The 45,149-nt window shown below is 71.6% G+C and carries 43 protein-coding genes and 2 tRNA genes; 13 read left to right on the forward strand and 32 right to left on the reverse strand.

Features of this window, described 5'->3' with window-relative positions; genetic code table 11:
- Nucleotides 1-154: 154 nt before the first annotated feature.
- From ACE3O1_RS02750 to pabB, 3 genes are all read right to left on the reverse strand, one after another.
- Entirely contained in the window at nucleotides 155-769 is a 615-nt protein-coding gene (locus ACE3O1_RS02750) for a helix-hairpin-helix domain-containing protein (RefSeq protein WP_374312183.1), read from the reverse strand.
- Between the two features lie 95 nt (nucleotides 770-864).
- Nucleotides 865-3,456, reverse strand: a complete 2,592-nt coding sequence (leuS, locus tag ACE3O1_RS02755) for a leucine--tRNA ligase (protein ID WP_374312185.1) — start codon at nucleotides 3,454-3,456, stop codon at nucleotides 865-867.
- 70 nt (nucleotides 3,457-3,526) lie between these two features.
- A complete protein-coding gene (pabB, locus tag ACE3O1_RS02760) occupies nucleotides 3,527-4,831 on the reverse strand; it encodes an aminodeoxychorismate synthase component I (RefSeq protein ID WP_374312187.1) in 1,305 nt (434 codons plus the stop codon).
- A 42-nt stretch (nucleotides 4,832-4,873) separates the two neighbouring features.
- Here pabB and ACE3O1_RS02765 point away from each other — a divergent pair, with 42 nt between their 5' ends.
- Genes ACE3O1_RS02765 through ACE3O1_RS02780 form a run of 4 tightly spaced genes read left to right on the forward strand, consistent with a single transcriptional unit; the run spans nucleotide 4,874 to nucleotide 8,267 of the window.
- Nucleotides 4,874-5,572, forward strand: coding sequence for a DedA family protein (locus ACE3O1_RS02765; RefSeq protein ID WP_374312189.1), 699 nt, complete (start codon nucleotides 4,874-4,876; stop codon nucleotides 5,570-5,572).
- Between the two features lie 4 nt (nucleotides 5,573-5,576).
- On the forward strand, nucleotides 5,577-6,614 hold the full coding sequence (locus ACE3O1_RS02770; RefSeq protein ID WP_374312191.1) for an App1 family protein: 1,038 nt from the start codon (nucleotides 5,577-5,579) through the stop codon (nucleotides 6,612-6,614).
- A gap of 28 nt (nucleotides 6,615-6,642) precedes the next feature.
- The gene (locus tag ACE3O1_RS02775) at nucleotides 6,643-7,356 is read left to right on the forward strand and encodes an SOS response-associated peptidase (protein WP_374312193.1); all 714 of its coding nucleotides are present in this window, start codon (nucleotides 6,643-6,645) and stop codon (nucleotides 7,354-7,356) included.
- Nucleotides 7,357-7,391: 35 nt separating this feature from the next.
- The gene (locus ACE3O1_RS02780) at nucleotides 7,392-8,267 is read left to right on the forward strand and encodes a 3-methyladenine DNA glycosylase (protein WP_374312195.1); all 876 of its coding nucleotides are present in this window, start codon (nucleotides 7,392-7,394) and stop codon (nucleotides 8,265-8,267) included.
- A 1-nt stretch (nucleotide 8,268) separates the two neighbouring features.
- On the opposite strand, the gene ACE3O1_RS02785 is transcribed toward ACE3O1_RS02780, so the two are convergent.
- The 15 genes from ACE3O1_RS02785 to rplU all read right to left on the reverse strand — a co-directional run bounded on the left by ACE3O1_RS02785 (nucleotide 8,269) and on the right by rplU (nucleotide 20,938).
- Nucleotides 8,269-9,477, reverse strand: a complete 1,209-nt coding sequence (locus ACE3O1_RS02785; protein ID WP_374312197.1) for a glycoside hydrolase family 3 N-terminal domain-containing protein — start codon at nucleotides 9,475-9,477, stop codon at nucleotides 8,269-8,271.
- A gap of 34 nt (nucleotides 9,478-9,511) precedes the next feature.
- Nucleotides 9,512-11,191 (reverse strand): acyl-CoA dehydrogenase family protein, encoded by a 1,680-nt coding sequence (locus tag ACE3O1_RS02790; protein WP_374312199.1) that lies wholly within the window; start codon nucleotides 11,189-11,191, stop codon nucleotides 9,512-9,514.
- Nucleotides 11,188-12,273, reverse strand: a complete 1,086-nt coding sequence (locus ACE3O1_RS02795; protein ID WP_374312201.1) for a putative zinc-binding metallopeptidase — start codon at nucleotides 12,271-12,273, stop codon at nucleotides 11,188-11,190. Before ACE3O1_RS02795 ends, ACE3O1_RS02790 begins: the two co-directional genes overlap by 4 nt.
- Before the next feature lie 46 nt (nucleotides 12,274-12,319).
- On the reverse strand, nucleotides 12,320-13,465 hold the full coding sequence (locus ACE3O1_RS02800) for a sorbosone dehydrogenase family protein (RefSeq protein WP_374312203.1): 1,146 nt from the start codon (nucleotides 13,463-13,465) through the stop codon (nucleotides 12,320-12,322).
- The gene (locus tag ACE3O1_RS02805) at nucleotides 13,462-13,938 is read right to left on the reverse strand and encodes a VOC family protein (protein ID WP_374312205.1); all 477 of its coding nucleotides are present in this window, start codon (nucleotides 13,936-13,938) and stop codon (nucleotides 13,462-13,464) included. The genes ACE3O1_RS02800 and ACE3O1_RS02805 overlap by 4 nt, the downstream gene beginning before the upstream one ends.
- Before the next feature lie 99 nt (nucleotides 13,939-14,037).
- A tRNA-Ala gene (locus ACE3O1_RS02810) sits at nucleotides 14,038-14,113 on the reverse strand.
- Nucleotides 14,114-14,185: 72 nt separating this feature from the next.
- Nucleotides 14,186-14,563, reverse strand: a complete 378-nt coding sequence (gene rsfS / locus ACE3O1_RS02815) for a ribosome silencing factor (protein WP_374312207.1) — start codon at nucleotides 14,561-14,563, stop codon at nucleotides 14,186-14,188.
- Nucleotides 14,563-15,762, reverse strand: a complete 1,200-nt coding sequence (locus ACE3O1_RS02820) for a hypothetical protein (protein WP_374312209.1) — start codon at nucleotides 15,760-15,762, stop codon at nucleotides 14,563-14,565. The genes rsfS and ACE3O1_RS02820 overlap by 1 nt, the downstream gene beginning before the upstream one ends.
- Nucleotides 15,759-16,355, reverse strand: coding sequence for a nicotinate-nucleotide adenylyltransferase (gene nadD / locus ACE3O1_RS02825; protein ID WP_374312211.1), 597 nt, complete (start codon nucleotides 16,353-16,355; stop codon nucleotides 15,759-15,761). Before nadD ends, ACE3O1_RS02820 begins: the two co-directional genes overlap by 4 nt.
- 10 nt (nucleotides 16,356-16,365) lie before the next feature.
- Nucleotides 16,366-16,593, reverse strand: coding sequence for a hypothetical protein (locus tag ACE3O1_RS02830; protein WP_374312212.1), 228 nt, complete (start codon nucleotides 16,591-16,593; stop codon nucleotides 16,366-16,368).
- A gap of 54 nt (nucleotides 16,594-16,647) precedes the next feature.
- Entirely contained in the window at nucleotides 16,648-17,907 is a 1,260-nt protein-coding gene (locus ACE3O1_RS02835; protein ID WP_374312214.1) for a glutamate-5-semialdehyde dehydrogenase, read from the reverse strand.
- 9 nt (nucleotides 17,908-17,916) lie between these two features.
- Nucleotides 17,917-18,747, reverse strand: a complete 831-nt coding sequence (proB, locus tag ACE3O1_RS02840) for a glutamate 5-kinase (protein WP_374312216.1) — start codon at nucleotides 18,745-18,747, stop codon at nucleotides 17,917-17,919.
- Nucleotides 18,744-20,252 carry a GTPase ObgE gene (obgE, locus tag ACE3O1_RS02845; protein WP_374312217.1) on the reverse strand — a complete coding sequence of 503 codons (1,509 nt, stop codon included), beginning with the start codon at nucleotides 20,250-20,252 and terminating at the stop codon, nucleotides 18,744-18,746. Before obgE ends, proB begins: the two co-directional genes overlap by 4 nt.
- Nucleotides 20,253-20,351: 99 nt before the next feature.
- Nucleotides 20,352-20,609 (reverse strand): 50S ribosomal protein L27, encoded by a 258-nt coding sequence (rpmA, locus tag ACE3O1_RS02850; protein ID WP_056119621.1) that lies wholly within the window; start codon nucleotides 20,607-20,609, stop codon nucleotides 20,352-20,354.
- 20 nt (nucleotides 20,610-20,629) lie between these two features.
- Nucleotides 20,630-20,938: a 50S ribosomal protein L21 gene (gene rplU, locus ACE3O1_RS02855; protein ID WP_056119616.1), complete on the reverse strand. Its 309-nt coding sequence runs from the start codon at nucleotides 20,936-20,938 to the stop codon at nucleotides 20,630-20,632.
- A gap of 244 nt (nucleotides 20,939-21,182) precedes the next feature.
- Between rplU and ACE3O1_RS02860 the strand changes: the two genes are divergently transcribed.
- A complete protein-coding gene (locus ACE3O1_RS02860) occupies nucleotides 21,183-21,458 on the forward strand; it encodes a DUF4031 domain-containing protein (protein WP_374312220.1) in 276 nt (91 codons plus the stop codon).
- Nucleotides 21,459-21,476: 18 nt separating this feature from the next.
- On the opposite strand, the gene ACE3O1_RS02865 is transcribed toward ACE3O1_RS02860, so the two are convergent.
- Nucleotides 21,477-23,858, reverse strand: coding sequence for an Rne/Rng family ribonuclease (locus tag ACE3O1_RS02865; protein ID WP_374312222.1), 2,382 nt, complete (start codon nucleotides 23,856-23,858; stop codon nucleotides 21,477-21,479).
- 305 nt (nucleotides 23,859-24,163) lie between these two features.
- Here ACE3O1_RS02865 and ACE3O1_RS02870 point away from each other — a divergent pair, with 305 nt between their 5' ends.
- A complete protein-coding gene (locus tag ACE3O1_RS02870; protein ID WP_374312224.1) occupies nucleotides 24,164-24,766 on the forward strand; it encodes a vitamin K epoxide reductase family protein in 603 nt (200 codons plus the stop codon).
- 4 nt (nucleotides 24,767-24,770) lie between these two features.
- Here ACE3O1_RS02870 and ACE3O1_RS02875 read toward each other — a convergent pair whose 3' ends face one another.
- From ACE3O1_RS02875 to ACE3O1_RS02895, 5 genes are all read right to left on the reverse strand, one after another.
- Complete coding sequence (locus tag ACE3O1_RS02875; protein ID WP_374312226.1) at nucleotides 24,771-25,595, reverse strand: undecaprenyl-diphosphate phosphatase; 825 nt, start codon at nucleotides 25,593-25,595, stop codon at nucleotides 24,771-24,773.
- A gap of 45 nt (nucleotides 25,596-25,640) precedes the next feature.
- On the reverse strand, nucleotides 25,641-26,942 hold the full coding sequence (locus ACE3O1_RS02880) for a M20/M25/M40 family metallo-hydrolase (protein ID WP_374312228.1): 1,302 nt from the start codon (nucleotides 26,940-26,942) through the stop codon (nucleotides 25,641-25,643).
- 125 nt (nucleotides 26,943-27,067) lie between these two features.
- Nucleotides 27,068-27,152 (reverse strand) — tRNA-Leu (locus ACE3O1_RS02885).
- Nucleotides 27,153-27,234: 82 nt separating this feature from the next.
- Nucleotides 27,235-28,323: a VIT1/CCC1 family protein gene (locus ACE3O1_RS02890; RefSeq protein ID WP_374312230.1), complete on the reverse strand. Its 1,089-nt coding sequence runs from the start codon at nucleotides 28,321-28,323 to the stop codon at nucleotides 27,235-27,237.
- Nucleotides 28,324-28,444: 121 nt separating this feature from the next.
- A complete protein-coding gene (locus tag ACE3O1_RS02895) occupies nucleotides 28,445-30,331 on the reverse strand; it encodes a DEAD/DEAH box helicase (protein WP_374312232.1) in 1,887 nt (628 codons plus the stop codon).
- A 140-nt stretch (nucleotides 30,332-30,471) separates the two neighbouring features.
- Here ACE3O1_RS02895 and ACE3O1_RS02900 point away from each other — a divergent pair, with 140 nt between their 5' ends.
- Together ACE3O1_RS02900 and ACE3O1_RS02905 are read left to right on the forward strand one after the other, a co-directional pair.
- Complete coding sequence (locus ACE3O1_RS02900) at nucleotides 30,472-31,332, forward strand: SGNH/GDSL hydrolase family protein (RefSeq protein WP_374312234.1); 861 nt, start codon at nucleotides 30,472-30,474, stop codon at nucleotides 31,330-31,332.
- The gene (locus ACE3O1_RS02905) at nucleotides 31,325-32,023 is read left to right on the forward strand and encodes an SDR family oxidoreductase (protein WP_374312236.1); all 699 of its coding nucleotides are present in this window, start codon (nucleotides 31,325-31,327) and stop codon (nucleotides 32,021-32,023) included. Before ACE3O1_RS02900 ends, ACE3O1_RS02905 begins: the two co-directional genes overlap by 8 nt.
- 25 nt (nucleotides 32,024-32,048) lie before the next feature.
- On the opposite strand, the gene ACE3O1_RS02910 is transcribed toward ACE3O1_RS02905, so the two are convergent.
- Nucleotides 32,049-32,852 (reverse strand): TrmH family RNA methyltransferase, encoded by an 804-nt coding sequence (locus ACE3O1_RS02910; RefSeq protein WP_374312238.1) that lies wholly within the window; start codon nucleotides 32,850-32,852, stop codon nucleotides 32,049-32,051.
- 75 nt (nucleotides 32,853-32,927) lie between these two features.
- On the opposite strand from ACE3O1_RS02910, the gene ACE3O1_RS02915 reads away from it, so the two are divergent.
- The 3 genes from ACE3O1_RS02915 to ACE3O1_RS02925 are packed head-to-tail and all read left to right on the forward strand — an operon-like array spanning nucleotide 32,928 to nucleotide 34,793.
- A complete protein-coding gene (locus ACE3O1_RS02915) occupies nucleotides 32,928-33,779 on the forward strand; it encodes a Sir2 family NAD-dependent protein deacetylase (protein WP_374312240.1) in 852 nt (283 codons plus the stop codon).
- A gap of 26 nt (nucleotides 33,780-33,805) precedes the next feature.
- On the forward strand, nucleotides 33,806-34,408 hold the full coding sequence (locus tag ACE3O1_RS02920; RefSeq protein WP_374312242.1) for a histidine phosphatase family protein: 603 nt from the start codon (nucleotides 33,806-33,808) through the stop codon (nucleotides 34,406-34,408).
- Nucleotides 34,409-34,418: 10 nt separating this feature from the next.
- On the forward strand, nucleotides 34,419-34,793 hold the full coding sequence (locus ACE3O1_RS02925) for an iron chaperone (RefSeq protein WP_374312244.1): 375 nt from the start codon (nucleotides 34,419-34,421) through the stop codon (nucleotides 34,791-34,793).
- Nucleotides 34,794-34,797: 4 nt separating this feature from the next.
- Here the strand turns inward: ACE3O1_RS02925 and ACE3O1_RS02930 are convergent, their stop codons facing one another.
- The 5 genes from ACE3O1_RS02930 to ACE3O1_RS02950 are packed head-to-tail and all read right to left on the reverse strand — an operon-like array spanning nucleotide 34,798 to nucleotide 40,891.
- Complete coding sequence (locus ACE3O1_RS02930) at nucleotides 34,798-35,595, reverse strand: CoA ester lyase (RefSeq protein WP_374312262.1); 798 nt, start codon at nucleotides 35,593-35,595, stop codon at nucleotides 34,798-34,800.
- An 11-nt stretch (nucleotides 35,596-35,606) separates the two neighbouring features.
- Nucleotides 35,607-36,101: a MaoC family dehydratase gene (locus ACE3O1_RS02935; RefSeq protein WP_374312246.1), complete on the reverse strand. Its 495-nt coding sequence runs from the start codon at nucleotides 36,099-36,101 to the stop codon at nucleotides 35,607-35,609.
- Between the two features lie 5 nt (nucleotides 36,102-36,106).
- Entirely contained in the window at nucleotides 36,107-37,258 is a 1,152-nt protein-coding gene (locus ACE3O1_RS02940; protein WP_374312248.1) for an acyl-CoA dehydrogenase family protein, read from the reverse strand.
- Nucleotides 37,259-37,274: 16 nt separating this feature from the next.
- Nucleotides 37,275-39,281, reverse strand: a complete 2,007-nt coding sequence (locus ACE3O1_RS02945; RefSeq protein WP_374312250.1) for a biotin carboxylase N-terminal domain-containing protein — start codon at nucleotides 39,279-39,281, stop codon at nucleotides 37,275-37,277.
- A gap of 5 nt (nucleotides 39,282-39,286) precedes the next feature.
- Nucleotides 39,287-40,891 (reverse strand): carboxyl transferase domain-containing protein, encoded by a 1,605-nt coding sequence (locus tag ACE3O1_RS02950; RefSeq protein WP_374312252.1) that lies wholly within the window; start codon nucleotides 40,889-40,891, stop codon nucleotides 39,287-39,289.
- 104 nt (nucleotides 40,892-40,995) lie between these two features.
- Between ACE3O1_RS02950 and ACE3O1_RS02955 the strand changes: the two genes are divergently transcribed.
- Entirely contained in the window at nucleotides 40,996-41,592 is a 597-nt protein-coding gene (locus ACE3O1_RS02955; RefSeq protein ID WP_374312254.1) for a TetR/AcrR family transcriptional regulator, read from the forward strand.
- Nucleotides 41,593-41,630: 38 nt separating this feature from the next.
- A complete protein-coding gene (locus tag ACE3O1_RS02960; RefSeq protein WP_374312256.1) occupies nucleotides 41,631-43,457 on the forward strand; it encodes an alkaline phosphatase family protein in 1,827 nt (608 codons plus the stop codon).
- Nucleotides 43,458-43,481: 24 nt separating this feature from the next.
- Here the strand turns inward: ACE3O1_RS02960 and ACE3O1_RS02965 are convergent, their stop codons facing one another.
- Nucleotides 43,482-44,882 carry a dihydrolipoamide acetyltransferase family protein gene (locus ACE3O1_RS02965; protein ID WP_374312258.1) on the reverse strand — a complete coding sequence of 467 codons (1,401 nt, stop codon included), beginning with the start codon at nucleotides 44,880-44,882 and terminating at the stop codon, nucleotides 43,482-43,484.
- The coding region (locus ACE3O1_RS02970; protein WP_374312260.1) for a transketolase C-terminal domain-containing protein at nucleotides 44,879-45,149 on the reverse strand (271 nt) is incomplete at its 5' end. The genes ACE3O1_RS02965 and ACE3O1_RS02970, both read right to left, overlap by 4 nt.

The raw sequence follows: 45,149 nt of genomic DNA on the forward strand, positions 1-45,149 counted from the left end.
GACCAGAGGCACCAGCCCAGCGCGGCGAGCGTCGCCGCCCAGAGACCGGCGGCCGCCGCCGCGGCCACCGCCGGCCACAGCGTGGTCGCCAGCGCCGCCGCCCACGCCACGGCGGCGACCGGGACCAGGCGGAGCGCCAGGCGCAGCGGCACCCTCACAGCGTCACCAGGTCGCGGAGCGACTCCAGCATCTTGTCGCCGATGCCCGGCACCGCGAGCAGGTCCTCGACGGCGGTGAAACCTCCGTTCGCCTCCCGCCAGTCGATGATCCGCTGCGCCAGCGCCGGCCCGATCCGCGGCAGCGTGTCGAGAGCGGCCAGGTCGGCGCTGTTGAGATCGACGAGATCGTCGCCGGAGCCTGCGTCCGCCGCCGCCCCCGCGCCGCCCCCCTCCTGCGGCGCCTCGCCGACCACAGGCACGTGCAGCTGCTCGCCGTCGGACAGCGGCCGCGCGAGATTCACCGCGCCGCCCTCGGCGTCCTTCGCGAACCCGCCCGCCGCGGCGATCGCGTCCACCACGCGCGCGCCGCTGCCGAGGACGTACAGTCCGGGCGCGGCGACGGCGCCCGACACATGGACGTACAGAGCGGCCGGGGTCGCGGCATCCGTCTGCTGCTCGTCGATGCTCACGTGCTCGACGGGAGCGGAGGCTCCGCGGAAGATGCCGATCGCGACCGTGACCGCGAGCGCGGCGATCACGAGCACCACCGCGGCGCCCAGCCCGAGGCGGCGCCGGGGGGCGGCGCGGTCGGGTTCGGCATCCGCGGTCACCCACCCACGGTAGGGACGCGCGGACCGAGGTCCGGCGGGTCAACGCGCCGCTGGGGAGGGATCCCCGAGTCGCCGGCTCGGTGGAGGAGCCGGCGTCAGTGGGTGCTGAAGCTGACCACCTTCGGCGGGCGCACGACCGCGCGGGTGATCTCGCGTCCGGCGAGCGAGCGCACCACGCGCTCGTCCGCGCGCGCGAGGCGCTCCAGCTCGGCGGCGTCGATACGGGCCGGGACCTGCAGCGTCGCGCGCACCTTGCCGTCGATCTGCACGACCGAGGTCACGGTCTCCTCGACGAGCAGGGTCGGGTCGGCGCTGCGCCACGGCACGAGGCCGACGAAGCCGTCGTAGCCGAGGATCTCCCACATCTCCTCCGCGGTGTGCGGAGCGAACAGGTCGAGCACCATCGCGGTGACCTCGGCGGCCTCGCGGACAGCGGGGTCGGCGGGGCCGGCACCGATGTCGATGGCCTTGCGGGTGGCGTTCACGAGCTCCATCAGCCGTGCGACGACGACGTTGAACTTCGTCTGCTCGACGAGGCCCGGCGCGTCGGCCAGCAGGCGATGGGTGACGCGGCGCAGGGCCGGGTCGCCCTCGGCCCAGATCACGTCGGGATCGCTCGCGACATCCTTCGCGACGCGCCACGCGCGGGCGAGGAACTTCTGGGCGCCGGTCGTCGAGACGTCCTCCCAGTTGATGTCGTCCTCGACGGGGCCGGCGAACGCGATGGCGACGCGGACGACGTCGGCGCCGGGATCCACCATGCTGGCGGCGAACTCGACGAGGTTGCCCTTGCTCTTGGACATCTTCGAGCCGTCCAGCAGCACCATGCCCTGGTTGATGAGGCTCGTGAAGGGCTCGGTGAACTCGATGAGACCCATGTCGAAGAGGACCTTGGTGATGAAGCGCGCGTAGAGCAGGTGCAGGATCGCGTGCTCGACGCCGCCGATGTAGGAGTCGACCGGCGCCCACTTGTCCGCCTCCCGCGACGGGAAGGCCTGCGTCGGGTCGTCGGCCGCCAGGAAGCGGAGGAAGTACCACGAGCTGTCGACGAACGTGTCCATCGTGTCGGCGTCGCGGAGCGCGGGCTCCCCCGTCTCGGGGTCGGTCGTCGCCATCCACTCGGCCGCGCCGCCCAGCGGAGAGGTGCCCTTCGGGGCGAGATCGAGGCCCTTCGCGTCGGGCAGGCGCAGCGGGAGCTGCTCGTCGGGCACCGGCACGATCCGGCCGTCGGCGGTGTGGATCATCGGGATGGGCGTGCCCCAGAAGCGCTGGCGCGAGATCAGCCAGTCGCGCAGCCGGTACGACTTCGCCGCGCGGCCGGTGCCCGCGGCATCCAGCTGCTCGATCACACGGGCGATCGCGTTGCGCTTGGAGAGACCGTCGAGCGCGCCGGAGTTGATCATCCGGCCGTCGCCGGTGAGCGCGATGCCCGTGACGGCGGGGTCGATGTCGGCCAGCGTCTGCTCGTCGACGCCCGGGTCGATCGGCACGCCGTCGTCGTCGAGCTCGATCACCGGGATCGCGCCGGTGATGGGCGCGGTGGTGTCGACCACGGTCCGGACCGGCAGCCCGAAGGCCCGGGCGAAGTCGAGGTCGCGCTGGTCGTGCGCGGGAACGGCCATCACCGCGCCGTGGCCGTAGTCGGCCAGCACGTAGTCGGCGGCCCAGATCGGCAGGCGCTCGCCGTTGACGGGGTTGACCGCGTACCGGTCGAGGAAGACGCCCGTCTTGGGGCGGTCGGTGCTCTGGCGCTCGATGTCGGTCTCGCGCTGCACCCGCTCCAGGTAGTCCTGGAACTTCATGCGCACCTCCGCGGAGGACCCCGCGGCAAGCTCCGCGGCCAGATCGCTGTCGGGGGCGACCACCATGAACGTCGCGCCGTACAGCGTGTCGGGGCGGGTCGAGAACACCGTGACCTTCTCGGCGCGGCCCTCGATCTCGAAGTCGATGTCAGCGCCCACCGAGCGGCCGATCCAGTTCCGCTGCATGCGGATGACCTTCTGCGGCCAGAACCCCTCGAGCTGGTTCAGGTCGTCGAGCAGGCGGTCGGCGTACTCGGTGATCTTGAAGTACCACTGGGTGAGCTTCTTCTTGACGACCTCGGCGCCGCAGCGCTCGCAGTGCCCGTCGACGACCTGCTCGTTCGCGAGCACGGTCTGGTCGTTCGGACACCAGTTGACCGGGCTCTCCTTGCGGTAGGCCAGGCCGCGCTCGTACAGGCGCTGGAACAGCCACTGGTTCCAGCGGTAGTACTCGGGGTCGCTGGTGTGGAGCACGCGGCTCCAGTCGTACGAGGTGCCGAAGTTCTGCAGGCTCGCGCGCTGCTGCGCGATGTTCGCGTACGTCCACTCGCGTGGGTCGGCGCCGCGCTGGATCGCGGCGTTCTCGGCGGGAAGCCCGAAGGAGTCCCACCCGATCGGGTTCAGGACGTTGTAGCCGCGGTGCCGCCAGAAGCGAGCCACCGTGTCGACGTAGGCGTAGTTCTCGGCGTGCCCCATGTGCATGTCGCCCGACGGGTACGGGAACATGCCCAGCACGTACTTGCGCGGACGCGTGTCGCCCTGATCGCCCGCCTTGAACGGGTCGGCGGCCGTCCACCGCGCCTGCCACTTCTGCTGGATGGCATAGGCGTCGAAGCCCCCGCCTTCTGCGGGCACGGCGGTGTCGGGCGGGAGGGTCTGTGACACGGGGGAACCAATCGAACGGATGCCGGAGACGCGCGCGGGCGCGAATCTCCAGGGTACCGGAACCCGGCCGTCACCAGCCGGGCGGCAGCGACGCACCGATGGCGGCGAGCGGCCCGCGGGCCTTGATGCCCACCTCGGCGACCTCGGCCGCGGCATCCGATCTCCACGTGATCCCCCCGCCCGCCCCGACGTATGCACCGCCCGGGTGCACCACGATCGAGCGGATGACCATGGCGAGGTCGAGTGCGCCGTCCGTGCCGATCCAGCCGAAGCAGCCCGCGAAGACGCCGCGCGGTCCGCCCTCGAGCCGGTGCAGGATCGTCATCGCCGACAGTTTGGGCGCTCCGGTCATGCTCCCCGCGGGAAAGGCCGCGTCGAGCAGGTCGCCGACGGCGACGCCCGCGGTGAGCCTGCCGGACACGGTGCTGACGAGCTGATGCACCGCTGGATACGACTCCACCTCGAGCAGGCCGTCCACGCCGACGGAGCCCGGCTCGCTCACGCGCGACAGGTCGTTGCGCATGAGATCGACGATCATGACGTTCTCGGCCCGCTCCTTCTCGCTGGTCCGCAGCTCCTCCGCTAACGCCGCGTCGGCCTGCGCATCGGTCCCGCGCGGCCGGGTTCCCTTGATGGGACGCGTGCGCACGACGCCGTCGGCGACCTCGAGGAACCGCTCCGGGCTCGCACTCGCGAGCGCCACCTCGCCCGTGCGGACGAGGCCGCCGTGGTGCGCGGGTGTGAGCGCGCGCAGTCGCCGGTACGCCGCTGTCGCGTCGACGTCGCCGTCGATCTCGAATCGCGTCGTGAGGCACAGCTGGTAGGCGTCTCCTGCCCGGATCGCCGCGCGGCACTGCGCGATGAGATCGGCGTACTGCCCGGGCGCATGGCGCGAGCGGGCGGTGGCGGCGCGCGGGGCGCCGGGGACAGCGGGATCGGCAGGGTCGATCCGATCGATCGAGGCCGCGAGCGCGTGCGCCTCGCCCGCGGGACCCACCGCCCAGGCCCGACGCTCGGTGTGGTCGAAGGCGACGAACCTCGTCACCCGCAGCCAGGCCTGGCGAGGCATCCGGTCGTCGAAGTCCGCCGGCGCTCCGGCACGGGCGGCCGCGTCGTCGTAGCCGAGCCAGCCCACCCAGCCGCCTCGGAAGGGCCCCGCCGGCCACGGCTCGCCCGCCTGGGCCTGGCAGACGATCTCTCGCACGCGCTCCGGACCGGTCTCGGCGGTTCCCGCTCCCACCCAGCTCCAGCCGGTCGTGGCGTCGGGCCCCGCGTCGAGCCAGAAGGAGTGTTCCGCCGCCGCGTACAGCGCGTCGTGGACGGATGCCGGATCCACCCACGCCGTCAGCTCGACGGCGATGAGCGGCTCCGACATGTTCCCAGGCTAGACGGGGCGACCGCGTTCTAGGCTCATGGCGTGAACGACTTCCTGACGTGGCTGCTCGACGCCGTGCAAAGCGTCGACCCGGTCGTCAGGACCCTCATCGCCGGCATCGCGATCATGCTCGAGACGAGCGTGCTCGTGGGTCTGCTCGTGCCCGGCGACACGGTGGTCATCGTCGCCGCGACCGCGGTGGCCTCGCCCCTCGAAGGGCTGATCCTGGCGGTCGCTGTCATCGTCGGCGCGCTCGTCGGCGAGAGCATCGGCTTCGCGCTGGGTCGGTTCCTCGGCCCGAAGATCCGGCACTCCGCGCTCGGCCGGCGGCTCGGCGAGGCGAACTGGGAGAGGTCGGAGCGGTATCTGCGCCGCCGCGGCGGTCCCGCCATCTTCATCTCGCGGTTCCTCCCCGTGCTGCATTCGCTCGTCCCGCTCACCGTCGGCATGAGCGGCTACCCCTACCGGCGGTTCCTCGCCTGGACCGTGCCGGCGTGCGTCGTCTGGGCCTCGTTCTACGTCTCGGTGGGTGCGGCCGCCGCCGGAACCTACCGCGAGCTGTCCGACCAGCTGCACTATGCGGGGTACATCTTCGTCGGGATCATCGTCTTCTTCCTGGTCCTCGTCTTCGTGACGAAGAAGATCATCGAGCGCGCCGAGCGCAAGCACCTCGACCACTCCCACGAGCAGGATCCGGTCGAGCCTCACGCAGGCGGCATCGAGGAGGACATGAAAGACTGAGGTGATGCCCGAGACCGTCACGCCGCCGGCCAGCACCAAGGTGCTGTGGTTCGCTCGCCTCGAGTACCGCTTCCACTCCTGGCGGGAGCGGCGTGCCCGCCGTCGCGGCCAGACCCCCACCGTCACGCCCTTCCCCGGCTACGCCGGCCCCGACTGGGTGCGCGTCCTCGGCCGCGTGATGATCGTCCCCCCGACGAAGCAGAACGAGTCGGGCGAGTACGCGAGCGTGCGCGGCTGGCGCAGCTTCGTCGCCGTCCCGATCGGCTACGCGCAGGTGACCGTCACGATCGCCGGCGTCGACCACGAGGTCGTCGCCGACCGCGGCGGAGTGATCGACGTGCGTCTCCCCGCCGTCCTCGAACCCGGCTGGCAGACGTTCACGATGACCGTCGAGGACGGCGAGCCCGTCGAGACGCGCGCGTTCGTCGTCGCGCCGGAGGTGCACTTCGGCGTGGTCTCGGACGTCGACGACACCGTGATGGTGACCGCCCTTCCCCGCCCGCTGCTCGCGGCATGGAACTCCTTCGTCGTGGACGAGCACGCACGCCAGCCCGTGCCGGGCATGGCCGTGCTCATGGAGCGGGTCGTCCGCGAGAACCCCGGTGCGCCGGTGGTCTACCTCTCGACCGGTGCGTGGAACATCGCGCCGACCCTGATGCGGTTCCTGCGCCGGCACCTGTTCCCGCCCGGCGCGCTGCTGCTCACCGACTGGGGGCCCACGCACGACCGCTGGTTCCGCAGCGGCAAGGCGCACAAGCTCTCGAACCTGCGCCGGCTCGCCGAGGAGTTCCCGCACGTGCGCTGGCTGCTCGTCGGCGACGACGGACAGCACGACGACGAGCTCTACACGACGTTCGCGGCGGAGCATCCCGGCAACGTCGTCGGCGTCGCGATCCGTCGCCTCTCCCCCGCCGAGGCCGTGCTCGCCGGCGGCCGTACGGCCGTCAACGACCACAGCGCGGCGCGTGTGCCCTGGGTGACGGAATCGGACGGCGCGGGCCTGCTCGAACGCCTCGAGGATGTCGGAGTCGTCCCGCGCTGACGTCGGAACCCGCGCGTAGGCTGACCGCATGTGCGGACGCTTCGTGGTGGCAAGTGCCGGATCCGACCTCGTCGGAGTCCTTCGCGTCGACGTCGAGGGCGATGACCTGCCCGAGCCGTCCTACAACGTGGCGCCCACCGCGCAGGTCGCGATCGTCCTCGACTCGGTGAAGGAGGAGCTCCCCGTCCGGCGGCTCGAGAGCGCACGATGGGGCCTCGTCCCCGGCTGGGCGAAAGACGTCAAGATCGGCGCACGAGCGTTCAACGCCCGCTCCGAAGAGCTCGAGGACAAGCCGATGTTCCGCAGCGCGCTCGAGAAGCGTCGGGCGGTGGTCCCGACCTCCGGGTACTACGAGTGGAAGACCGTCGACGGGGCGAAGATCCCGCATTACATCCACCCCGCCGACGACTCCCCGCTGTTCATGGCGGGGCTCTACGAGTGGTGGCGCGACAAGTCCAAGGCCGACGACGACCCGACGCGATGGCTGCTGAGCTTCACGATCCTCACCCGTGACTCCATCGGCCGGCTCGGCTCGATCCACGATCGCATGCCGCTCTTCCTCGATCCCGACCACGCCGACGCGTGGCTCGACCCGACCACCGAGAACGTGCGCGACGTGCTCGACGCCGCGATCGATGCCGCACCCGCGCTGGCCGAGACGCTCGACGACCACGTCGTCTCGCGCGCCGTCGGCAACGTGCGCAACAACTCCCCCGCGCTCATCGAGCCCGCCGACGGCTGAGAGCCGCGGACGGCGCGCGTGCGTATCCTCGTACGGTGACGATCGCGCCTCCGACGACCCGCGTGCTCGACGCCGCCGCGTGGCAGGGCCTCGAGCGCGCGCACGCGGCGCGCGCCGATGCGCTGACGGCTGCGCACCGCGATCGCGCTGGCCGTGGCGAGAAGCATCCGGTCGAGGACTTCCTGTTCACCTACTACTCGTACAAGCCGGCCGTCCTGCGGCGGTGGCATCCCGGAGCGGGCGTGGAGCTCGCGGATGCCGCGGCCACGCTGCGCGCGCAGTGGCGCGGGTACGCGCCCGGCCAGGCGCCCGCCTCGCTCGTCGTGGACGAGGAGGCGTGGCGCTCCGCGAACGCCGTGCTCGTGACCGGCATCGCCCGCATCCTCCGGGCGACCGCGGGCCGTGCCGCGGGCTTCGGATGCTTCGGACTCCACGAGTGGGCGATGGTCTATCGCGAGGCCGATCACCGCCATGGCGTGCCGCTGCGGCTGGGCCAGGCGGGCACCGACGCGGTCGTCGAGGCCCACGACCTGCGGTGCACGCACTTCGACGCATTCCGCTTCTTCACCGCCGCGGCGGTGCCCCGCAACCGCCGCGTGCCGACGCGGGAGAGCCAGGCGGAGCTCGAGCAGCCCGGCTGCCTCCATGCGGGGATGGACCTCTACAAGTGGGCGATCAAGCTCGGTCCCCTGGTGCCGGGCGACGTGCTGCTCGACGCGTTCGAGCTGGCGCGCGACATCCGCACCCTCGACATGCGCGCGTCGCCCTACGACCTCGAAGCGTGGGGGTACGCGCCGGTCGCGATCGAGACGTCCGAGGGCAAGGCAGAGTACGTCCGCGCGCAGCGCGGCTTCGCCGAGCGCGGGCAGGTCATCCGGTCGCGGCTGCTCGAGATCATCGGATCGGACTGACTCAGCCCACCGGTTCGCAGTCGCCGCACGGGATGAGTCCGCGGCCGTCGGCGGCCAGGCCCAGCCGCATCTCGACGACGCGCGTCGCCGCGTCGTCGAGGCGCTCGGCGGGCAGCGCTCCGGACTCGACGGCGGCCACGATGCCGTCGACGGTGCGGGTCGCCGTCTGCGCGTCCGAGAACATCACGCCGAGCACGAGGTCGTTTCCCGCGGCGAGAGCCGCGACGGCATTGCCCACGGGATCCTGGTAGCGCGCATCGCCCGAGGCCTGCAGCATGCCGAGGTCGTCGGTGACGGCGACGCCGTCGAATCCGAGCTCCTCGCGCGCGATCCGGTGCCATTCGGCCGACAGGCTCGCCGGCGCGGCATCCACGTCCGTGTAGGCGAGGTGGCCGAACATGAGCAGCGGCGCCCCGGCATCGACACCGGCGCGGAACGGCAGCCCGTCCTGCGCCTCCCACTGCTCCTTCGTCATCGCCGTGGCGGGGATGCCGCGATGCGAGTCCCCCGGAGCCGCGCCGTGACCGGGGAAGTGCTTGAGGGTCGACAGCGCCGCTCCCCCCTCGCCCGTGACGGCCGCGTCCACGCGGTCGGCGGCAGCGTCCGGCGTCGTCCCGAGCGCGCGGCGGTAGATGAACGACCCGGGATCGTCGGTCTCGTCGGCCACGACACCGAAGTTCACGCCTATTCCGGCGCGCTGCACGAGCGCGGCGCGGGCAGCGAACGCGTCGCGCGCTGCGGCCGGCGGTGCGTCCTTGAGGTCGAGGGCCGAGGGGAACGCATCCCACGGCAGCCTCGAGACGTCGCCGCCCTCCTGGTCCACCGCGAGGAGCGGGGGCATGGCGGGGTCGACGGTCAGCGCCGCCGTGACCTCGCGCAGTGCCTGCTCGCTCGAGGGGACGTTGGCGCCCATGAGGATGAAGCCGCCGATGCCGCTGGACTCCATGTACTCCCGCAGCGCCGCGGTGTCGGTGGTCGGGATGTGCCCCATGACGACGGATGCCGCCCTCTCGCGCAGCGACATCCCGGCGACCGCGCGCTGGGCCTCGTCGCGGAGGCCGGGATCGTCCGCGGCCTCGACCCGCACGACGCCCGTCGTCGGCTCGGGCGACGGCTCCGCGTCGGCGGCGGACGCCGCGGCGTCCGGCACCGCAGCCGTCAGCGCGACCGCGACGAGCGCGGCAGCCCATCCCCGACGTCCGGCATCCACCCCGACAGCCTAGGTCGGCGCGATGGATCGTGCATCAATGGCGGGCGACGATGGCTGCGGCATCCGTCCCCGCGGGCAGCACGCCGTACTGCGACCCTCGATCGTCGCCGAGACGCGCGGCGATGAACGCCTCCGCGTCGCGGGACGGGGCGTGGCGCACCATGAGCGACGCCTGGAAGGCCAGGGCGAGGGCCTCGGTGAGCCGTCGGGCCTGCGCCTGAGCGACCGCCGCGTCGGCTCCCTGCAGGCTCCGCATCAGGGCGAGTGCGCGATCGGCGTGGGCATCGAGCACGGCGGACGCCCCGGCGGTCGTCGCGAGCTCGGCGGCGAACGCCTCGGCGGACTCGGGATCCCGGGTCAGCGCGCGCAGCACGTCCAGCGCGATCACGTTGCCCGAGCCCTCCCAGATCGCCATCACGGGCTGCTCGCGGTAGCGCCGGGCGAGCGGGAACGCCTCGGTGTAGCCGTTGCCGCCGAGGCACTCGAGCGCCTCGTAGGCGTGGTGCGGACCGCGCTTGCACACCCAGTACTTCGACACGGGTGCGGCCAGGCGCCGAAGAGCGACGTCGTCGTCGGATGCCTCGGCCTCGAACAGCTGCGCGAGGCGCAGGCCGGTGAGCATGGCAGCCTCCGCCTCGAGCGCGAGGTCGGCGAGCACGGACGTCATCGCGGGCTGGTCGACGAGGGCGGCGCCGAAGGCCTGCCGGCCGTGGGCATGCCACACCGCCTCGGCGACCGACTGGCGCATGCCCGCGGCGGTGCCGAGGACGCAGTCCAGGCGCGTGCGCTGCACCATCTCGATAATCGTCCGCACGCCTCGCCCCGGCTCGCCCAGCACGAAGCCGACGGTGCCGTCGAACTCGACCTCGCCCGACGCGTTCGAGCGGTTCCCGAGCTTGTCCTTCAGCCGCTGCAGGCGGAACACGTTGCGCATGCCGTGCGGCAGCAGTCGCGGCACGAACAGGCACGACAGTCCCTCATCCGTCGAGCCTCGGCGCGTCTGCGCGAGGACGAGGAAGCCGTCGGACATCGGAGCGGAGCAGAACCACTTGTGGCCCGTGAGCTGGTAGGCGTGGCCGCCCATCGACACGCCCACGGTGGTGCCCGCGCGCACGTCCGAGCCGCCCTGCTTCTCGGTCATCGCCATCCCGATGAGCGCGCTGGGCTTCTCCTCGGCCGGGAGCAGCCGCGGGTCGTACGACCGCGAGAGCAGGCGGGGCATCCACTCGTCGGCGACCCACGGCGAGCCCTCGATCGACGCGACAGCGGCGTGCGTCATCGACACCGGGCAGGCGTGGCCCGGCTCGACCTGCGCGAACAGCATGAACGTCGCCGCTCGCGCGACGTGCGCGCCGGGTCGGGGATCCGCCCAGGCCGACGTGTGCGCACCGTGCTCGAGCGCCGCGGAGATCACCCGGTGGTACGACGGGTCGTACTCGACCTCGTCGAGACGGAAGCCCCAGCGGTCGTGAGTGTGCAGCTGCGGGGTGTGGACGTTGGCGAGCTCCGCGTCGCGCTGGAAGTCGAGGGACCCGACGAGGGTGCCTGCCGCACGCAGCCCGGCATCGGCCCAGCCCGCGCCGAACGCGTCGACCGCGGCCACGAGCGGCTCGTTGGACGAGTACTCGTCGATGCCGACCCGCCACGGCGGCTGGTTCTCCACGAAGTGGGTGAACGCTCCGATCACGCGCTGCCCGCGCGCGAACGACGTCATGCGCGCTCCCTGTCGGGCGCGAACGCGAGCGCGAACTGCTCCTCGAACGTCAGCGGCGCCCGGGTGATGATGTCGTGCACGAACTCGAGCTTGTGCCGCACCGGCCCGACGATCGTGAAGGGATACAGGTCGCCGAACCCCATCGCCCGGTTGATGCGGTTGAATCCCTGCGACATCCACTCCCAGTCCGACAGCAGCCGCTGGATCGGCTCGTCCCGGTACGACTCCAGCGGCACGACATCGGTGTCGCGCAGGTTGGTCACCGCGGAGTCGAGATGGATGCCGAGCACCGCCGCCGTCTGGAGCGTCCCGGTGATGTGGAGGTAGTGCGCGAAGGTCTCGGCGAAGTCCTCCCACGGGTGCATCGTGGCGTACTCCGAGATGAAGCTCTCGTGCCAGTCGGCGGGGGCCCCGAGCTTGTAGTGGCGCGAGAGGGCGTCCTTGTAGCTCGCCCGCTCGTCGCCGAACAGCGCGCGGCATTGCGCCCACAGCTCGTCGTCGGTCAGCAGGACGTTCTGGTAGTAGTGGCCGACCTCGTGGCGCAGGTGGCCGAGGATCGTGCGGTAGGGCTCCCCCAGGCGCACGCGCAGCGCCTCGCGCCGGTCGTCGAGGCTCTCGGCGAGATCGATCGAGATGATGCCGTTGGAGTGCCCGATCATCACGGGCTTGCCGTCGGTCAGGCTCGAGATCAGGTCGAACCCCAGTCCGCCCTCCTTGACGTCCCAGGGCACGATGGGCAGGCCGAGGTCGCCGAGCTGCAGCAGGAGCCGCCGCTTGGCCTCCTCGGTCTTCGCGAGCTTCTCGAGCGCGACCGTGTCGTCGGCCGCGGGACGACGTCGCGTGAGCCGGCACGAGAAGCACCGGCCCGCGGGGGCGTCCTCGCGTACGAGCCAGTTGCACGCCCATTCGCGGTTCGAGCAGGTGTACCAGGTCTTGTCGTCGATCTGGACGCGCCCGTGGCGCAGGCCGTGGAACTCGCGCGTCACGATGTGGTACCCGAGCTCCGCCTCGCAGTTGGGGCAGGTCAGGGTGTCGAGGTAGACGAAATGACGGCAGTGCGGACACCGCGGCTGAGAGCTCACGCTCTCACCGTAGCGCCGCGATGCGCCTGTCGGGAGCGGCGGCGCGTCACGACGCCGGCACCAGTCGCAGGCGCAGAAGCAGGTCGTCCCCGGCGCGCGGGGACCCCCGCCCGTCGGTGTTGCCCGTGAGCACCCACAGCGTCCCGTCCGGCGCCAGGACGGCATCCCGCAGCCGCCCCTGCTCGCCCGCCAGGGCAGCCGTCGGCTGGCCGGAGAGCTCGCCGTCCGCGGTGTCGACGAGCCAGAGCCGCTCACCCCGCAGCCCCGCGACGAACACCGTGTCGCCGACGGCGGCGATCCCGCTCGGACTGGCGTCGGAGGTGGCCCAGCTCACGACCGGATCGATCAGCCCGTCCCGACCTGCCTCGCCCTCGACGAGCGGCCAGCCGTAGTTCCCGCCCGGCTCGATGCGGTTGAGCTCGTCCCACGTGTTCTGGCCGAACTCGCTCGCCCACATCGTTCCGTCCTGCGTCCATGCCATGCCCTGCACGTTGCGGTGCCCCATCGACCACACCGCGGTGCCCCACGGGTTGCCGTCGGCCGACGCTCCGTCAGGTTCGAGGCGAAGGATCTTGCCCCCGAGCGAGTCGGGATCCTGCGGCGCCTCGGGGTTCTGCGCATCGCCGGTGGCGACGTACAGCCTGCCGTCGGGTCCGAAGGCGATGCGCCCGCCGTCGTGGGTGCTCGCGCGCGGGATGCCCTCGAGCACCACGTCGGTCTCGCCGAGGCTCAGGTCACCGGGCGCGCCGAGGAGGGGCATCCGCACCACGCGGTTGTCATCGGCGGCTCCGTGGTACGCGTAGAGCCACGTCGTGTCGTCGTCCACGAGCAGCGCGAGCCCGTGGAGCCCGGACTCGCCGCCGGACACCACGCCGGGCACCGTCCCGACCTCGCGGAGCCGCCCATCGGGCGTGAGCTCGACGATCGCGCCGTCGTCGCGCTGCGACACCAGCGCGCCGCCGCCGTCCAGCGGAACGACCGACCACGGCGCGGCGAGCCCCGTCGCGAGTGCCTCCGGATCACCGTCGAGCCGCCACGCGCCGGTCGGGGCGGCCGTCGGCGCCGGCGTCGACGCGGTCGGCGGGACCACGGATGGGACGGCCTCGCTCCCCGGCGAGGGAGAGCAGGCGGATGCCGCGACCAGCGCCAGGACGAGGCATCCGGTCGCAGCCAGCGCCGACGTGAGTCTCACGCGCCCTCGGCGGCCGCCTCGAGCGCGGCGATGTCGATCCGGTGCATGGCGAGCATGGCCTGCACCGCGCGGTGCGCGGTCTCGGGATCGGGATGCCGGATGAGCTCGATCAGGCGATCGGGGATGATCTGCCACGACAGCCCCCACCGGTCCTTGAGCCACCCGCACGGCTGCTCCTGCCCGCCGTCGGCGGTCAGCGCGTTCCAGTACCGGTCGACCTCTTCCTGGTCCTCGCACGAGACGTAGAGCGACACCGCTTCGGTGAAGGGGAACTGCGGGCCGGCGTCCATGGCGTAGTAGTCGCGGCCCGCCAGCCGGAAGTGGGCGTGCATCACCTTGCCGCCCATTCCCGGCACCTCGTCGGGGTACTTCCCCATCGAGACGATGGACGAGTCGGGGATCAGCTCGGTGTAGAACGAGATCGCTGCCTCGGCATCGTCGTCGAACCACAGGAACGGTGTCACGTCGGACATGGCGGCCTCCGGGGTCACCCTCAGCCTCTCCCGCCGGCGCGGTCCGGTCAACGGCTGGACGAAATGCGAAAGCCCCCGATCTCTCGGGGGCTTCGTGTGTGGTGGACCTGAGGGGACTCGAACCCCTGACCCCCTGCATGCCATGCAGGTGCGCTACCAGCTGCGCCACAGGCCCGGATTTCGCCGCCCCTCGCGGGGCAACTAGACCAGCTTACAACACGTCAACGCGTGCTCCGAACCAGCCTGGTCACTCGGTCGCAGCCGCCGCGGGGAGCTCGATCGGGATGACCGGGCAGTCCTTCCAGAGGCGCTCGAGACCGTAGTAGACGCGCTCCTGCTCGTGGAACACGTGCACGACGAGGTCTCCGAAATCGAGCAGCACCCACCGGGATTCCTGGCGTCCTTCGCGTCGCAGGCGCTTGTGGCCGGCCTCGAGCAGCCTGTCTTCGATCTCGTCCGCGATCGCGGCGACGTTGCGCTCGCTGCGACCCGTCACGAGGAGGAAGACGTCGACCAGCGGCAAGGGTCCCGACACATCGAGCGCGACGAGATCCTCCCCGCCCTTCGCGTCGGCGGCGACCGCGGCGATCTGCAGCATGTCGTGGGACTGGGCGGATGCCGCCATCACAGGGCTCCTGTCACGAAGGCGAGGATCAGCACGCCGACCAGCGCCAGCGCGAGCGCACCGGCGGTGATCGCGAGCGCGAGCATGAGCTTGCTGCCCTTCTCGGGAACGGGCGGCCGGATGACCTCGCCCGCGCTCTTGACCGTGCTGATCGCGGCGCTCGCGGCGATCGGCGTGGGTGAGGAGTGAGCGGGCAGCTCGCCGTCGACGAGCGTCGCATCCACCTCTTTGCCGTCGGCGGTTCCGAGTGCGTGCCCCGTGGATCCGAGGCCCTCGGGCAGGTTGAGCGTGCCGGTGATGAGGACCTCGCCGGTCGCACTCAGCGGAGCCGAGATCGGCGCGACCTCGGGAGCCTGCGACAGGATCAGTGCGTTGGGCATGGAGATGCTGCCGGTCGAGCGGGAGAGCAGCTGATCGAACGACGCGGGAAGCTCCACCGGCTCGGGCTCCGCCTCGAGCAGCCCTGCGCCGAGATTCGGGTTGACGACACGCTCCCTGCGCTCGTCCTCCGACTCGTCCTCGGGCGAGAGGGGCGACCAGGGCGACTCGTCCTCGGCCTCCACATCCACCTCGTCGGCCGTCGGCTCCTCCACCGCCTCCGCGACGGCGGGGCGCGCCGGTGCGGGGGTGGCGGCCAGCCCGAACAGGTCGTGCATGCCGCTGTGGACGCTGACCGGTTCGTCGCGCGTGAGCGCGGGAGCCGGGGCCGCGGTGGCCACGGCCGCCATGGCGGCGGTATGCGCGGCGGCGAGCTCGGGCGTGATGACGGGCACGGACGCCGTGCGGATCCGCTCCTGCTGGCGTGCCTGGCGACGGGTGAGGGGCGATGCACCCAGGTCGACGGAGGCATCCGCGACGGGTGCCGGCGCGACCGAGACCGGCTCCGCGGGGCGGGCCAGCGGCGCGACCGCGATCGGCGTGACGGCCGCGGGCGGAACGGGGGCCGGCTCCTCCGCCGGCGGCGGGCCGTCGGGCGCCGTCTCGGCGTCCGAGACGGGCGTGGCCTCGTCCGCGGGCGCCTCGGCCTCGGCCTCGGCCTCGGCCTCGGCCTCGGCCTCGGCGACGGTGTCAGCGACGTCGTCGGCGGATTCGTCGACGGAATCGTCGGCGGTGATCACGGGCGTGGATCCCGTGTTGCGGATCTCCCGCATCTGCTTTCGTGTCAGCGGTGGATTCGCCGGCTGCTCGGGTGTACTCATTCCTCGCTCCGGTAGAGATGATGCTTCGCAATGTATTGGACGACCCCGTCGGGGACGAGGTACCACACCGGGTGTCCTTGTCGTACGCGGTCACGGCAGTCCGTGGACGAGATGGCGAGCGCAGGGATCTCGAGCTGACTCACGTCCTCACTGGGCAGCCCGTCGGTGCTGAGCACGTGACCGGGACGCGAGACCGCGACGAAGTGCGCCAGGTCCCACAGTTCATCATGGTCCCTCCAACTGAGAATTTGCGCTATTGCGTCGGCACCGGTGATGAAGTACAGCTCGGCGTCCGGTCGCCGCGCCTTCAGATCGCGGAGGGTGTCGATCGTGTAGGTCGGCCCGGACCGGTCGATGTCGACCCGGCTGACGGTGAAGCGCGGGTTGGATGCCGTCGCGATGACGGTCATCAGATATCGGTGCTCGCTCGGTGAGACGCCGGCCTTCTGCCAGGGCTCGCCCGTGGGCACGAAGACGACCTCATCGAGATCGAACCACTGAGCCACTTCGCTCGCGGCGACGAGGTGACCGTGATGGATGGGATCGAATGTCCCGCCCATCACCCCGACTCTCGGGGGTGCCGTCACCGACATGCAGTGCGGCCTAGTGGCCGTGCCCCGCTCGGTGGTGCACGTCGTCGGCGTGCGCTGCGGCATAGGCCTCGGCCTTGTGCGCGTGGCGGTTGGCGACGTTGCGGTACGACAGGGTGACGAGCGCGAGAGCAGCGAAGATTGCGACCGCGACGATGCCGTAGCCGACGGTCTCGAGTGCGACGTTGCCGTGGTGCTCGGACTCTTCGGCGGCGAGGGCGACGATCGTGGCGATGGTCATACGTGCTCCGTTCCGGGGGTTCGCCTGCAGGCGGCTGGCTTCCAGTTTAGGCGCTCAGGCGCGGACTTGCCCGACGCCCCGCGCGAGCCACTTGGTGCTGGTCAGCTCGGTGAGCCCCATCGGCCCCCGCGCGTGCAGCTTCTGGGTGGAGATCCCCACCTCGGCGCCGAACCCGAATTCACCGCCGTCAGTGAACCGCGTCGACGCGTTCGCCATCACGACGGCCGAGTCGACCTCCGCCAGGAAGCGCTCGGCGTGAGCCTGATCCTGCGTGATGATCGACTCGGTGTGATGGGTCGAGTAGCGCCGGATGTGGTCGAGCGCGTCATCCAGGTCGTCCACGACCCGCATCGCGATGTCGAGGCTCAGGTACTCCGTCGCCCAGTCCTCCTCGGTGGCCGGCACGACGCCGTCGGCCAGGGACTCCACCGTGGCGTCCCCGTGCACCGTCACACCGCGCGCGCGGAGCGCCTCGACGACCGGAGGTACGAGGCGGGGCGCGGCATCGGCCACCACCAGTACGGTCTCGACGGAGTTGCACACGCTCGGCCGCTGAACCTTCGCATTCACGACGATCTCGCGCGCCCACTCGAGCGGGGCGGACTCGTCCAGCACGATGTGGACCACGCCGGCGCCGGTCTCGATGACGGGCACGGACGACTCGGTGACCACCGTCTCGATGAGCTGGGCGCTCCCCCGTGGCACGAGCACGTCGACCACGCCACGCGCCTGCATGAGCTCGCGGGCGCCCTCGCGCCCGAAGTCGTCGACCGTCTGGATCGCCTCCGGATCGATCCCCTGGTCGGCGAGGGCCCCGCGCATCGCGCGGACCAGCGCGGCGTTGGTGCGCTCGGCGGCGGATCCGCCGCGCAGCACGAAGGCGGTCCCGGAGCGCAGCGCCCGGGCCGCGATGTCGACCGTGACGGTGGGGCGGGCCGCGTAGATCGAGCCCACCACGCCGAACGGCACGGCGACCTTCGTCAGGGCCACCCCGTTGTCGAGCGTGCGCTCGTCGAGGACGCGGCCGACGGGATCCGGCAGCGCGGCGATGTCGCGGACCGCGGCGGCGAGGGCCGACACGCGCGGATCGTCCAGTCGCAGCCGGTCCTGGAGCGCCTCGGAGAGGCCGGTGGCACGGCCGCGCTCGAGGTCCTCGGCGTTGGCCGCGACGATCGCGGGCGCCGCCTGCTCGATGGCGGCCGCGATCGCGCGCAGCGCCTCGCTCTTGCGGGCGTCGGACAGCAGGCCCACGCTGCGCGAGGCCTCCTTGGCGAGCAGCATCCGCTCGCGAGCGGTCGTGGCCGTGGTGGTCATCCGCCCAGTTTATCGATGGGCGGTGCGCACCGGTCCCGTCGCGGCGGGCGCCGCGGGCTCGGGATTCGGCTGGAACCACGTGCCGATGTCGGCACCGCTCAGCGCATCGTCGACGAGGTCCGCGCTGGTCACGAGCACTCCGATCCCGGATGCCGCGGCCAGCCGCGCCGCGGAGACCTTCGTCGCCGCGCCGCCGGTGCCGACGCTGTTGACCACGACCGAGCCGAACTCGAAGCCGTGGAGGTCGTCGCCGTAGGCGACGCGCCGGATCGGCGTCGCGCCGGGCTCGCCCGGGGGACGCGTGTAGAGGCACTCGATGTCGCTGAGCAGCACGAGGGCGTCCGCCCCGACGAGCTGGGCCACCATCGCCGCGAGGCGGTCGTTGTCGCCGAAGCGGATCTCGTGGGTGGCGACCGTGTCGTTCTCGTTGACGATCGGCAGGATGCGCAGGCCGAGGAGCCGTTCCATGGCACGACGCGCGTTCGAGCGGTGAGTCGGGTTCTCCAGGTCGCCGGCGGTCAGCAGCACCTGGCCGGCGACGATACGGTACTCGCGCAGCGCTGCCTGGTAGCGGTAGATGAGCACGTTCTGCCCCACCGCAGCGGCCGCCTGCTGCGTCGCCAGGTCGCTGGGGCGCTCATCGAGCTGCAGGAACGGCATGCCGGTCGCGATCGCACCGGAGGAGACCAGCACCACTTCGGTGCCCCGGCCGTGCGCCGCCGCGAGGGCGTCGACGATCGGGCCGATCTTCTCGGCGGTCTCGCCGCTGTTCGACGACGTTCCGACCTTCACGACCACGCGGCGCGCGGTGCGGATGCCCTGGCGCGCGGAGAAGCTCACTCGGCCCCCTCGCCGTCCCGACTCCGGCTGGCGAGACGCTCGGCCTCGAGCTCGGCGCGCGCCTCCGCCTTCGCGTCCATCATGTCGTGGTACCGCTCGCGGCGCTCCGACGTGGTGCGACGCGAGCTCTGGAGCAGACGGGGATCGGTGCCGCGCGGAGCCGTGGCGAGCTCCGCGGTGGACTTCACCGACGGCTCCCAGTCGAAGACGATGCCGTCGCCCTCTCCGATGACGACGGTCGCACCCGGGGTCGCGCCCGACCGGAACAGCTCGTCCTCCACGCCCAGCTTCTCGAGGCGGTCGGCGAGGTAGCCCACGGCCTCCTCGTTCTGGAAGTCGGTCTGCTGCACCCAGCGGACGGGCTTCTCGCCCAGGATCCGGTAGACGTTGCCGTAGGTGCCGCCGTCGACCCGGATCCAGAAGTCGCGCTGCGACCCCTTCGGCCGGATGACGATGCGCTCGGGGGCGGGCGCGTTCGCGGCGTCCGCGCGGTGCTGGGCGATGATGTCGCCGAGAGCGAAGGTGAGCTGCCGCAGGCCGGCGTGGCTCACCGTCGAGATCTCGAACACGCGGAAGCCGCGAGCCTCGAGCTCCGGGCGCACGAGGTCGGCGAGATCCTTCGCCTCGGGGACGTCCACCTTGTTGAGCGCGATGAACTGCGGGCGCTCGAGCAGCGGCACCTGCCCCTCGGGCACGGGATACGCGCCGAGTTCGGCGAGGATCACGTCGAGGTCCGTGAGCGGGTCGCGGCCGGGGTCGAGCGTCGCGCAGTCGAGGACGTGCACCAGCGCGGTGCAGCGCTCGACGTGGCGCAGGAACTCCAGGCCGAGGCCCTTCCCCTCGCTCGCGCCCTCGATGAGTCCGGGTACGTCGGCGACGGTGAACCGGGTGTCACCGGCCTGGACGACGCCGAGGTTCGGGTGGAGGGTCGTGAACGGGTAGTCGGCGATCTTCGGCCGCGCGGCCGAGATCGCCGCGATGAGGCTGGACTTGCCGGCGGACGGGAAGCCCACCAGCGCGACGTCGGCCACGGTCTTGAGCTCGAGGAGGACGTCGCCCTCCCAGCCCGGCGTTCCCAGCAGCGCGAAGCCGGGCGCCTTGCGCTTCGGGTTGGCGAGGGTCGCGTTGCCCAGCCCGCCGATGCCGCCGGGCGCGACCACGAACCGCATCCCCGGCTCGATCATGTCGACCAGGGTCTCGCCCGAGACATCCTTCACGACCGTCCCGACCGGGACGGGAAGTTCGAGCGACTCCCCCGCGGCGCCGGAGCGGTGGTCGCCCATGCCGAAGCCGCCGTTGCCGCCGGAGCGGTGCGGCGAGTGGTGGTACGACAGAAGAGTCGTCACCTGCGGGTCGGCGACGAGCACGATGTCGCCGCCGTGCCCGCCGTTGCCGCCGTCGGGGCCGGCGAGCGGCTTGAACTTCTCGCGCTTGACCGACACGCAGCCGTTGCCGCCCTTGCCTGCACGCAGATGCAGCGTCACACGATCGACGAACGTGACCATGTGTTCCCCCTCACGAAGCGGTCTGGGTCAGGCCCAGAGTAAAGGGGAAGGGGCGAGCCGAAGCCCGCCCCTTCCTCGAAAAAATGCGCAGCGCGTGGATTACTCCGCGGCCGCCACGATGTTGACGACCTTGCGGCCGCCCTTCTGACCGAACTCGACCGCGCCCGCTGCGAGAGCGAACAGCGTGTCGTCGCCACCGCGGCCGACGTTGGCGCCGGGGTGGAAGTGGGTGCCGCGCTGACGGACGATGATCTCGCCGGCGAGGACCTTCTGTCCGCCGAAGCGCTTCACGCCCAGTCGCTGAGCGTTGGAGTCACGACCGTTGCGGGTGGAGCTTGCGCCCTTTTTGTGTGCCATCTCTGCGTCTCTTCCTGGACTTACTTGATGCCGGTGACCTTGACGCGCGTGAGGTCCTGTCGGTGCCCCTGGCGCTTCTTGTAGCCGGTCTTGTTCTTGAACTTCTGGATCACGATCTTCGGGCCGCGCTCCTCACCGAGGACCTCGGCGGTGACGGTCACCTTGGCGAGCTTGGCGGCATCGGTCGTGACGGCGTCGCCGTCCACGAGCAGGACCGCGGGCAGCTCGATCTTGTCGCCGATCTTCGCGGCCTGGCGGTCGAGAACGACGATCGTGCCGACCTCGACCTTTTCCTGCCGGCCACCGGCGCGCACAACTGCGTAAACCACTTCACACCTGTTTCTACTGGATTGGAGCGCACGGCTCCGGTTGTCTTTGCGAGACTCTGCCCTTGCGAGAAGAGGAAGTCCTTGGTGCGGCAGCGACGGCTCCAGCCGGCTGCTGAGCCTGTCGGGCATCGCCATCAGCCTGCGAAACGGGACGCACCAAAGGACTACTTTACCGGATGCTGCGACCAGCCGCAAAAGCGCCGGGACGGCCGTGCCGCGGCATCCGGGTTTGTAGGATCGCGGAGTGGCGATCCTCATCGACGACCCGCGGTGGCCCGCCCACGGCCGACTGTGGGCGCACCTGGTGAGCGACTCGGATCTCGAGGAGCTCCACGCCTTCGCCGCGGCCAACGGGATCCCCCGTCGCGGGTTCGACCGCGACCACTACGACGTGCCCGACGAGGCCCACGCCCGCCTCGTCGCCGCCGGCGCCGAGCACGTCGACGGCCACGAGCTGGTGCGCCGGCTGATCGCCTCGGGGCTGCGGATCACCGCACGCGAACGACGCGCCGGGCGCTGACGCGCCCGGCGGCGTGCGTCAGTCCTCGACGGGCTTGTGCGCCACGGGCGTGCCCGTGAGGGCCGCGGTGGTGACGCGACGGCGGGAGCGGCCCTGACCGGGCGCCTTGGGCTCGGGGAGAGCGCTCAGCACCGAGTCCAGGAGCATGTCCTTCTCGGTCTTGGGAGCCTTGGCCTTGGCGGGTTCGCGCTTCTTGCGCGGCTTCTTCGGCCGCTCGGCCGGCGTCTCGGCGACCACGGGCTCGTCGGCGGGCGCGTCGTCGTGGTGGTGGATGGTGGACGCCGCGATCTGCGCGAGGGCGGACTTCACGCCCTCGGTGATGACGTGGGTGCCGTTGGACCCGCCGCCGGCGCTCGGCTGCTGCGAGCCGCCGCGCTGGCGTCGACCGGACGAGGACGAGCCCGCGGACGCCTGGGCGCCGCGATGCTTCACGACGGGGTCGTGGTGGACGATGACGCCGCGCCCGGCGCACACCTCGCACGCCTCGCTGAAGGTCTCGAGCAGGCCGAGCCCGAGCTTCTTGCGCGTCATCTGGACGAGGCCCAGCGATGTCACCTCGGCGACCTGGTGCTTCGTGCGGTCGCGGCTGAGGCACTCCACCAGGCGGCGGAGCACGAGGTCGCGGTTGGACTCGAGCACCATGTCGATGAAGTCGACCACGATGATGCCGCCGATGTCGCGCAGGCGCAGCTGGCGCACGATCTCCTCGGCCGCCTCGAGGTTGTTCTTGGTGACCGTCTCCTCGAGGTTGCCGCCGGACCCGACGAACTTGCCGGTGTTGACGTCGACGACGGTCATCGCCTCGGTGCGGTCGATGACGAGCGAACCGCCGGAGGGCAGCCACACCTTGCGGTCGAGCGCCTTCTCGATCTGCTCGGTCACGCGGAACTGGTCGAACGGGTCGACGTCGCCCTCGTAGGCCTCGATGCGCTCGAGCAGGTCGGGGGCGACGCTCTCGACGTACTTGGTGATCGTGTGGTGCGCGTCCTCGCCCTGGATGAGCATCTTCGAGAAATCCTCGTTGAAGACGTCGCGGACGATCTTGACCAGCAGGTCGGGCTCGGAGTGCAGCAGCGCGGGAGCCTGGATCGACTGGATCTGCGTGCTGATGTGCTCCCACTGGGTGGTGAGACGCTGCACGTCGCGGGTCAGCTGGTCCTCGGTGGCGCCTTCGGCGGCGGTGCGCACGATGACGCCCGACGACTCGGGGAGCACCTCCTTGAGGATTTTCTTGAGGCGCGCGCGCTCGGTGTCGGGGAGCTTGCGCGAGATGCCGTTCATGGCGCCGCCGGGCACGTAGACCAGGTAGCGGCCGGGGAGCGAGATCTGACTCGTCAGGCGGGCGCCCTTGTGGCCGACCGGGTCCTTCGTGACCTGCACGAGGACCTTGTCGCCCGACTTGAGCGCGAGCTCGATGCGGCGCGGCTGGTTGCCCGTCTCGACGGCATCCCAGTCGACCTCGCCCGAGTACAGCACGGCGTTGCGGCCGCGGCCGATGTCGACGAACGCCGCCTCCATGCTCGGCAGCACGTTCTGCACGCGACCGAGGTAGACGTTGCCGATGAGCGAGGCGTCCTGATTGCGCGCGACGTAGTGCTCGACGAGGACGTTGTCCTCGAGGACGGCGATCTGGATGCGCCCGTTCTTGGAGCGCACGATCATCACGCGGTCGACGGCCTCGCGACGCGCGAGGAACTCCGCCTCGGTGACGACGGCGCGGCGGCGGCCGGCCTCGCGTCCGTCGCGGCGGCGCTGCTTCTTGGCCTCGAGGCGCGTGGAGCCCTTGATGCGCTGCGGTTCGGTGATGAGCTCGACGGCGCGCTGGCGGGGCTGCGGCGGCTCGACGGGACCGGATGCCTCGTCCCGCCCCTCTCCCCCGCGTCGGCGGCTGCGGCGACGCGACGAGGAAGCGGAGGACGCCTGTTCCGCCGCGGGCTCGTCGTCCGGGACCGGGGGCAGCGCGATGACCTCGGGCGCGTAGAAGTGGAGCTGGGTCGACACGGCCGAGACGAACACCTCGGGAAGCAGGCCGAGGGCTGCCGCCGTCAGGGGCGTCTCGGGCTCGGGCTCGCCCGGGCTCTCGGGCTCGGGTTCACTCGGGGTCGCGGGCTCGGGCTCGGGTTCGCCGGAGCTCTCGGGTTCGCCGGAGCTCTCGGGCTCGGGTTCGCTCGACGCCTCGGGCGCGCCCGCCTCGGGCTGCGGAGCCGCGTCGGGCTCGGCATCCGGGGGCGTCGGCGCGTCCGCGCTCTCGGGCGCCGGAGCGCCCTCCTCGTACACCTCGACCGCCTCGATCACCGCTTCGGTCTCGGCCGCCGCGGCATCGCCGCCCGCTGCGTCGAGCGCTAGCGGGGCATCCGATCCGGTCTGCGGGGTGAGGTCTTCATCTGTGCCATCGGCCATCACTGGCTTACTCCCTGCGGGTCGGCACCGCGCGCCGCCCGGCGAAATCTCTTGCGGTGCCGCACCTGCGGTGCCGCGAACTCACTCGGTCTGCAACGGGATCCCGGCTGATGCGGCGGGAGCTCTCGCTGCCAAGGGCATTCGTCGCCCTGAAGTCTTCTGGTGATGCACGTCACGGCGCGGCCGCGGCACATCGGAGCCATTATCGCACTTTCGCCCGCCGATTGCTCGTCGGCGGCGCGCCGGTGATTTCCCACGGCCCCGCGCGCGGCATCCGCTCAGTCCCCGATGCCATAATCCGGAGCATGCCCGCACCCCAGTCGCACACCCGCCCCACTGCGATGGCGGTGTGGCTCATCCTCGCCGGAGCGGTCGGCTGGTGGGCGGCCTTCTCGCTCACGATGGAGCGCTTCCACCTGCTCGCCGATCCCGACGCCATCGCGTCGTGCGACTTCAGCCTGCTGGTGCAGTGCACGGCGAACCTCGAGTCGTGGCAGGGCAGCGTGTTCGGCTTCCCCAACCCGATCCTCGGGCTCACCGGCTGGGTGGCGCCCATCGTGGTGGGCGTGGCGATCCTGGCCGGCGCTCGGTTCGCACGCTGGTTCTGGTGGCTGTTCGAGATCGGGATGCTGTTCGCGTTCTGCTTCGTGATCTGGCTGATCGCGCAGAGCATCTTCGTGCTGGGCACCCTCTGCCCGTGGTGCATGGTCACGTGGGTGGTCACGATCCCGACGTTCTACGTCGTGACGCTGCACGTCCTCCGTGCCGGGATCGTGCCCGTCGGCACACGCGTGCGGCGGGGCGCCGAGACGCTCATGGGCTGGGTGCCGCTGCTCGCGGTCGTGAGCTACGCGATCATCGCCGTGATCGCGCAGGCGCGGCTGGACGTGCTCGGCAACCTCTTCTAGCCCCTCAGTAGGCGTCGATGACGCCCAGGCTGAGCAGCACCAGCAGCGTGGAGCCGACCGCCACCCGGTAGACCACGAACGGCAGGAAGCTGTGCTTGGAGATCCAGTTCATGAAGAACGCGATCACACCGAGCGCCACGAAGAAAGCCACGACGGTCGCCACGGCGGTCTCGCCGAGGGTGAACACACCGGGCTCGTTCCAGCTCTTCGCGAGCTGGTAGAAGCCGCTGCCGAACACGGCGGGGATGGCCAGCAGGAACGCGTACCGCGCCGCAGCCGCCCGCTCGTAGCCCATGAACAGGCCCGCCGTGATCGTGCCTCCCGAGCGTGAGACGCCGGGGATCAGCGCGAGCGACTGGGCGAAGCCGTAGATCACGCCGTGCCCGATGGTGATGTCCTGCAGTTTGCGCTTCTTCGCCCCGACGTGGTCGGCGATGCCGAGCAGCACGCCGAAGAGGATGAGCATCGCCGCGATGAGCCACAGCGAGCGGAAGACGGTCTCGATCTGGTCCTGGAAGAGCAGCCCGAGCACCACGATCGGGATGCTGCCGACGATGATCAGCCAGCCCATGCGCGCGTCGGGGTCGTTGCGGGGGATGCGGCCGGCGAGCGAGCGGAACCAATGGCCGATGATCCGGACGATGTCGCGCCAGAAGAAGAGCACGACGGCGGCCTCGGTGCCGATCTGAGTGATGGCGGTGAAGGCGGCCCCGGGGTCCTGCGCCGAGGGCAGGAACTCTCCGAGGATGCGCAGGTGGGCGCTGGAGGAGACCGGCAGGAACTCGGTGAGTCCCTGCACGAAGCCGAGGATGATGGCCTCGAGGAGCATGGGCGCCTTTCGGTGCGGGAGCCGGGGCTGGGTCCCGCGGGTCGTTCAGTAGGTGCGGAGGAGGTCGGCGAGCACGCGCTGGCCGAAGACGAGGGAATCGATCGGGACGCGCTCGTCGACGCCGTGGAACATGCCGGTGAAGTCGAGGTCGGCCGGCAGGCGCAGCGGCGCGAAGCCGTAGCCGGCGATCCCGAGTGCGGCCAGCGCCTTGTTGTCGGTGCCGCCGCCCATGAGGTACGGGATGACCGGGACGCCGGGGTCGTGGCGGTCCAGCGCCGACACCATCGCGTCGACGAGGTCGCCCGAGAACGGCACCTCGAGGCCGATGTCCTGGTGGACGACCTCCACCTCGACCTCGTCGCCGACGATGCGGCGGATGTCGGCGAGGGCGGCCTCCTCGGTGCCCGGCAGAACCCGCACGTCGATGAGCGCCTCGGCGCGATCCGGGATCACGTTGTGCTTGTATCCGGCGGTGAGGCCGGTCGGGTTCGTCGTCGTCCGCAGCGTCGAGCGCAGGAATCCGGATGCCGCGCCCACTGCGGCCGCGACGGCGTCGGGGTCGTCTGAGCCGGCGCCGGTGAGCTCTCCCAGTCGCGCGCTCATCTCTCGCGTCGTGTCGGTCAGCTCGACCGGCCACTCGGTGCGGCCGAGTGCGGCGACGGCGGCGGCGAGCCGCGTGACGGCGTTGTCGCCGTGGAAGCTCGAGCCGTGGGCGGCGCGGCCGCGCGCGACGAGGCGGATCCACACGAGCGCCTTCTCCCCCACCTGCAGCAGATACGCCCGGCGGTCGCCCACCGAGATGGAGTATCCGCCCACCTCGCTGATGGCCTCCGTCGCGCCGTCGAACCACTCGGGTCGGTCCTGCACGACCAGGGCGGAACCCTCGACGCCGCCGTTCTCCTCATCGGCGAAGAACGCCAGGACGAGGTCGCGCTCCGGCTGGTCGCCCGCACGGAGGATGTCGCCGACCGCGGTGAGGATCATGGCGTCCATGTCCTTCATGTCCACCGCGCCCCGGCCCCACAGCATCCCGTCCCGCACGACGCCCTCGAAGGGATCGACGCTCCAGTCGGCGGCGATCGCCGGGACGACGTCGAGGTGGCCGTGGAGGACGAGGGCCGGCTTGTCGCGATTGCGGCCGGGCACCCGCGCGGCGACGTTCGTGCGGCGCGGAATCGGCTCGTAGAACTCGGGAACGAGGCCCAGACCCGACAGATACTCGCCGACGTACTCCGCCGCCTCGCGCTCGCCGGCCGCGCGGCCACCGCCGTGATTGGTGGTGTCGAAGCGGATGAGATCCCGCGCGACGGCGGCGACCTCGGGAAGCTCGGGAGCGGAAGCGGGCATGCCGACAAACCTATCTGCTCGACGAAGAAGGCCCCCTTTCGGGGCGGCATTGTTCGGCGCGGAGTCCCCCGGGTCACCTTCAAAAAAGAACAAGACCCCCGCTTCCGGGGGCCTTGCTCATTCTGTGCGCGAGGGGGGACTTGAACCCCCACGCCCTATACGGGCACTAGCACCTCAAGCTAGCGCGTCTACCTATTCCGCCACCCGCGCAGGTGGTTTCCGGTTTCGCAACCGAGGAACGACATTACCACGTCGCCAGGGCGGGAACGAATCGACCGCACCCTCGCGCGCGTCACCCGACGGACACCCCGAACAGCAGTCCGAGGGCGTACGTGACCGCTGCCGCGCCGAACCCGATGGCGAGCTGACGCAGGGCACGGCGCAGGGGCGGCGCCCCGGAGAGCAGGCCCACGGCGGCGCCGGTGCACAGCAGGGCGAGCCCCACGAGAACGAGCGCGAGGACGACCGCGGGGGTGCCCGACAGCCCGAAGATCCAAGGCAGCACGGGAACGATCGCCCCGGAGGCGAAGAACAGGAAGCTCGACAGGGCGGCTCCCCACGCGCTCCCGACGACCTCGCCGTGGTCGATCACGTCGAGGGGCGACGTGTGGGTGCGCCCCTCGCCGATGGCTCGTGCCGATTCGACGGCGCGGCGGGCGCGAAGCGTCGCCTCGTTCTCGGGCATGCCGCGCGTGCGATAGACCAGCGCCAGCTCGTTCGCATCGATGTCGAGGTGCGGGATCGCACCGTCGGCGAAGTCGCTCGGCTCGGTCGCGGCCAGCAGCTCCCGCTGCGAGCGCACCGAGACGAACTCCCCCGCGCCCATGGACAGCGCGCCGGCGAGCAGCCCGGCGATGCCGCTGAAGAGGACGAACTGCGGGGCCACGCCGGTCGCGCCGATGCCGAGCACCAGGGCCAGGTTCGACACGAGTCCGTCGTTGGCACCGAAGACGGCTGCGCGGAACGTTCCCGACAGCCGGCGGCGGCCGCGCGCCGCGAGCCCGCGGACGACCTCGTGATGGATCTTCTCGTCGGCCGCCATCGCCGGCGCCGCGAACGGCTCGTCGTCGTACGGCGAGCGGGCCTCGGCGTTCTGCGCGAGCGCGAGCACGAAGATCGAGCCGAACCGCTTGGCCATCGTGCCCAGCAGCACCGTCCGCGCGTCGGGGCGCGGCAGGCGCGCCGGTTCGCCGCCGAGCAGCGCGAGCCAGTGGGCCTCGTGGCGACCCTCCGCCTCGGCCAGCGCCTGCAGGATCTCGCGCTCCTCGCCGTCGCGCCGGGCGGCGAGCTCGCGGTACACGCGGGCCTCTGCCCGCTCGTTGACGAGGTAGCGGGCCCAGCGGCGTCGATCTCGGACCGTCGGTGCGGCGGGCGCGCTCATACAGGCCTCCTGGCCGGGTGGGGACGTCTCCACGCTAGTTCGCGAGCGGATGCCGCCGCCGCCGTGCGCGCGGATTGCCAGCATTTCGGGGCTCCGAACGGCCCCCCGCACCGCGGTGGGCTCAGGAGTGCACGCGCTTGCGGAGCACGTCGATGCGCGCCTGCAGCTGGGCGACCGTGGCGTGCGAGACGGCCGGCCCGCCGCAGATGCGTCGCAGCTCGGCGTGCACGAGCCCGTGGGCCTCGCCGGACTGCCGCGCGTACAGCCCCACCAGGCTGTTCAGCAGCTGCCGCTGCTCCTTGAGCGAGCGGTGCAGCGCCTGCGGGAGCGCCGGCTCGTGGTCGGGCGCCTGCGCCTCGCGGTCCTCGCGCACGCGGCGGTGGCGGCCCTGACGCGCCTGCCGCTGCATGAGGAGCTCGTGGACATGCTCGGGCTCGAGGAGCCCGGGAAGGCCCAGGAACTCCTCCTCCTCGGGCGTACCGGGCACGGCGAGCTGCCCGAACTCCTTGCCGTCGAAGAGCACGCGGTCGAAGTGGGCGAGCGAGCCCAGAGCCTGATAGGAGAACTCCTCGGTCAGCGCGTCGGATGCGGAGTCCTCGCGCTCGGCGGCCGCCATGAGGTCTTCCTCGGCGTTCCATTCGTCGCCGTCGCTCTCGCGATCGAGGGCGTGGTCGCGCTGGCGCTCGAGCTCGTTCGCCAGCGCAAGCAGCTGTGGCACGTTGGGCAGGAACACGCTCGCTGTCTCGCCGCGGCGGCGGGCACGCACGAAGCGGCCGATGGCCTGGGCGAAGAAGAGCGGCGTCGATGCCGACGTCGCGTACACCCCGACGGCCAGGCGCGGAACGTCCACGCCCTCCGACACCATGCGCACCGCCACCATCCAGCGGCTCGTCCCCTGGGAGAAGCTCTCGATACGCGACGAGGGCTCCGCCTCGTCGGACAGCACGACCGTCGGAGACTCCCCCGTGACGTCACGCAGGATGTCGGCGTAGGCGCGTGCGGCGGTCTGATCGGTCGCGATCACGAGGCCCCCGGCATCCGGAACCTGTTCGCGCACCTCGCTGAGGCGCCGGTCGGCCGAGCGGAGCACGGCGGGGATCCACTCACCCGCAGGATCGAGCGCGGTGCGCCACGCCTGCGAGGTGATGTCCTTCGTGTTGTCCTGCCCGAGCTGAGCCTCCATCTCGTCGCCGGTCTTCGTGCGCCAGCGCATCTGCCCGGCGTAGACCATGAAGATGACCGGCCGCACCACGCCGTCCTCGAGCGCGCGGCGGTAGCCGTAGGCGTAGTCGGTGCGGGAGATGCGGATGCCGTGCTGATCGGGGTGGTACTCGACGAACGGGATCGGAGCGGTGTCGCTGCGGAACGGCGTGCCCGACAGGAGCAGGCGCCGGGTGGCGCGCGCGTAGGCTTCGCGCAGTGCATCGCCCCAGCTCAGGGCGTCGCCCCCGTGATGCACCTCGTCGAGGATCACCAGGGTGCGCGCGTCCATCGTGAGGCGCTGGTGGACGGATGCCTTCACCGCGACCTGCGCGTAGGTCACCGCCACGCCGTGATAGTGCCGTGCGGGCGCCGCGTGCCGGTTGCTGAAGGCGGGGTCGAGCCGGATCGAGACGCGGGCTGCGGCATCCGCCCACTGCGACTTGAGGTGCTCGGTGGGAGCCACGACGACGATGCGGTCGACGATGCGCCGGCGCAGCAGCTCGCTGGCCAGACGCAGGGCGAACGTCGTCTTGCCGGCGCCGGGGGTGGCCGCGGCGAGGAAGTCGCGCGGCCCGCCGCCGACCCCGTCGGGTCCGTCGAGACCGAAGTAGAGGTCGAGGGCCTCCGCCTGCCAGGCGCGCAGCCGCTGCGCCGTGCCCCACGGCGCGCGCTGCGGGTAGGACGGCGACAGATGCTCCGCTTTGAAGCTGCCGATGTGGGCTTCGCCGAACGAGGAATCGGGGTCGTGGGAGTCGGGGTTCGCGGGCGCGGGATGCGGTGCTTCGAGAACCGTCTCGTCGTCCATCGCACCTCCCGCCCTGCCGGAACAACGAGTCACCACCCTAAACGACCGCGGCGACACCGCAGTGCCGAGCCGCGCCGGGCCCGATGAAGCGCGTCGCATGCGGGGGGTAGCCTGGCACCGGTCACGAACCGAGGAAGACGATGCCCACGACAGACGATCCCCGCACTCCCTACGTCCCCAATCCGCAGCCCCACCCGTGGCGGCGCTGGGTCGCGATCGGCGATTCGTTCACCGAGGGCGTCGGCGACCCCGACCCCACCGCTGCGAACGGATGGCGCGGCTGGGCCGACCGGGTCGCCGAGGTGCTCTCGCAGCAGGTCGACGACTTCGCGTACGCGAACCTCGCCATCCGAGGCCGACTCATCGGCCAGATCGTCGACGAGCAGGTCGAGCCGGCGCTCGCACTCAAGCCCGATCTGGTGACCTTCTCGGCGGGCGGCAACGACGTCATCCGCCCGGGTGCCGATCCCGACGCGGTCGCCCAGCTCTTCGAGGATGCCGTGGTGCGGCTGTCGAGCGACGGCGCCACGGTGGTCGTGTTCACCGGCATCGACACGAACTTCACCCCCGTGTTCCGCGGCATCCGCGGCCGCGTGGCCATCTACAACGAGAATATCCGGGCCATCGCCGATCGGTACGACTGCATCGTCGCCGACCAGTGGGCGCTCAAAGAGGTGCAGGACATGCGCTTCTTCGACGACGACCGCCTGCACTACAACGCCTTGGGCCACCACGAGGTCGCGCGCATGGTGCTGCGCGCGCTCAACGTGCCCAACGACCTCCAGCCGATGCAGCCCGACCCGTTCCCCACGCGGACGTGGCGCGAGGCGCGAGCGGTCGACTTCGTCTGGGCTCGCGAGTACCTGGTGCCGTGGGTGCTGCGCCGGCTGCGCCATCAGTCCTCCGGCGACACCGTCTCCGCCAAGCGACCGGACGCCCTGCCGGTGACGACGCTCGCTCCGGCCCGAGACGCCGGCGCCTCCCTCGGCGAGGATGCCTGACGTGCCCACGCACCTGCTGACGGGCGCGGGCTCGGGGATCGGCGCCGCCCTCGCCGCGCAGCTGACCGACCGCGGCGACGACCTGTGGCTCCTCGCGCGCGACGCCGGCCGGGCGGCGCACCTGCGCGAGCGCTTCCCCGACGCCACGACCCTCGTCGGGGACCTCGCGGAACCCTCGCGCCTGTCGTGGGCGCTGGACCACCAGGCCGTGCCGTCGCGCCTCGATTCCCTCCTGCACGTCGCCGGAGTCGTCGAACTGGGGTCCGTCGCCGAGACGTCCGTTGCGACGTGGCAGCACCAGCTCGCCGTCAACGCGGTGGCACCCGCCGAGCTCACCCGGCTGATGCTCCCGGCCCTGCGGGCCGCGCGGGGCCACGTCGTCTTCGTGAACTCCGGCGCCGGCCTGCGCGTGAGCGCGGAGTGGACCTCGTACGCGGCCAGCAAGTTCGCCGTGCGCGCGATCGCCGACGGCCTGCGCGAAGAGGAGCGGGCGAACGGCCTGCGCGTCACGACCGTCTACCCCGGCCGCACCGCCACTCCCATGCAGGAGAAGGTCCACCGGCAGGAGGGCGCCGACTACGACCCCTCGCGGTGGATCGATCCCGCGTCGGTCGCGACCGCGGTGGTCGCCGCACTCGACCTTCCCCGCGACGCGGAGCTCACCGAGCTCACTGTGCGACCGCGGGGCTGACCGAGGCACCCTCGCCGCACGGTCGTCAGCGGGCGCGCAGCTCCCACAGCGCGACCGCGCTCGCCGCGGCGACATTGAGCGAGTCGACGCCGCCCGCCATCGGGATGGTCACGACGCTGTCGGCGGCGGCGAGCGCCGCGCGGCTGAGTCCGTCGCCCTCGGCGCCGAGCAGGAGCGCGACGCGCGGGTGCTCGGCCGCACGGAAGGCGTCCAGTGCCACTGCCCCGTCCGACAGCGCGAGCGCGGCGAGGTGGAAGGAAGCGCCGTGCAGGATGCCGCGCGCCTCGCTCCACTCCGGGAGCCGTGTCCACGGCACCTGGAAGACCGTTCCCATGCTGACCCGCACGCTCCGGCGGTACAGCGGATCCGCGCAGCGAGCGCTCACCAGCACCGCGTCCGCGCCGAGGCCCGCCGCTGCTCGGAAGATGGCCCCGACGTTCGTGTGGTCCACGATGTCCTCGAGCACGACGACGAGCCGTGCGTCCCGGACGACATCCGCCGCGGAAGGGAGCGCCGGCCGGTGCATCGCCGCGAGCGCGCCGCGGTGCACCGCGTAGCCCGTGAGCGATTCGGCGACCTCGGCCGTCACGACGAACACCGGGACCGCGGCATCCGTCACCAGGGCCTCGACGTCGGGGAGCCACTTCTCCTGCACCAGCACCGACCGCGGCCGGTGGCCGGCGGCGAGAGCGCGCGCGATCACCTTCGCCGACTCCGCGATGTAGAGCCCGCCGGCGGGCTCCAGCACCCGGCGCAGGGCGACATCGGTGAGGTCGCGGTAGTCGGCCAGGCGCGGGTCGTCCGCCGTCGCGATCCGCTCGATGCCCACGCCTCCACTCTCGCACGCGGCGTAACATCCCGGTAAACCGCGCCGCCTACACTCGGACCCGAAGGGGGTGATCGCGTGTCGATCGCGACCGAGCTCGACGCGGCAGCGGCCCACGCCGTCGCGCGCGCGACCGACGTCCTCGCCGGGCGCCGCATCGCGGTCCTCACCGGTGCGGGCGTGTCGACCGACTCCGGCATCCCCGACTACCGCGGCAAGGGCGCCCCCGTGCGGACGCCCATGACCGCCGAGCAGTTCCTCTCGAGCGAGGCCGCCCGGCGCCGCTACTGGGTCGGCAGCCATCTGGGCTGGCGGGCGTTCGCCGCCGCGGAGCCCAACCCCGGCCACCGCGCGATCGCGCAGCTCGAGCAGAGCGGCGTCGCGACCGGCGTCGTGACGCAGAACGTGGACGGCTTGCACGTGCGCGCAGGGAGCCGTCGGGTGGTCGAGCTCCACGGCACGATGCGCCGCGTGTTCTGCACGCACTGCGGCCAGGTGTTCGACCGGCGCGACCTCGCAGCGCGCGTCGAGACCGACAACCCGTGGATCACCGTCCCCGACAGTGTCGCGCTCGGCCCCGACGGCGACGTGCTGCCCGAGAGCAGCGACGGATTCCTCGTGCCCGAATGCACGGTGTGCAGCGGGATGCTCAAGCCCGACGTGGTCTTCTTCGGCGAGTTCATCCCGGCTGAGAAGTTCCGTGAAGCCGAGCAGCTCGTCCACGCGAGCGAAGGGCTCCTGATCGCCGGGTCGTCGCTCGTCGTGAACTCCGGCATCCGGCTCCTGGAGCGCGCCCGGCGGCGACGGCTGCCCGTCGTCATCGTGAACCGCGGCGCGACGCGCGCCGACGCCCGCGCGACCGTCAAGGTCGACGCCGGAACGAGCGAGGTCCTGCGCGCGCTCGCCGAGACCCTGCCCTCAGCGCTCTGACAGGACGCTCGCCGTAGGCTCGAGCCGTGACCGCGCTGACCCTCATCCGCCACGGCGAGACCGAATGGAACCGCGCCCGGCGCATCCAGGGGTCGACCGACATCCCCCTCAACGACACGGGCCGCGCGCAGGCGCGCGCCGCGGCCGCGGCGCCGGCGGCGCGCCGCTGCGCCCACCCGGCGGCCGTGGTCGCCAGAGACCAGGCGCGCGCAGGGGAGACCGCCGAGATCATCGCATCCGAGCTCGGTCTCGCGGCTCCTCGCACCTACTCCGGACTGCGCGAGCGGTCCTACGGCGAGGCCGAGGGCATCGACGCCGACGAATTCTTCCGGCGATGGGGCGACTGGCACACGGCCGAGGTCCCCGGCGCCGAGCCGTCCCCCGCCCTGCGCCGGCGGGCGCTGTCCGCGCTCGGCCGCGCCGTGCGCGATCACCGAGCCGACACGGCGCCGGGAGCGGCATCCCTCGTCGTCGTCACTCACGGTGCACTCATCCGCGAGGTGATCCGCCACGCCTCCGGCGGCGAACTCCCTCCCGCGGGCGAGAAGCTCGCGAACGGGTCCGCTCACGATCTGCTGTTCGAGCGCGACCGCCTGCGCCTGCTGTCCTACGCCGGGGCCGTCGCCTAGGCTCGGGCGCATGCCGAGTCCCGCCAGCGTCGACGAGTACATCGCCGGGTTCGCTCCCGAGATCGCCGATCGCCTGCGCCGCATCCGCGAGATCATCGTGCGGGCGGTCCGCGAGACATCGGGCGAGCAGCCCGAGGAGAAGATCCGCTACGGAATCGCCGCGGTCATGCTCGGAGGCCGCTACGCGCTCCACTACGCGGGTTGGAAGAAGCACATCGGCCTGTACCCGGTGCCGGTCTTCGCCGATCCGCTCGAGAGCGAGGTCGCGCCGCACCGCGCCGAGAAGGACTCCCTGGTCTTCCCGCACAGCGCCGACATCCCGTACGACCTCATCGACCGCATCGCGCGCGAGATCGCCGCCCAGCGCGTCGCCGCGAACGACTGACCGCTCAGTCCCCCGCGCGTCGCAGCGTGGCGCGCGCGTGTCGCAGCACCGGCTCGTCGACCATGCGCCCGTCGTAGGTGAAGACGCCGCGCTCGCTCTCGGCAGCCGCGAGCACGCCTCGCGCCCATGCCACCGCCTTCTCGTCGGGACGATAGGCGTCGCGGATGATCGCGACCTGCCCGGGATGGATGCATGCCGTGGCGGCGAAGCCGGACGCCGCGGCATCCGTCGCCTCGATCCGGAGGCGCTTGGTGTCGTCGATGTCGAGATGCACCGCGTCGATCGCGGCCTTCCCGCGCGCACCGGCTGCGAGCAGCACCCGCGCCCGGGCATAGCGGGCGATGTCGCGGTAGCGGCCGTTGGGCTTGCGGCTCGACGTGCCGCCGATGCTGGCGACGAGGTCCTCCGCGCCCCACATGAGGGCGATCACATTCGGCAGCGCCGCGATGCGGTCCGCCTGCGCGACGCCCTTGGCCGTCTCGCACAGCGCGATCGCCTCGAACCGCTGGTCGAGTCGAGCGAGGCGTTTGGGCGACTCCGCCTTGGCGATCATGATCCGCCGGTAGTCGGTCTGCGAGAGCGTCGCGAGGTCGGAGACGAAGTCGTCGGAATCGAGCGGGTTCACCCGCACGATCACGCGGTCGGGGTCGAGCTCGGACTCGATCACGGCGCCCCGCGCGGCCGGCTTCGCGGCGGGCGCGACGGCGTCCTCGAGGTCGAGGATCACGGCGTCGGCGCGGTCCAGGGCCTTCCCGAAGCGCTCCGGACGATCGGCCGGGCAGAACAGGATCGCGGGTCCCATGCCGAAGGTGCTCACGATTCCTCCCCGGGAACGCGCCACATGAGGGCCGTCCGGGTCGCCGACGCGACGACGTCGCCGTTCTGATTGCGACCGGTGTGGCGCATCGTCACGATCCCCTGGCCTGGGCGGGACGCCGACAGGCGCTTGTCGAGGATCTCGGTCTCGGTGTAGAGCGTGTCGCCGTGGAACAGCGGCGCCGGGAACGAGATGTCCGTGAGTCCCAGCTGCGCGACGAGCGTGCCCTGCGTGATCTGCGAGACGGATGCCCCGACCATCGTGGCGAGCGTCCACATCGAGTTCATCAGGCGCTGACCGAACGGCTGGCTCTCCGAGAACGCGGCGTCGAGATGGAGGGCCTGCGTGTTCATGGTGAGCGAGGAGAACAGCACGTTGTCGGCCTCGGTGGCCGTGCGTCCCGGGCGGTGCCGGTAGCAGGATCCGACCTCGAGCTCGTCGTAGTACAGCCCGCGCTGCACGACGGTCTTCGCCTCGCCCGTGCCGTCCACGTCCGTCACGCTACCCCGAGGGAGCGCGCGATGACGAGCAGCTGCACCTCGTTGGTGCCCTCGCCGATCTCGAGGATCTTCGAGTCGCGGTAGTGCCGCGCGACGGGGTACTCGTTCATGAAGCCGTTACCGCCGAAGACCTGGGTCGCGTCCCGGGCATTGTCCATCGCCGCGTCGCTCGCGGTCAGCTTCGCGATGGCGGCCTCGGTCTTGAACGGCTTGCCCGCATCCCGCAGGCGTGCCGCGTGGTGCCACGCGAGACGTGCGTTGTGGACGCGCAGCTGCATCCGCGCGAGGAGGAACTGGATGCCCTGGCGCGTCGAGAGGGCGTCGCCGAACACCGTTCGCTTCTTCGCATAGTCGACCGCCGCTTCGAGGCATCCCTCCGCGGCGCCCGTCGAGAGCGCGGCGATCGCGATGCGACCCTCGTCGAGGATGTGGAGGAAGTTGGCGAAGCCCCGGCCCCGTTCGCCGAGGAGGTTGCCCTCGGGCACGCGGACGTCCTGGAACGTGAGCGGGTGGGTGTCGGACGCGTGCCACCCGACCTTGTCGTAGCCGGGCTCGACGGTGAATCCCGGAGTGCCTGAAGGGACGACGATCGTCGAGATCTCCTTGCGCCCCTCGCGCTCTCCGGTGACCGCCGTCACCGTGACGAAGCGCGTGATGTCGGTGCCGGAGTTGGTGATGAACTGCTTCGAGCCGTTGATCACCCATTCGCCGCCGTCGAGCCTCGCGGTCGTGCGCGTCGCCCCGGCGTCGGAGCCGGCCTCGGGCTCGGTGAGGCCGAAGCCCGCGAGGGCGCGGCCGGAGAGCAGGTCGGGCAGGAGCTCCTGCTTCTGCTCCTCGGTGCCGAAGCGGAACACGGGCATCGCGCCCAGGCTGACGCCGGCCTCGAGCGTGATCGCGATGGACTGGTCCACACGGCCCAGCGCCTCGATCGCGAGGCACAGCGCGAAGTAGTCGCCGCCCTGCCCGCCGTACTCCTCCGGGAAGGGCAGCCCGAACAGGCCGAGCTCGCCCATCTGCGCGACGACGTCCATCGGCAGCGTCTTGGTGCGGTCGGCCTCATAGGCCTGCGGTGCGACGACCTGGTCGGCGAAGTCGCGCACCATGCGGGCGAGCTCGCGCTCGTCCTCGGTGAGGTTGTGGTGGTCCATGAAGGCTCCTCGGGTCTCAGGAGGGGGAATCGGCGGTCTCGTGAACCGCCGGGGTCAGGGTGACGTGCGCGAGGATCTGGTCGCGGCGCACCTGGTCCCCGACGGCGACGTCGAGCCGGACGACGCCGGCGTGCGGGGCGAGGACGGGATGCTCCATCTTCATCGCCTCGATCGTGACGAGGCGGTCCCCCGACGCGACCGCGGCGCCGTCGGCGGCGTGGACGGCGACGACCGCGCCCGGCATCGGCGCCCGGAGCTCGGGATCGGTTTCTGCGGCGGAGCGCTCGCGCGCGGCGAGCCTGCTCTCCATCGCCTGGCGGCGACTGAGGGGACGCAGCCGGTGCGTCGCGCCGTCGGCATGCACCCACGTCCAGCCGTCGGCGTCGACCGCGAGCGTCACGCCGTCGTCGTCGGGGCGGTCGATCCGCCACGCGTCCTCGGGGGTCGCGCCCGCGAACACCCTCGGAGCCGGCATCGGGACGACCACGATTCCATCCGCGGTCTCGATCGCCACCGTCGGCGCCGGCGGAGGTCCACCGGCCCGCCAGCCCGACCGCTCGCGCCACAGCGGGGATGAAGCATCCACCCTCTCCCGCGCGTCGGAAGCGGCGCCGTCGGCCGCCGCCGCGCCCAGCGCGAGAGACGTCGGCTGGGGAGCCGTGAACGGCGGCATCCGATCGATCAGCCCGGTATCCATCCGGCCGTCCTGCACGCCGTCGTCGGCCAGCAGCTCGCGGAGGAATCCGATGTTCGTCTCGACGCCCAGCAGGACCGTGTCCGCGAGCGCCGCATCGAGACGGGCGAGCGCTTCGGCGCGGTCGGCGCCGTGGGCGATGACCTTCGCGATCATCGGGTCGTAGTCGGACGTGACGACCGAACCGGTCTCGACCGCGGCATCCGTCCTCACGCCCTCGGCCGGCTGCCACAGCAGCACCGCGCCGGTGGCGGGCAGGAAGCCGCGCTCGGGGCTCTCCGCATACACCCGCGCCTCGATCGCGTGACCTTCGAGCCGCACCTCCTCCTGGGAGAAGGCGAGGGGGTCGCCCGCCGCGATGCGCAGCTGCTGCTCGACGAGGTCGATCCCGGTGACGAGTTCGGTGACCGGATGCTCGACCTGCAGCCGTGTGTTCATCTCGATGAAGAAGAACTCGTCGGGTCGATCGCCCGCGACGAGGAACTCGACGGTTCCGGCGCCGCGGTAGTCGACGCTCGCCGCGGCAGCGCACGCCGCCGCCCCGATGCGCGCGCGGGTGACGGCATCGACGACGGGCGACGGCGCCTCCTCGATGACCTTCTGGTGGCGGCGCTGCAGGGTGCACTCGCGCTCGCCGAGGTGCACGACGGTGCCGTGCGCGTCGGCGAGGACCTGCACCTCGATGTGCCGCGGACGCTCGATGAGGCGTTCGAGCAGCAGCGTGTCGTCGCCGAAGGCCGACGAGGCCACGCGGCGCGCGGTCGCGAGGGCGTCGGCGAGGTCGCCCGGCTCGCGCACGATCTGCATGCCCTTGCCGCCGCCGCCGGCCGACGGCTTCACGAGCAGGGGGAAACCGGCGTCGGACGCCGCGCGCGCGATCTCGTCGTCGGTCATGCCGGCCGCGCTGAACCCGGGGACGGTCGGGACGCCGTGGGCCGACACGTGCTCCTTGGAGCGGATCTTGTCACCCATCACATCGAGCGCACGCACACCCGGCCCGATGAACACGACACCCGCGTCGGCGCACGCCCGGGCGAAGGCCGCGTTCTCGGACAGGAAGCCGTATCCCGGATGCACCGCCTCGGCGCCGGTATCGCGGGCGGCGGAGATCACGGCGTCGATATCGAGATACGAGGCGGATGCCGCAGCCGGGCCGATCCGCACCGCGACGTCGGCTTCGCGCACATGCGGGGCGTCGGCATCGGCGTCGCTGTAGACGGCGACGGAGCGGATGCCGAGGCGCCGGAGGGTGCGGATGACCCTGCGGGCGATCTCGCCGCGGTTGGCGACGAGCACGGTGGAGAAGGGAGGAGTGGCAGGAGGAGTCATCGATCTCACATCCGGAAGACGCCGAAGCGCGGTTCGGGCAGCGGCGTGCGCGCGACGACGTCGAGCGCGAGGCCGAGCAGGTCGCGGGTGTCTGCGGGGTCGATGATCCCGTCGTCCCACAGGCGGGCGGTGGCGTAGAAGGGATTGCCCTGTTCCTCGTACTGCGCGCGGATCGGCGCCTCGAAGGCGGCCTGGTCGTCGGCGGACCACTCCTCGCCCCGCGCCTCGAGCTGATCGCGCTTGACCGTCGCGAGGACCGATGCCGCCTGCGGTCCGCCCATCACCGAGATGCGGCTCGCGGGCCAGGTCCACAGGAAGCGCGGCGAGTACGCGCGCCCGCACATCGAGTAGTTCCCCGCACCGAACGAACCGCCGATGACGACGGTCAGCTTGGGCACTCGCGTCGTCGCGACGGCCGTGACCATCTTGGCGCCGTCCTTCGCGATCCCGCCGGCCTCGGCATCCCTCCCCACCATGAAGCCGGAGATGTTCTGCAGGAACAGCAGCGGGATGCCCCGCTGGTCGCAGAGCTCGATGAAGTGCGCGCCCTTCTGCGCCGACTCGCTGAACAGCACGCCGTTGTTCGCCACGATCCCGACCGGGTGGCCGTGGATGCGCGCGAAGCCCGTCACGAGGGTGTCGCCGTACTTGCGCTTGAACTCGTGGAACTCGCTGGCGTCGACCAGGCGCGCGATGACCTCGCGTACGTCGTAGGGCTGGTTGACGTCGACGGGGACGACGCCGTAGAGGTCGTCCGGGTCGACCGTCGGGGCCACCGCGGGCGCGACGTCCCACGCGGGCGCCGCCGGCGGCGGAAGCGTCGCGACGATGTCGCGCACGATCTCGAGGGCGTGCTCGTCGTCTTCGGCGAGGTGGTCCACGACGCCCGAGCGTCGGGCGTGCAGCTCTCCCCCGCCGAGCTCCTCGGCCGTGACGACCTCGCCGATCGCCGCCTTCACGAGCGGCGGGCCGCCGAGGAAGATCGTGCCCTGGCCCCGCACGATGACGGTCTCGTCGCTCATCGCGGGCACGTAGGCGCCGCCGGCGGTGCAGGAGCCGAGGACCGCGGCGATCTGCGGGATGCCGGCCGCCGACAGCCGCGCCTGGTTGAAGAAGATGCGGCCGAAGTGGTCGCGGTCGGGGAAGACCTCGTCCTGCATCGGCAGGAACGCGCCGCCCGAGTCGACGAGGTAGACGCAGGGGAGGCGGTTCTCGAACGCGATCTCCTGCGCGCGGAGATGCTTCTTCACCGTCATCGGGTAGTAGGTGCCGCCCTTGACGGTCGCATCGTTGCAGACCACCATCACGTGACGCCCGTGGACGAGCCCGATGCCCGCGATGACTCCCGCCGCCGGCGCATCGCCGCCGTAGAGCCCTTCGGCGGCGAGCGGAGCGATCTCGACGAACGGGCTCCCCTCGTCGAGGAGCCGCGCGACGCGGTCGCGAGGCAGGAGCTTGCCGCGGGCGACATGACGGGCGCGGGATGCCTCGGGCCCGCCGAGCGCCACCGTCGCGAGGCGCTCGCGCAACCGCTGCGCCTGCTCGGCCTGCGCCTCGCGGGTCCGTGCGAAAGCGTCGTCGCGGACGGCCGCGGTCGTGAGGGCAGTCATGTCATCTCCGTCGACGTCACGATCGGATCACGTTCGTTGTCCAGACGCGATCGCATTGGTTAGTGTTCACTAACTGGAGTCCAGGTTAGCGAGGATTAACTGAGATGACAAGCGGCGTCACCGAGCGGGATCGTGCGAAGGCGGACCGCCAGGCGGCGATCCTGCACGAGGCGGCGAGACTCTTCGCCGAGCGCGGCTTCAGTGGGGTGAGCCTCGAGGAGCTGGGTGCGGCCGTCGGCGTCAGCGGACCCGCCCTCTACCGCCATTTCGCCAACAAGCAGGCGCTCCTCGGAGCCATCCTCGTCGGCGTGAGCGAGCGCCTGCTCGCCGGCGGTCGCGGCGTGGTCGCGGGCGGCGGATCGCCCGCGGATCAGCTGCGAGCGCTCATCGGCTTCCATGTCGATTTCGCGCTCAGCGACGCCGACGTCATCCGCGTGCAGGACCGCGACCTGGCCAGCCTGTCCGACGACGACCGTCACAGCGTGCGGCGCCTCCAGCGCGAGTACGTCGAGGTGTGGATCGGCATCCTGTCGGCCCTTCACCCCGATCGCGGCCGCGAGGACCTGCGCGTACGAGCCCACGCGTGCTTCGGCCTCATCAACTCCACGCCGCACAGCGTCCGCGCGCTTCGGGAGGAGCCCCGCGACGGTCAGGTGCGCGGTGTGCTGGAGACCATGGCGCTGGCGGCCCTCACCGTCTGACCCTCGCGGTACCCGGCGTGCTCTAGTCTGTTGACACCATGCCGGGGCATGGCCGGGACAGCGATGCAGACGGGGCGGCTGCCGCTGACGGCGTCGACGCGCCCGCGCCCCCGCACGCGCCCGCCGACGGAACCCTCGACGCCGGCACCCGACGGGATTTCCTGAAGCTCGGGGGCATCGCCGCAGCCGGCCTCGTGGTCGGCGGCGGCGTCGGCGCGGCAGCCGGCGCGGCGATCGGCCATGCGGCGGGGTACCAGGAGGGATCGATCGACTTCGTCGCCGTCCCGCCGCGCCACGAGCCCGGCTTCGACCATGTCGTGGTGCTGATGGGTGAGAACCGCTCGTTCGACAACCTCCTCGGCTGGCTGTACACGCCCGACGACCTTCCCGACGGCGAGACGTTCGACGGCCTGGCCTTCGGCGACTACGCGAACGTCGCACCGACGGGAGCGCGGATCCCCGCGCACGCCTACAGCGGGCCGACCGACGAGGTGATGGGCAGGCCGAATCCCGACCCCGGGGAGGAGTTCCCCCACGTCAACACGCAGCTGTTCGGCACCGTCGACCCCCCGGCCAACGCGACGAGCCAGATCGGGCAGATGCAGCCGCCCTACAACGCACCGCCCGCAGGGACGCCCGCCACGATGTCGGGATTCGTGCAGGACTACTGGAACAACTACGAGCGCCTGCGCGAAGGACGAGCGCCGTCGGTGGAGGAAGCGCGGCACATCATGGGGGGCTTCTCCCCCGAACAGCTGCCGGTGCTGTCGACCCTGGCGAGGGAGTTCGCGGTGTTCGACGCGTGGTTCGCGGCGGTTCCGTCGCAGACCTACTGCAATCGCTCCTTCTTCCACGCCTCCACCTCGCACGGCTACGTCACGAACAAGGACGGCGGGGGCTACGACAAGTGGCTCGACGCGCCGCGCACGCCGACGATCTTCAACCGGCTCGAGGAGGCCGGCGTCTCGTGGAAGGTGTACTTCGACGAAATCCAGTTCGTCTCGCTGACGGGGATGATGCACGCCCCGGCGCTCGAGGAGTACTGGCGCACCGGGCGGTTCGGGCACATGACGGAGTTCTACGAGGACGCCCGCGCCGGGACGCTCCCCGCCTACGCCTTCATCGAGCCCCGCATGGTCTACAACCACAACGACTTCCATCCGCCGTTCGGCGTGTACCGCTCGAGCGTCGTGGACGGAGCGATGATCATCGACTCCGCCGTCTCGGACGTGCGCGCCGGCGAGAAGCTGGTAGCGAGCGTCTACAACGCGATCAAGGACTCGGCGGCTCCCGGCGGCTCAAACGCGATGAACACCCTGCTGCTGATCACCTTCGACGAGCACGGCGGCACGTACGACCATGTCCCGCCGCCGGCCGCCACCCCTCCGGTGGCCGGTGCCGGTCGGGGCGAGATGGGCTTCGCCTTCGACCGCCTGGGTCCACGCGTGCCCGCGATCGCCGTCTCGGCCTACACGCGGCGTCACACGATCATCCACGACGAGATGCACCATGGGGCGGTCATCGCCACCCTCACGCGGCTGCACGGTCTCAGGCCGCTCACCCGGCGCGATGCCGGGGCGAACGACCTGTTCTCGATCGTGAACCTCACGACGCCGCGCCAGCCCTCCGACTGGCCTGTGGTCCACCCGATGTACGCCCCGCCGAACCCCGAGGAGGACGACGCGATCGACCTCGCGAGCGGCGAGCACCGGCACAAGCCGCTCAGTCCGCCTGGACGCGGCCTCGTCGGCCTTCTCCTGGCGAGGTACGGCCCGGCGGGCGCCAGCGAACCCGCCTCGTACGCGGAGGCGTACGAGGCGATCCCCACGCCCGGGCGCGGGCGGTTCTACCCCAAGCCCGACTAGGGGCGACGCCCGCTCTTGCCGGACTCAGCGCAGCAGCATCGCCCGGCCGGGCTCACGCAGCACGTTCGCGACGTCGACGAGGAACCGCGAACCCTGCTCGCCGTCCACCAGACGGTGGTCGAACGAGAGGGCGAGCGTCATGACGTCCCGCAGGGCGATCTCGCCCCGGTGCTCCCACGGCTGACGGCGCACCGCCCCGAGCGCGAGGATGCCCGCCTCTCCCGGGTTCAGGATCGGCGTTCCCGCGTCGACGCCGAACACGCCGACGTTGGTGATGGAGAAGGTCCCGCCCATCATGTCGGCGGGCGGGGTCTTGCCCGAGCGCGCCGTCTCCGCCAGCGTGCGGATCGCGTCGGCGAGCTCGACGAGCGAGAGCTCCTGGGCGTCGCGGATGTTCGGCACGACGAGTCCGCGGCCCGTCGCTGCGGCGATGCCGAGGTTCACGTAGTGGTGCTCGACGATCTCGCCGGCCGCGTCATCCCACTTCGAGTTCAGCCCGGGGTGGTGTGCGAGGGCCAGGCAGACGGCCTTCGCTGCAACAGCCATGACGCCGATCTTGTGCTCCTGCAGCGCCCGGTCGGCCTTCAGCGACGCGATCAGCTCGGTCGTCGCCGTCACGTCCACGGTGAGGAATGTCGTCACATGCGGCGCGGTGAAGGCGCTGCGCACCATCGCCTCGGCCGTGTGCTTGCGCACACCGCGGATCGGGGTGCGGGTCGTACGCTCGGCCGGCGTCGCGCTCAGTTCGGGCATGAGGGCGGGCTCGGGGGCCGGCATCGTGCCGACGGGCGTCGCGCCGACGCGCTCGGCGTAGGCCTCGACGTCCGCGCGCGTGATGACGCCGTTCGCCCCGGTGGCCTCGACGAGGGTCAGGTCGACGCCGAGCTGCTTCGCGAAGAGGCGCACGGGCGGCGTCGACCGGGGTCGCTCGACCGGCCGTTCGACCTCCGCCGGCTGGATGGCGTCGTGGGGCGCTGCCTCGAGGACGGCGGTGTCGGATGCCGCGGCCGGGCCGGCAGCGGCGCGGGCACGCCGCTGCGGGCGGGCGCTGCCACGGGGAGCCGCGCCGTAGCCGACGAGGTTCGGCTCAGCCTGGGCCGTCTCCTCGGCCTGGGCCGTCTCCTCGGCCTGGGCCGTCTCCTCGGCGGGCGCCGCGGTCGCCGGTGCCGGCCTCGGGGCGGCGTCTCCGCCCAGATCGTACGAGACGAGCACGGAGCCGACCGCGACGACGTCGCCCGCCGCGGCGTGCAGCTTCGTGATGGTGCCGGCGTGGGGCGAAGGAAGCTCCACGACGGCTTTCGCGGTCTCGACCTCGGCGATCGTCTGATTGAGGGCCACGGTGTCGCCCTCGGCGACGAGCCACGCGACGATCTCGGCCTCGGGCAGTCCCTCGCCGAGATCCGGAAGGCGGAAGTCCTGGATCACAGCTCGACGCCTGTCAGGCTGTTCGGCCGGTCCATCACGCGGTCCACCGCGTCGAGGATCCGGTCGAGATCGGGGATGTGGTGCTTCTCGAGCTTGGCCGGCGGGTAGGGGATGTCGTGGCCCGTCACCCGCTGCGGCGCGGCCTCGAGGTAGTTGAAGCACCGCTCGGTCACGCTCGCGATGAGCTCCGCACCGACGCCGGCCTCGCGCGCCGCCTCGTGGGTCACCACGACGCGCCCGGTCTTGCGGACGGACGCGGTCACCGTG

Source organism: Microbacterium sp., from assembly GCF_041909575.1.
Lineage (GTDB): Bacteria > Actinomycetota > Actinomycetes > Actinomycetales > Microbacteriaceae > Microbacterium.

Coding starts and splice junctions, on each gene's coding strand:
- pabB (WP_374312187.1), bottom strand. CDS start 4,831: ATGTCGGAGCCGCTCATCGCCGTCGAGCTGACGGCGTGGGTGGATCCG.
- ACE3O1_RS02770 (WP_374312191.1), top strand. CDS start 5,577: ATGCCCGAGACCGTCACGCCGCCGGCCAGCACCAAGGTGCTGTGGTTC.
- ACE3O1_RS02775 (WP_374312193.1), top strand. CDS start 6,643: ATGTGCGGACGCTTCGTGGTGGCAAGTGCCGGATCCGACCTCGTCGGA.
- ACE3O1_RS02790 (WP_374312199.1), bottom strand. CDS start 11,191: ATGACGTCGTTCGCGCGCGGGCAGCGCGTGATCGGAGCGTTCACCCAC.
- ACE3O1_RS02805 (WP_374312205.1), bottom strand. CDS start 13,938: ATGTCCGACGTGACACCGTTCCTGTGGTTCGACGACGATGCCGAGGCA.
- rsfS (WP_374312207.1), bottom strand. CDS start 14,563: ATGGCGGCATCCGCCCAGTCCCACGACATGCTGCAGATCGCCGCGGTC.
- ACE3O1_RS02820 (WP_374312209.1), bottom strand. CDS start 15,762: ATGAGTACACCCGAGCAGCCGGCGAATCCACCGCTGACACGAAAGCAG.
- nadD (WP_374312211.1), bottom strand. CDS start 16,355: ATGTCGGTGACGGCACCCCCGAGAGTCGGGGTGATGGGCGGGACATTC.
- ACE3O1_RS02830 (WP_374312212.1), bottom strand. CDS start 16,593: ATGACCATCGCCACGATCGTCGCCCTCGCCGCCGAAGAGTCCGAGCAC.
- ACE3O1_RS02835 (WP_374312214.1), bottom strand. CDS start 17,907: ATGACCACCACGGCCACGACCGCTCGCGAGCGGATGCTGCTCGCCAAG.
- obgE (WP_374312217.1), bottom strand. CDS start 20,252: ATGGTCACGTTCGTCGATCGTGTGACGCTGCATCTGCGTGCAGGCAAG.
- rpmA (WP_056119621.1), bottom strand. CDS start 20,609: ATGGCACACAAAAAGGGCGCAAGCTCCACCCGCAACGGTCGTGACTCC.
- ACE3O1_RS02865 (WP_374312222.1), bottom strand. CDS start 23,858: ATGGCCGATGGCACAGATGAAGACCTCACCCCGCAGACCGGATCGGAT.
- ACE3O1_RS02870 (WP_374312224.1), top strand. CDS start 24,164: ATGCCCGCACCCCAGTCGCACACCCGCCCCACTGCGATGGCGGTGTGG.
- ACE3O1_RS02875 (WP_374312226.1), bottom strand. CDS start 25,595: ATGCTCCTCGAGGCCATCATCCTCGGCTTCGTGCAGGGACTCACCGAG.
- ACE3O1_RS02880 (WP_374312228.1), bottom strand. CDS start 26,942: ATGCCCGCTTCCGCTCCCGAGCTTCCCGAGGTCGCCGCCGTCGCGCGG.
- ACE3O1_RS02890 (WP_374312230.1), bottom strand. CDS start 28,323: ATGAGCGCGCCCGCCGCACCGACGGTCCGAGATCGACGCCGCTGGGCC.
- ACE3O1_RS02895 (WP_374312232.1), bottom strand. CDS start 30,331: ATGGACGACGAGACGGTTCTCGAAGCACCGCATCCCGCGCCCGCGAAC.
- ACE3O1_RS02900 (WP_374312234.1), top strand. CDS start 30,472: ATGCCCACGACAGACGATCCCCGCACTCCCTACGTCCCCAATCCGCAG.
- ACE3O1_RS02905 (WP_374312236.1), top strand. CDS start 31,325: ATGCCTGACGTGCCCACGCACCTGCTGACGGGCGCGGGCTCGGGGATC.
- ACE3O1_RS02925 (WP_374312244.1), top strand. CDS start 34,419: ATGCCGAGTCCCGCCAGCGTCGACGAGTACATCGCCGGGTTCGCTCCC.
- ACE3O1_RS02930 (WP_374312262.1), bottom strand. CDS start 35,595: ATGGGACCCGCGATCCTGTTCTGCCCGGCCGATCGTCCGGAGCGCTTC.
- ACE3O1_RS02940 (WP_374312248.1), bottom strand. CDS start 37,258: ATGGACCACCACAACCTCACCGAGGACGAGCGCGAGCTCGCCCGCATG.
- ACE3O1_RS02945 (WP_374312250.1), bottom strand. CDS start 39,281: ATGACTCCTCCTGCCACTCCTCCCTTCTCCACCGTGCTCGTCGCCAAC.
- ACE3O1_RS02950 (WP_374312252.1), bottom strand. CDS start 40,891: ATGACTGCCCTCACGACCGCGGCCGTCCGCGACGACGCTTTCGCACGG.
- ACE3O1_RS02955 (WP_374312254.1), top strand. CDS start 40,996: ATGACAAGCGGCGTCACCGAGCGGGATCGTGCGAAGGCGGACCGCCAG.
- ACE3O1_RS02960 (WP_374312256.1), top strand. CDS start 41,631: ATGCCGGGGCATGGCCGGGACAGCGATGCAGACGGGGCGGCTGCCGCT.